Raw genomic sequence first — 57,671 nt, forward strand, 5'->3', positions numbered from 1 at the left:
CAGGGACTCAAGTTTGTATTGAGTAAATTTTATTTTGTTTGACTCTATACACTCATCTTGTAAAATTCTTGTCTAAAATAGATGTTAAGTTAATCCAAACTGACCTTATTTATGCAATACTGCAGATAAATATACAATTGACGGTGTAAGTTGCTGCGTAACAGGTATATAATGCGCGGCAATTTATTTTCCATGCCTAATGAGGTGATTGAATGTCATATAAATTTGAAGCGGGCAAAGATTTAATTATTGATACTATTATTGAGAAATTACAGCAGAAAATGGGCGGTGAGCAAGCCCGACTCTGCTCAGAGTTTGTTCGTCAATTTTATAGTACGGTGGCATTGGAGGATTTGCATGAATGGGATATCGACGATCTCTACGGCGCTACAATCAATTTTTGGTCGCTGATCCAGCATCGTGCCCCGAAAGAAACAAAAATTCGTATCTATAATCCTGATTTTGAAAGGCATGGGTGGCAAACAACGCACACGGTAGTTGAAGTTATTACGGATGATATGCCGTTTTTAGTCGATTCTCTGCGAATGGTAATTAACCGACTGGGAATAGTTTCTCACTTGATAATGCATATGGGAAATTTACGGGTAAAACGAAATAACGAAAATGAAATAACCGATGTTTTGTCACGTAATGATCAAATCAGTGATAAAGAAGTCATCGTTGAAGCGGCAATTTTTATCGAAATCGATCGACAGACTGATACCTCTGTTTTAGAAGAATTACATCGCAATTTCGAGCGTGTCCTTGATGATACTCGTGCAGTTGTTGAGGACTGGATGCCAATGCGGGAGAAAATAAAAGCGGCAATTACAGAGCTTGAGGCATCGTCTTCCGTTCCTGATCCGAATGAAGCAGCAGAAACTATTGCTTTCTTAAACTGGATTGAAGACCATCATTTCACTTTTCTGGGCATGCGCGATTATGAATTAATTCAAAAAGGGCAAGAAACCATATTGCAACCTTTACCTGAAACAGGACTTGGCGTACTTCGTCCCAGTATAAGCAAATCAAGCGCCCGCAGTATTTCAGCAATGACACCTGAAGCAAGAGAGCTTACTTTATCGACCCGTGCGTTGGTTATGTCAAAGACCAACACAGAAGCCACCGTCCATCGCCGTGCTTACACTGATTATATTGGAATAAAGCGTTTTAATAAAAAAGGGCAGGTTATTGGTGAACTTCGCATTATTGGTTTATATACCTCCGCAGCTTACAATACTAATCCCAAACATATTCCTTTTTTACGCCATAAAGTCGCTCAGATCATGCATAATGCGAATTTAAATCCTCGTGGTCATGCGGGCAAGATTTTGTTAAACATCCTGGAGACATTGCCCCGTGATGATTTAATTCAAGCCTCAGAAGATGAATTGCTTGAAATCGGTATGGGTATTTATTACATGCAGGAGCGTCGACGAATACGTATGTTTGCTCGGACAGATGTTTATCGTCGTTTTGTTTCCTGTCTTGTTTATGTTCCCAAAGAGCGTTTTAATACTGAATTAAGACTGGCTATGGAAGATATTTTGAAGGAAAGCTTCCATTCTCAGGAAATTAATTTTTCTACCTGGTTTTCTGAATCAGTGTTGGCTCGTATTCATTTTATTATACGTACCGATCCTCATGATGATACCCAATGGGATTTTAAAGCCATTGAACAAAAACTGATTGAAGTTGGACGTAGCTGGACGGATGATTTGCAACATTTCCTGTTCGAGACATTTGGAGAGGAAAGTGCAAACCGTCTCTATTCTCGCTATAAGAGAGCGTTCCCTATCGCGTATTCAGCTAATTTCTCACCAAGGACAGCTGTTTATGACATTAAGCATATAGAAGCGTTATCTGAAGAAACCCCTTTGGTTATGAATTTTTATAAACCAATGGAAGAAGCGCCGGAGAATTTTCGTCTTAAAGTGTACCAACATCATAATACAATTCCTTTGTCGGAGGTTCTGCCCATTATTGAACGCCTGGGTATGAAAGCAATCAGCGAAAGACCTTATGTATTAAAGTTTGATGGTGAAAATGTCACCTGGATTAACGATTTTGCACTTCAATATACGCGTGCAGATTATTTTGAAATCGATGAAATAAAAGATCTGTTCCAAAATGCTTTTGCCAGTGTCTGGTTCGGAGAAGCAGAAAATGACGGTTTTAATCATTTAATTCTGGCTGCCGGACTGGATTGGCGTCAAGTGGCTATTATTCGGACTTATGCTAAATATTTTAAACAAATTCGCTTTACTTTTAGTCAGGAATACATTGAAACTGCATTAAGTAATAATCCAGCTATTGCTAAAAATTTGATTCGACTATTTGAAACGCGCTTTAATCCAGCTTTCCCTGCCACAGAAAATAGAGACGAAGTTTACAAGGAGATAGTAGATGAGATTCTTGCAGCACTTGATGATGTAGCTAATCTTGATGAAGATAAAATTATCCGGCAATACGTCCAGGTGATTTCATCTACTTTACGAACCAACTATTACCAGGTCGATGAACAGGGAAATTACAAAAGTTATATTTCAATCAAGCTGAACAGCAGAGAAGTTCAGGGGATGCCTAAACCTTATCCTTTATATGAAATATTTCTTTATTCACCTCAGGTCGAGGGAGTTCATCTTCGCTATGGCGCGGTTGCTCGCGGCGGTTTACGTTGGTCTGATCGGAAAGAGGATTTTAGAACCGAAGTGCTTGGCTTGATGAAGGCTCAACAGGTTAAAAATGCCGTGATTGTACCAAGCGGAGCCAAGGGTGGTTTTGTACCCAAGCGTTTGCCCCTTAACGGCACCCGTGAAGAAGTTATGGCTGAGGGCATTCGATGTTATCAGTTGTTTATTCGCAGTTTACTGGATATTACCGATAATTACAAAGAAGGCGCTGTCGTCAAGCCTGCTCATGTTGTTTGTTATGATGAAGATGATCCTTACCTGGTAGTTGCTGCTGATAAAGGAACTGCTACTTTTTCTGATATTGCCAATGCTATTTCTTTAGAATATGACTTCTGGCTTGGTGATGCGTTTGCATCAGGCGGATCGGTAGGTTATGACCATAAAAAAATGGGTATCACCGCCCGGGGTGCATGGGAATCTGTAAAACGTCATTTCTATGAAATGGGTCGCGATCCACAAACGAGCGATTTTACCGTTGTAGGAATTGGTGACATGGCTGGTGATGTATTTGGTAATGGGATGTTGCTCTCCAGACATATAAAACTGCTGGGTGCTTTTAACCATATCCACATTTTTATTGATCCTGATCCTGATTCCGAGATTAGTTTCAAGGAAAGGGAAAGACTCTTTAATCTACCCCGCTCCAGTTGGACTGATTATGATAAAAAACTTATTTCCAAAGGAGGGGGCATATTTAATCGAAACGCCAAATACATTCCTGTCACTAAAGAAATGAGGGAAGTGTTTGGCATTAAACAAAATACGGTGGAACCTAATGAATTAATTCGCATTCTCCTTAAAGCAGAAGTGGATTTATTGTGGAGTGCGGGGATTGGAACTTTTGTCAAGGCACGACATGAAACTCATGCTGACGTAGGAGATAGAACTAACGATGCTATTCGAATTAACGGAGAGCAACTCCGTTGTAAAGTAGTTGGTGAGGGAGGGAATCTTGGCCTGACTCAATTGGCACGAATTGAGTATTCGATAAATGGCGGCCTTATTTATACTGACTTTATTGATAACTCGGCTGGCGTAAACTGTTCTGATAAAGAAGTCAATATCAAAATTTTGCTTAATGGCATCGTTGCTGCGGGTGATCTTACCGAAAAACAGCGAAATGAATTATTAGGTGAAATGACTGATGAAGTTGCAGCACTGGTGCTACGTGACAATTTTGCTCAACCGCGCGCAATCAGTGTTGCTTCAGCACAGGCAGGACGATTAATAGATATTCATGCTCGATATATTAATGAGCTGGAGCGCAAGGGTAAATTGGATAGAAATCTGGAGTTTTTACCTGACGAAAAGATGCTTATAGAACGTAAGCTGGTAGGTAAAGGTTTAACTCGTCCAAGTTGCGCTGTTTTATTGTGCTATAGTAAAACCATTTTGAAAGAACAAATTCTTGATTCTAATGTACCAGAAGATCCCTTCTTTTTAGAAATTTTGGCGAGTTCTTTCCCCAAGCCTTTGCAAAAGCGTTTTAGTAAACAAATGGAAAACCATCCCTTAAAACGGGAAATTATTGCAACAAGGCTCAGTAATATTATTATTAACGAGATGGGTTTTACCTTTGTATATCGTCAGCAGGATGAAACGGGAGCACCTGTTTCAGCAATTGTGCGTGCTTATATGATTGCCCGATCAGTTCTTAATCTGGAAACTATCTGGAAAGAAATTGACGCATTAGGTACTACAATCACTGCGGAAAAGCAGATTGAACTCACTATGCTTTATTTGCGTTTATTAAGACGAGTGACTCGCTGGTTTCTGCGTAACCAACGGACTAGTCTCGATATTAGCGCCGCAGTAAAGCTTTATACTCCTACTATGAATGAATTGAAAAAAGCATTACCGCAAGTGTTTGGCGAAGCAAACCGTAAGCATTATGAAGATAATTTCAATGAATATATAGAATTAGGGATTCCAACTGGTTTGGCTCATGAATTAACACTTACTCGTTCTTTGTTTTCGGCGATGGATATTATTGAAGCTGCAAGGCATTTGCATATTGATGTCGCAAAAGTAGCAGAAGCTTATTTTGGTATCGATGAATTTTTGGACTTGTCCTGGATTCGCTCGCAAATTATTGTCCATCCGACTGAAAATCATTGGGAGTCGTTATCCAGAGAAGCTTTACGTGACGATCTGGATTGGCAACAACGTTTGCTGACCGTAGGTATTATACGTTTTGACGAAAAGCAAAAAGATTTCATAAAAAGCTTTAATGCCTGGTCGGAAACCCATAAAGCCTTAATAGAGCGATGGCATCAGATTTTATCGGATCTACGTGCCAGCACTACGTTGAATTATACTATGTTTTTCGTAGCGATTAGAGAATTGCTGGACTTAACGCAGGTAACGGTACAGCGCTCAATAAAAGAACCAGTAAGTTAAAGTTAATAGTAATAGAGCTGGCTTGTGTGAATCCAGCTCTATTTATTTGAGTTCATAGAAATTTAAATACAGAAGTTGTATTGAAAGCTATTTTCATCACGTACTGTTTAGTATAAGTTACAATCATTGTATGGCTACTATTTAAGGACAAATCAAGTGCTAAAATTTTTAGAGTCTCTATGGTCAAATTAACACCATAAGTATTTGATCAATTGTAAAGGTTAAAGGATTATATGATGCAAAAACATTTGATAGTTTATTCAAAGGGTTCCAGGGTATTACATTGGCTGATTGCCTTCGTTGTGATAGGGATGCTTGCGGTAAGTTTTTTTCTTGATGATTTTCCTGAGCAATATGTGGATTTAGCCTTTACCTTACACAAGTCGCTAGGCATCACCGTATTTTTCTTAATGCTTGTCCGCGTTGTGTGGATTAGTATTGCAGGTAGGCCGGAGTTGCCTTATGACACCCCTAAGTGGGAGCATTTTCTTTCTCGCTTTGTACAATATTCTTTTTATATATTGCTCATTGTAATGCCTTTATCTGGGTGGGTAATGTCGGTTGCAGCGAATGAAATACCTTATTATTTTGGTTTGTTTCATTTTTCTTTACCGGGTATAGAACCGGACAAAAATCTGGCTGCTTTTATGAATAAGACACATAAAACAATCGCATGGATTATTATCGGCTTACTCGTTCTGCACGTTGCCGGGGCAATAAAACATCATTTTATTAATAAAGATGATGTTTTAAGGCGCATGTTACCTTGAATCCTGTTGTTCAAGTGATACGGAACAGGGATGCCCTTCAATGAGGATCTCATTAGGGTGTTCAAAAAAAACACTAATGACAACCAGATAACGATCATTTCCCAGGGGGCTATAATCGATTAGCTCCCCAATTTCCATTTTTCCTGATATATCGAAGATTTTTTTGCCTGAGGATAATTTTTCCCTGGTTTCAATAGTAACCACTTGCAAGTCATGCTTAAGTTTGGCTCTATAATGTGTACGGGCTATAATTTCTTGCCCTTTATAACAACCTTTTTCAAAATTAAGATAACCGGACAAATGTAAATTAAGACGATGAGGCAGAAATAATCCTCTGGTTTCAGGATAAATTTGGACATTTTTCCGTTGGACCCGTTGGTGATGCCAGGCAAGCGCTCCTTTAAATTGGTGATTATTAATAAAAGGGGGAGTTAACTGATCCGTTGGCTGTTTCTTATTTAAAATAATAAAGAAGTTGTGATCCAGCCGGTAACAACAACTTTCGTTATTACAAGTTAATCCTAATGGTTCTGTTGGTAAAGGCAGATTATAGGGCAGTAAATCGTTTGTATTCCCCAAATAAAATCCATACAGTTGATAGTTTCTATCAGGTTCAGGTTTTACTCGTGATAACATGGCAGTTTTAGCAAGAGAAGCTTGTGTATCTGCCAATAAATCGCAAGGTAAAACAAGCCGCAAACCATGCCAGTCAATGACATCTGTCAAAGCGAGAATTCGGCCTTTCAGATTACACATGGCCCCTTGCCTTATGGTTTTACTGGTAACCTGACGAATGTCACAACTTAACTGACCTTGCAAAAATTCGGCGGCATGCTCCCCTTCAATTCGCAGTGAAGAAAGAAAAGATAAATCGAATAAATAATTTTTGTCTTCTTCCCAAAGGAGTTCTTCAGAAAGCGGTAAATGGGTAGTAAGTGGTCTGCTGTTAATGCAATATTGAGAAAAGTTCATATAATCTCATTTAATCTAATCATGATTGTTTTGCAGTTTAGTGTACCATTATTCACCGGGCAACGGATATGCGCTGATTCGTTTACTTACGCTATAAACTGCGCTACGATGCGCAAAAATGAAGACTTCCAAATTAGCAATGGTATTTAATAATGATGAAAAAGCAAAACTCAAATGGCATTGCCGCCGAGGCATGCTGGAGCTTGACCTGATACTTACTCGTTTTGCTGACAATAACCTAAATAATATGAATGAAGCCCAACTTACTGTTTTCAGTAAATTGCTTGCTTGTACAGATCCTGAGTTATTTAGCTGGTTGATGAGCTATGAGAAACCTGCGGATAAGGAGTTAGCAGATTTTGTTGAATTTATCAGACTGCACGATAAACTTCGGTAAGTCATCGCATTATGCCAGATTGGCTCTGGTAATTTATACCTGTGCTTTATTATTAGTATTTTATTCAGCTTTTAGTTTGCTTTTAAAAATAATGATTATGAGCCTTCTGTTATTGCAGTCAGGTCGTGTCATTTATAATCCAATACCTCATCCTGATTATTTAACACTAATTTATAAAACAAATGAATGGATTCTGTATGATAAAAGAAATCAGAGCGTTTCATATAATAAAATGCGTATTATTATTGACACAGGTTTTTTCTTCCTTCTTGAGTTAAAAAACGAAAGAAGCCATAAAATTCTCGTTATTTTTTCTGATCAATTAACAACTAGTGTTTACCGCCTGTTAAATATAATAGAAAAAATTACTTAATGGATCTGCTTGTCGGATTGTTTACTTTGGCTTATTGTCAAATTGTTTACTCTTATTTTCCAGGACGCTATAAAAATTAACGTTTAAAAAATTTTATCTTGATTTTAATTATGGATGGGGGGCTTACAGTAAAAAGCTGTTAGAATAGCATCATGATAAAGTTTATATCCTACTTATATGCTTGAAAGTGACCGTTTAATCAGTGCTCACTCAACTACTTCAGAAGACGCATTTGATCGCGCCATTCGCCCTTTATGTCTTGATGATTATATTGGCCAGGATGCTGTTCGCGAGCAAATGCGTATCTTTATTGATGCAGCCAGAAACCGTCAGGATGCGCTCGATCATGTGCTTATTTTTGGTCCACCGGGCCTTGGTAAAACAACTTTAGCCAATATCATTGCTCACGAAATGGGGGTTAATTTAAGGCAGACTTCGGGTCCTGTGCTGGAACGGGCAGGAGATATTGCAGCGATTCTAACCAATCTCCAGGCAAATGATGTTTTATTTATCGATGAAATTCATAGACTCAGTCCCGTTATTGAAGAAATTCTTTATCCAGCCATGGAAGACTATAAGCTGGATATTATGATAGGAGAAGGGCCTGCGGCGCGTTCTATTAAATTGGAATTACCGCCATTTACCTTAATTGGCGCAACAACACGGGCGGGTCTGCTTACTTCACCTCTTCGTGACCGTTTCGGTATTATTCAACGTTTGGAATTTTATTCTGTTGCCGCGTTAACTCATATAGTATCGCGTTCTGCCAGATTGCTGGGTGTCATGGCAGAAGAAAAAGGAACGCAGGAGATCGCGATGCGTTCTCGAGGAACCCCCCGAATTGCTAATCGATTATTAAGACGGGTACGTGATTATGCGGAAATAAAAGGTAAAGGAGTGATTAGTCTGGAAATGGCAAGGTTGGCCCTGGAAATGCTCGATATTGATGATCAGGGTTTTGATACGATGGACAGAAAGTTAATGCTTGCAGTCATTGAGCGTTTTGCTGGAGGCCCTGTAGGTGTAGACAGTATCGCCGCTGCTATCGGCGAAGAAAAAGGAACAATTGAGGATGTTCTGGAGCCTTATTTAATTCAACAGGGTTTTTTAATGCGGACTCCAAGAGGACGTATCGCTTCCGAGTTGGCTTATCATCATTTTGGTTTGATAATGACAGAAGAAAATTAATGTGATGGATGAAGCTGATTCGCGGGTTTATATATAATGGTGTCAATTTAAAAGAATACCGCGGGACGTCGGTAATAAAGAATTGTTCTTAAGTTGATAAGATATGCAAGCCCTCTTTGCGGGCTTTTGGCGTTAAAGGCTCCTTAATTACCTGTTTCCATGAAGACTTACAAAAAATAGGTAGTGTTTTATTTGCGCAAATTAGGCATAATCAGCATAATAGGTTGTTTTGTGACATGCGTTAAAAAATGTAGGGTTGAGAACAAGACACATGCCCATTGAATTATTTTAAGTTGTTGATCAGGAGAAAAAACGTGGTTAACCATGCGAGTGTATTAGGTTACTTTATGCAAGCCGGGCTGGTAGTAAAGACCGTAATGATGCTTCTGCTTATCGCATCAGTAGTTTCATGGACACTTATTTTACAAAGAGCCTGGTATTTTAATCGAAAAAAACAGCAATGCGAAGCGTTTTCCAGACGTTTCTGGAATAGCAGTGATCTGAGTAAGCTCTATGCAGATATTGATAGTCATGTTGATGATAAGCAAGGTTTAGCTGCTATTTTTCATGCGGGGTTTAAAGAATATATTCGGTCACGAAAATTGGGTAATGTGGTTCTTGAGCCGATTCAACGTGTCATGCAAATAATGCATGCCAAAGAAGCGATACAATTGGAACATCATCTTCCTTTTTTTGCTTCAGTGGGGTCCATTGCTCCTTATGTCGGACTTTTTGGCACAGTGTGGGGTATTATGACATCGTTTCAGGCACTTGGTCAGGCACAACAAGCCACTATTTCCATGGTTGCTCCGGGGATATCAGAAGCATTGGTGGCAACCGCTTTGGGTTTATTTACTGCTATTCCTGCTGTGATTGCTTATAACCGCTATAGTACTCGGGCCAATACGTTGCTTGAACAATATGATTTATTTCAGGATGAGTTAGTGGCTCTTATTGAACAGCAAACAGCCGAGTCAATCAGAGGATAATTCGATGTTAAGAAAGAAAAAAATAACGTCTCGTCCTATTGCTGAAATTAATGTAGTACCTTATATCGATGTCATGTTGGTGCTACTCGTTATCTTTATGATTACAGCGCCCATGTTGACACAGGGTGTTACGGTTGATTTACCTAAAGCAGCAAGTGAATCATTAAAAACCGCTGATAGAGAGCCTGTTATCGTTTCTGTTAATCAGCAAGGGGATTATTTTCTCAATATTCATAGTGATCCAGGTAACCCTATTACGGCGCAAGCTCTTAAAATTCGCGTAGCCGCTGAATTGGAGCTGGCGCGTCAATCCAAACAGGTACTGAATGTGCTGGTTAAAGGCGATCAAGGCGTTCCTTACGGTAAAGTGGTTATTGCAATGAGCTTGCTAAAACAAGCTGGCGCAGAGCAAGTGGGTTTGCTCACTGACTCTTCGAATGTATTACAGGAGAGTCGCGGATGATTGCTGATCCAAGTTATCGCAAATCTTTTTTTCTTGCTGTTTTTTTTCATGTGCTGCTTGCTATAGTGTTAATTGTTGATACAACCAGCAATCAGCGTCCTGTGTTAACATTAGAGGCAAAAAACGAACCGGCTCGTGCATTACCTGTTGAGCAAACCCGGCAACCCAAAGACGAGATTGTTAAAGCAGTCAGTATTGATAATCAGGAAGTGATGGAGACAGTCAATCGTTTAAAGCAGGAGAGAGTTCAACAACTAAAAGCAGAACAGGCGAGACAACAAGCTCTGGCTAAACAGGCAGAAATGGCCCGTAAAGCACGAATACAGGAACAGCAACGTCTGGCAAAATTAAAAGAAGAGGCTGAAAAATTAGCTATTGCAAGAAAAAAACAGATTGAAGAAGAAAAGCAGCGTTTAAAGCAATTGGCAGAGCAGAAAGCACAGGAAGCAAAGCGCCTTGAAGAATTAAAAAATAAACAACAGCAATTGCAAAAAGCACAACAGGAAGAGGCTGAAAAACTTGCCCAGTTAAAGCAAAAACACATTGAACAACAGGCTAAGGAAGAGCAATTAAAAGAAAAAGCTAAACAGGAAGAATTGGTCCGTGCCGAAAAATTAAAAGCAGAATTGGCAGAAAAACAACGCCAGGCTGCGGCTCAACAAGCAGCTAATGAAGCCGCCAAAAAGGCCCATATTGCGGGTGAGGTTAATAAGTACAAGGCATTAATTGTTAATGCGATAAGTCGTCAATGGATTCTACCGGATAATGTAGACAGTCATTTGTCAAGTCAGTTTAGAATTCGTCTGGCACCTGATGGCGCTGTGCTGGAAGTGAGCTTGATGCGCAGTAGTGGTGATGCCATTTTAGATCGCTCTGCTCAGACGGCTATTTATAAAGCATCGCCGCTACCCGTTCCGGTTGATCCTGAAACGTTTAATTTGTTTCGCGATATCAGTTTAACAGTACGTCCAGAAAATGTTAGGGGATAAAGGTGTTAAGTAAACGTTTGATAATAGCGCTTTTTTTAGTGTTTCCATGGGCTCTTTTTGCTGTGGATCTCGAATTAACTCAAGGTATTAATTCGACTTTACCTATTGCTATCGACTCATTTGGATCCGATGAAACAGGGCAACAGATAGCAGGGATAATAAAAAGTGATTTAAGTTTTTCAGGACAATTTAATATTATTTCTGCGCCACAAAATGGAGCAGTGACAGTCAGTACATGGCGCTCTGCCGGTGCTGACAGTGTGTTGTCCGGTCGGGTAAGTCGAACGGGTTATAATCGTTATGAGGTTAGTTTTGAGTTGGTAGATGCAGTTGCTCAGAGTCGGGTACTGTTATCTAAAAGCTACCAGGTGAATGCCAATGAAATCCGTGCCCTGGCTCATCATATTAGTGATGAAGTTTATCAAAAACTTACTGGGGAGCGAGGTGTTTTCTCCACTCGTATCGCGTACATTTTAGTACAGCGTAATGGCGAAAAAGCAAAGTATTTTCTTGAGGTTGCTGATGTGGATGGCCATAATCCTCAGAGTTTATTAGTATCATCGGAGCCTATTATGTCGCCCGCCTGGTCTCCTGATGGCCGCCAGATTGCTTATGTATCTTTTGAAAAAAAGAAAGCACAAATATTTACTGTTTCCGTGGAAAACGGAAAGCGTCGTTTATTAACTGACTTCGCAGGGATCAATGGTGCACCCGCCTGGTCAACAGATGGCCGTGAGATGGCTGTCGTTCTCTCCAAAGGAGGCTCTCCTAAAATTTATAGTGTCGATTTAAGCAGTGGCAACATGAAGCAACTAACATTCGGAGACGCCATTGATACAGAACCTCGTTACTCACCGGATGGACGTTCCTTATTATTTACGTCTGGCCGAGGTGGTGCGCCGCAAATCTATCGCTTAACGCTTGCAGACGGTAACGTAACCCGCATGACTTATGACGGCAATTATAATGCGCGCGCTTCTTATACACCGGATCAAAAGCACATCGTTATGTTACATCGTGAGGATAAAAATTTTAATATTGGCGTGCAGGATGTCGACAGTGGTCCGGTGACACAACTCACTTTCTCGACATTTGATGAGTCTCCTTCTGTTTCACCTAATGGGCGGTTGATTTTATATGCGACTCATTATAATGATCAGGGTGTACTCGCAGTGGTTTCCATCGATGGACGGGTGAAAATACGTTTACCGGCCAGAGAAGGTGATGTTCAGGAGCCGGCCTGGTCGCCTTATCTTGGTTAATCCTCAATGAGAAAATTACTATTGGTCCTGTTTTTAGCAACGAATTCTGCTTATTGCTGGAATGCCTTGGGCCATCGCTTGGTGGTTCAAATCGCTTATCATCATCTGACCAGACAGGCCAAACAACAATATAATCATTACAATCATGCTCTGGATACCAGATACAGACCCCAAAGTTTAGTTAATGCTGCGGTTTGGCTTGATACTTTGCATGCGCCGGATGAAGTGTGGTTGCAGCCAAAACACTATATTAATTTACCTTTTTCTCTGGATGGCAGTCGATTAATTCCACCGAATAAAATCAATGCGGTAAGTGCTATTGAAGAAGCAAAAACGGTTCTTGGTAATAAATCGGCAACTGATTTCGAAAAAGGATTTAATTTGAGAATTTTATTACATGTCGTTGCTGATATTCATCAGCCTTTACATGCCGCCAGCCAGTATAGTCGGGCTTATCCCAAAGGTGATAAAGGAGGTAATCTTTTTTATTTACAGACCAATCCAGTAGCTACTAACTTACATGCTTACTGGGATAAAGGAGGAGGGTTTTTAAGCACAAAAAAATCTTACTCTAAAAGTCAATTAAACAGAAAGGCGAGTCAAATTGAAAAACACTGGCCTTGTCATGTTGCTGCAATTAATCTTGACCCTAAAAAATGGGCCAATGAATCCCATAAAATTGCTGTAAAGAATGCTTATCAGATAAAGAGCCGTCAAAAACCTGACAAGAATTATCAGAAAATGACTAAATTAATAACCGAACAACGAATCGCCCTTGCGGGATGCCGACTGGCTTCGCTGTTAAATAAGATAGCTTCACTATAACATAAATAGTTTTCAGCCCTAAACAACGTTGAATTATCAGATTTATATTTTTAGCCTGGGAAAAAACTTAAGAAACAGATAAACTGGTTATAGACGATTTAAGATAAAAACCAAATGATAGACAAAAAACTATTTATTGGACTTATGTCCGGGACAAGCATGGATGGCATTGATGCGGTACTTGTTGATTTGTCAACTCATGCTTTTATTGCGGGACATATGCGTCCTTATAGTACCGATGTAAAATCCTGTTTGAATGCAGTACTTTCTGGAGAGTTAACTGATTTAAAAGCATTTAGTCAATTAAATACTCTTTTAGGACGAGAGTTTGCTAAAGCAGCGCTTGAACTTATGGCCAAAGCCAACGTATCCTCAACGGCCATAAAAGCGATTGGAAGTCATGGTCAAACCCTGTGTCATGATGCTACTGCCGATATTCCCTACACGGTACAACTGGCTTGTGCTCACACCATTGCAGAATTGACAGGGGTTACCGTTGTCGCGGATTTCAGAACTCGAGACTTAATTGTGGGAGGACAGGGTGCGCCATTTGCCCCTCTCTATCACCAGGCTCTTTTTAAAGGACAAGAGTATCCTTTGGCTGTTATTAATATTGGAGGGATAGCCAATATATCGTATTTGTCTAATGAATTTACTGTAAGAGGCTATGATTTGGGGCCAGGAAACTGTTTAATGGATGCCTGGATTCATTACCAATTGGATCAAGATTATGATAAAAACGGTGCATGGGCTGCTTCTGGCAAAGTTATTAAACCCTTATTGGAAAAATTATTGACCGACCCTTATTTCAACCAAAAACCCCCTAAAAGCATAGGAAAAGAATATTTTTCCCTGGAATGGCTGGCAACGCATTTATCCCCGGCCTATGCGCCTGTCGATGTACAGGCAACTTTATTAATGCTAACAGCCAGTGTAATTGTCCAGGAACTAAAGAAAGAAACCAAAAGACCGGTTCGAGCTTTGTTTTGTGGTGGAGGAGTCCATAATAGAGCGTTACTTGACTTGCTTGCCGCACTTCTGCCCGAAGTTCAAATAACCAGTACACAGGCTTTGGGTATTGATCCTGATTATGTAGAGGCAATGATGTTAGCATGGTTGGCAGAAAAGACTCTCACTAATACGTCATTGGATTTAAAGCCAATCACTGGTGCAAAACATGCTACAATATTAGGTGCAATCTACCCGGCAGGCATTGACAAAGGAAATTGGCTTAGGGTGTAATGTACATTTTTAATATAAGTTAAGATATACCGTTGAATATTCATCCTGAAAACTACCCACAGCCCAATAAATTAAGTGCTTATTTAATTTTTTTGTTATCAGCAACTTTTTATTTGTATGAGTTTGTTCTGCAGGTAGCCCCTGCTGTCATGGCGGAATCCATGATGAAAAGTTTTCAGGTTAATGCCGCCGGTTTTGGTATCGTTTCAGCCTTTTATTTTTATGCTTATGCGCCAATGCAACTGCCCGCAGGCTTATTATTTGATCGTTATGGTCCACGTAAATTAATGACCTCCGCTTTGATTTTATGTGCAATCGGTTCTTTCTTTTTTGCTTCAACAGATAGTTTGTATACGGCTGCTTTAGGGCGTTTTCTTATTGGTATTGCCTCCGCTTTTTCTTTTATTGGTGTTTTAGTTCTGGTTTCACGCTGGTTTCCGCCGCAACAATTTGCTTTGTTGGCGGGTATTGCTCAATCGATGAGTTCAATAGGTGCCATGTTTGGTGAAATGCCGCTGGCTGCTTTGATTGAACGGGTAGGGTGGCGTAATGCCAGTTTTATATTAGCACTTATCGGCTTAGGTCTGGCAGCTCTCATCTGGTCTGTTATACGGGATTATCCTCATCAGCCAATACAAAGTGCGCCTAAACGTTCGTTTAAGGATGAATGGCATCGACTTTTAAGCGTCTGGCGCCATTCTTATACCTGGGTGATTAGTAGTTATTCCTTTGCAATATGGACACCTATTGCGGTTTTTGCTGCGTTATGGGGAGTCCCTTATCTACAGCAAAAATACCAGATTAATGTCCTCACCGCTTCTGGTTTGTGCAGTATGATTTGGTTAGGAATAGGGTTGGGCAGTCCTTTACTAGGCTGGATTAGCGATCGATGCTGTAGTCGGCGGCTCGCTTTGGCAGTTAGTGCGATGTTTGGCTTAATCGCAACATTAGTTTTATTGTATCTACCTGATTTACCTTTAAATGGGGCCTACTTTGTTCTTTTTCTGCTTGGTTTTGGCGCAGGCGGCCAAACAGTCAGCTTTGCAGTAGTGAAGGATAATAATCCCCCGGAACTTGTGGGAACCGCTTCAGGGTTTAATAATCTTTCAGTCCTTTTAGGCGGAGCAATTTTCCAGCCTGTGGTGGGTATCCTGTTAAATAACAGCAAAGGGTGGTCGGTTGTAAACGACCTCCCGATTTATACAATGCAAAGTTATAATAAAGCATTATTTATCATGCCCTTGTGTTATTTGGCAAGTTTGATAGTGGCGTTGTTTTTACTGAAGGAATCCCACCCGGGACACTACGCCGATCCCCATTAATTTTCAATTTTTGTCGCTATTTCTGAACAAATCCGGTTTGCATTCTTATGTTCTTCCATGATAGCGGAATCTTTCAATGTATTGTTTTTGATCAACAATGTAATGGTTTAGATGCTATACTAAATAAACAACGAAAAGGATAACTCTAACGATAAGGAATTGAATCATGGCGAAAAAATCGGATTACACTTTTGAACAGGAAACTAAAACTCAGGTAAATGACGCACTGCATCGTGGAAAAGCAAAAATTGCGGATAGCGTGGAGGATGTAAAAAAGAAAGCAGACCATGCTTATCAACAAGTCAAGAACTCAGCGAGTGAAGTGTATGCAGAGGGTAAAAAAAAGGTTCATGATGCACAGGATTATATAGAAGAACACACGGACGCCTTTGTAAAAACAGTTAAAGAAAAACCGTTAACTTCATTACTGGTTGCGGGAGGAATAGGTTTTCTTCTTGCTGCTTTGTTAAAAAAATAAGAGAGCTATGGGCTGTTTAATTAGCAGGAAGTCCTTCCTATGAAACTGATAGAAGAATTAGAAGGTTTTTTCTCAAGCCGAATAGCAATTATTAAAGACTTTTACGTTCTGGCAAAGCTTGAGGCTAGTCTTGCTGGGCAAAGTATTTACCCTCTGATTCTTTATTTGAGTGTATTAATGCCTCTTATTTGTGCGATATGGTTAACGTTAATGTTGACATTAGGGGTTGTGCTGTTTCCTTTTTTGGAAAGTATGGTATTAATTCTTTTAATTGTATTATCCCTGAATGTCTGTTTTTTAATTGTAATCATTCAAAAAATAAAAAAGCTTCTTAAAGAAATAAGTTTCAGCCGCACCCGATCCTGTTTAACATCAATGCCATTAAAGGATAATCATGACATCCAGAAAAGAGCTTCTAACTCTGATTGAAAAAACAGAGAGGAATTTGCAAAAGAATAGAATCCAGTTGCTCCAGCATCGAGATTATTTTTCCCAGCTTACAAAAAATAATGGGCTGATTTTAAGTTTGGTGTTAATTCCGGCACTAGCATTAGGCTGGCAACTTGGTAAAAAGAAAATCAACATCAAAAAACTATCCCCTTTGGCGAGAATGTTTTTTATTCCTGTAATGAGAAACATCCATAAATTTTATCTATCAAAATATCTGTAATCTATTATTTTTCATATAATTCAAACCTATTAAAACTCACGTTCTACCGATTCGAAAAATTTCCTCCCCAACTAAATGACTAATAATTGATCTTTCTGTCGCTCATGAGTATAATCAAACAAATTTTTTAACTAACGTTCTATTATGTTTAAACAAAATAACAGTAATTCTACTCAATTCAGCCCCTCTATAAATATTCCTAACGTACATCAAGCACTAACTAATAGTGATCAACAATTAAACGTTATGAAAATTAACTCTACTGATTCAGATAATCATATGGAATCAAGGTTACTGGAATTGCAAACTGCCTATGCTAATTTGCAGCAAGAAGTCGCTAGTTTGCAACAGAGCAAGGAAGAATTAGCGAAAGAATTAAAGAAAACACAAAGTGAAAAGGCTGATCTAAAGCATACTCTACAAACGTTGAATTTAAAGCTGCAACAGCAGGAAGAGGAAAACTCACGTCAGGAAGAGAAATTTACAATGCTGGAGCAGGAGTATCGACAATCAATAGACAGGTTACAAAAAAAAACCAAAGCAACGGAAGATGCATTGGATGAATCGACTACGAAATTACGCAATGCTCAGGGAAAAAAGCAACCAGAAAATCGAGAAGCAATAAATAAACAGCAAAAGCAGGCTGAATCTAAATTGGCTCAGGAAAAGACTCGTAATGCCAATTTACTTAAAGAATACACCGATTTGCAAAAGCATAAAAATGCCTCAGAGAAACATTTCAGGTTGAAATTACGTGAGAAAGAAGGAGAACTTCAAAATCAAAAAGAAGAAGCTGCTCATTTAAAGGAAGAAGTCGCTCGCTTATCTGAGCAGTTGCAAATGCTTAAGTCAACGTTCCAACAGCAATCGGATACTCAAAAACGTCCTATGGATATTCTTCAGACGCTCCCTCTAAAGAAAAGAGCAAAGCAAGGAATAAGAGAAGACCACGAAGCGCTTAAAACCAGTAGTTCAGCTAATCAGGCCACAGGGCAATTAACCAATACAACGCCAGATTTATCTGCTGCAAACGTATCCGAGAAAGAAGTATATCAACAAAAAATTGCCAGCTTGCAAGAACAGCTCCAGAATGAGCAACAAAACAGGGAAGAAGAATTGCAAATGATTCAATCAAATCTCCAACAGTCTCTGGTTACGGGACAAACGATTGCCAGATTAGAGGAACAGCTTCAAGCTCAATCTAATAAGGAACAGGACTATAAACAAACAATAGAAATATTACGTCAAGAAAACTTGCAATTCCACGAGAAAATTCAAGATATGGCTCAAGCATATCGGCAAGAAGTTGGCAGGCTACAGGAACAGTTTCAGGTTCAATCTTATTCACAAGGACAACTATTTAATTTGATATTACAACAAAACAAGCAAGATCTGGATCAGAAGTACCATCAAGAGGTTGTCAAACTACAGGAACAGCTTCAAGATCAATCTAATAAGGAACAGGACTATAAACAAACAATAGAAACATTACGTCAGGAAATCTCGCAATTACGCGAGAAAATTCAAGATATGGCTCAAGCGTGTCAGCAAGAAGTTAACAAGTTTCGGGTTCAATCTGATTCAAAATTACAACGATCTAATACGATGTTACAACAAAAGGATCAAACAATAACCGGATTAATGTACACACAATTGCAATTGTCCCAGCAAAATCAAGCTTATCAGCAAGAATTACAACAATATAAGTCATGTCTTCAACAGCAAGAAAATAAATTGCAATCTCAATTTCATCTCTTACAAGCCAAAGAACAAGAAATTGTTAACCTGAAAAAGCAATGTTATGAAGCTACGGAAGACAGAGAGAGCTTGTTGAGAGAGATACAACAACAAAATGCACTTAAAACTATTTCTCAAAGATCCTCAATTAGTTCTTCCAAGGAGTCCTCCAATAAATCCAGTCGTTCAAAACGATCTTCCAGCAATCAGGCTATTCCGACATTCAATCATTTCAATAACAATGAACAATCATTATTACAGGCAACAAACAATTCAGGGACGGTATTATTTCCGCCTGTACCTGGGAGTGTTGCTAATAATCCTGTGTCTTTCTGGTCAAATCAAAATGTCGCAACAAGTTCACAGGCTCCCCAGGAAGGACCTAATCAGAAAGGCAAGAAACTCAGAAGATTTTTATCCCCTGAACCCGCCTCTGAACCAGGAATTGGCAGACACCAGGCCCCTAATAATACAATGGGATTTATTAACAATTGAACTAAATTGAGTACAGGTCTTATCAAATACTACATCCCAACCGTTGGTTTCTCACAGTCTTTGAAATATAGTTGAATACCCATTCTATCGAGTGGGTATAAAGAAAAAATAATTAACTATAGTGTTTTTAATGAGAACTCCACATGTGTTACAGACCAGGATGGTTATTTGTTTTATTGGTTTTGATAAGCTGCAAAACATTTGCGGATTTAAATAACAATTTCTGTACACCAGACAACCTTTTGACAATTATTAATCGACCTACTGTTGCAGATAGTCCTTGTGCCGTTTCTGAAGGAAGAATGCTTTTGGAATCAGGGTATCAATATCAGCATTCACTCTATCAAGGACACTTACAAAATTTTCCTGCCAGCGAGCTTCGGTTAGGAGTTCCTGTGGATAGTGAATTTTACGTTCTATTACCTGAGTATGTGACCCAATCTGATCCTTCTTACTCCGGTTTTGGCCCTGTGTCGCTGGGGGCAAAACACGAAATGGCTTATACTCGGCAATGGATTGTTACACTGGACGGTCTAATTACGCCTCCTTCTGGCAGTAAAGCATTTGGGAGTAAAGGGGTTGGCGGATTCCTGGCGGGAATTTTCAGTTATAATCTTGGGAAGACAGTAAGTTTCACCGCTATGTTAAGTGTGAGCACAGCAACCTTATCCAGCCTGGTTGGTGGACAACGTTTTACAAGTGTTAATCCAGATGCTTTTTTTACCTGGTCTCCCAAGAGTACTCTGCAAATCTATGCGGAAGTTTATGGACAGAGTAAAACTGGACCTGGAATGGGAAGTGGCTTTAATATGAGTCTCGGATTAATTTATCTTGTTGCAAAAAATATCACCTGGGATATAGAGGCAAACCAACGTCTTAGAGGTGTTTTGGGAGGCTTTGAAAATTATGTCGCTACCGGATTAGTGATTCAATTTTAGTGGGTGATAAAGCGTTAGAGATCCATTTTAGTTATTTCACGAATCATTTGGTATACTATAAATAATTTAAATATTCCACGTCTACTATTACAAGTTAATAGCTGCTTATGATTGATTTACATTGCCACAGTAATTGCTCCGATGGAAAATTGAGTCCCGCAGATCTATTGGACAAGGCGCTTGCGTCAGGTGTTCAAATTTTGGCCTTGACAGATCATGACACAACAGATGGTCTGACTCCCTTGCGCAAGGCGGCCCATACTCAAGCCATTAAAATAGTGAATGGAATTGAATTGAGTACAAGCTGGAAAAAATATGATATTCATGTTGTAGGACTCGGTATTGATCCTGATAATACTGTGATCCAGACATTGATCAAACAACAAAACGAAAGCCGGATTACTCGCGCGCTTCAGATTGCTGAGAAAATGAAAGCGTGTAAAGTGGATGACGCTTACGCGAAGGCTTGTAAAATCGCTGGTCATAATCGAATAGGCAGACCGCATTTTGCCCAAGTGTTTATTGAAGAAGGGGTAGTAGCTGATGCGGCCACGGCATTTAAACGGTTTTTAGGTCGGGGGAAACCTGCTTATGTACCCACGCCCTGGCTTACTATTCAGGAAGCGGTTGCAGGAATAGTCGAGGCAGGAGGGCAGGCCGTCCTTGCTCACCCATTGAAATACGCTTTAACACGAACCAAATTACAAGAGCTAATCAGTGAATTTAAAAGAGCAGGTGGTGTGGGTATGGAAGTGGTTTCAGGTGAAATGACGGTAACTCAGGTCAATGATATGGCAGGTCTTTGTTTACGTTATGACTTGCTTGCCTCGACAGGCTCAGATTACCATGGAGATAATGTATCGCGTGTCTCTCTGGGAAAACAGCGACCACTACCGTTAAACTGCACACCAATTTGGTATCAATGGACTATTTAACAGGGGACTTTAATGAGTCAGTTTTTTGCAATTCATCCTGACAATCCACAAGCACGATTACTTAGACAAGCTGCGGCAATTATTGAAGAAGGTGGTTTGTTAGTGTATCCCACGGATTCTGGTTACGCGCTAGGTTGTAGATTGGGTAATAAAGCCGCTTTAGAGCGAATCAGGCGTTTGCGTCATTTGGATAAACATCATAACATGACCCTCGTTTGTCGTGATTTATCTCAATTAGGCACTTACGCAAAAGTTTCCAATGCAATTTTTCGTTTATTAAAGGCATTTACACCCGGTTCATATACCTTTATTTTAAATGCAACGCACGAAGTACCTCGATTAATGCTACATCCAAAGCGTAAAACATTAGGTTTGCGAGTGCCGGAAAATAATATCACCCTGTCCTTACTTGATTGTCTGGAAGCCCCTCTAATGAGTACAACGCTTATTTTACCAGGCGCAACAGCCCCATTAGGAGAACCTGAGGCCATCAAGGATTTACTGGGTAATCAAATTGATTTAATTATTGATGGAGGTAGTTGTGGTTATCAGCCTACGACAGTAGTTGATTTGACTGGTGATTATCCAGTTATAGTTCGAGAGGGAAAAGGAGACCCGGCACCGTTCAGATAACAGGATTATTTATTATTATTTTAGAGTGAAGGATTTTGATGTCAGCTTTATTTAGTGCTAATAAACGAGTTGTGTCAGGTATGCGCGCCAGTGGTCGTTTACACTTGGGGCATTATCATGGTGTACTTAAAAACTGGATTCAATTACAGCACCAATATGATTGTTATTTTTTTGTTGCTGATTGGCATGGTTTAACCACCCGTTATGATGAACCCGGGTTTATCGAAACTATTTTGTGGGATATGGTCATTGATTGGCTTGCCTGTGGTATTAATCCCAGTTTATCAAAAATTTTTATTCAGTCCTGGGTGCCGGAGCATGCTGAATTACATCTTTTACTTTCCATGATTACTCCGTTAGGCTGGCTTGAACGTGTGCCTACTTATAAGGATCAGCAGGAAAAATTGCATGATAAAGATCTGGCTACCTATGGATTTTTAGGCTATCCGCTTTTGCAAAGCGCCGATGTACTCTTATACAATGCGGATTATGTACCTGTGGGTGAAGATCAGGTTCCTCATATTGAATTAACACGTGAAATAGCTCGACGGTTTAATTTTATATATGGCCGAGAGCCTAATTTTGAAGTGTTGGCATTAGATGCCATTAAAAAAATGGGTAAAAAAAATGGTCAACTTTATAATCAACTTAGAACAAAATTTCAACAAGATGGGTGTCACGAGTCGTTGAATACAGCACGGGCTTTATTGACTAACCAGCATAATTTATCCATTGGGGATAAAGAGCGTTTGTTGGGCTATCTTGATGGCTCTGGAAAAATAATTTTATCAGAGCCGCAACCTTTGTTAACTGAAACAGCAAAAATGCCAGGGATTGACGGCCACAAAATGTCGAAATCTTATAATAATACAATAAGTTTACGAGAAGAGCCGGCTCAGGTTGAAAAGAAAATTCTCACGATGCCAACCGATCCCGCCCGGGTTAAACGCACGGATCCGGGTGAACCAGAGAAGTGTCCCGTGTGGCAATTTCACAAAATTTATTCATCAGAGGAAGTAAAAGATTGGGTGCAAACCGGCTGTCGCACAGCCGGTATTGGATGTATTGATTGTAAGCGACCTGTAATTCATGCTATCAATCAGGAATTGCAACCTATTCAAGCGGCAATCAAAGACTATGAAGCCGATCCTGGTTCAGTAAAACGCATTGTCGCTGAAGGTTCTGAAGAAGCGAGGGAAGAAGCGAGTAAAACCTTAGGCATAGTGCGTGAAGTGATGGGGCTTGATTATTAATGGACGCAGGTTTACCAGAGTCATCGCCTGCTGTATTAGCTATTGTTGCTGGTAAGCCATTTACAGAAATACCTTCTGATCTGTTTATTCCCCCGGATGCGTTGGAGGTTTTGCTGGATTCTTTTTCCGGACCGCTTGATTTATTGCTTTATCTTATTCGCCGTCAGAATATTGATATTCTGGATATTCCCATAGCGCTTATTACCCGACAATACATGCAATATATCCAGCTGATGGAGGAGCGACGCCTGGAGCTGGCGGCAGAATATCTGGTCATGGCAGCCGTACTCGCGGAAATAAAATCCCGTTTACTATTGCCGCCAGATTCTACTCAACAAGAGGAAATTGAAGCAGATCCTCGTCTTGAACTAGTCCGCAAATTACAGGTGTATGAGCAATTTAAGCAAGCAGCTATAGAACTGGATGCTTTACCACGTTGTGAACGTGATATATTTCGGTTTTCTATTCGTAGTGAGGTGTTTGAATGTGCAGTTGTTCATCCGCATGTTGAACTATCGTTACTGACAGATGTTATGCAGGAGCTGATAAAACGTCAAAGTCATTTGATCTGTCATCAAATTGCGCGAGAACCTTTATCAGTCAGAGAGCGTATGACTATCGTACTTGATCGACTACATGGAGAAAAGAGTGTATCATTTAATCAACTATTTGACCGCGAAGAGGGACGAATGGGATTAGTAGTAACCTTATTGGCTATTTTGGAATTAGCAAGACAATCGCTATTGATTATTGTTCAAACAGCTACTTTTTCACCCATTCATCTACAGACCGCGTCATGAGCGAACTCAAATTAATCCTTGAAGCGTTATTAATGAATGCAGTTGAGCCGCTTTCTCTCGAACAGTTACACGCTTTGTTTGATGAATGGCAAAAACCTGTTCGAGAAGAATTACAACTTGCTTTAACGGAGCTGGCAGCTGATTATGAGAATAGGGCAATTGAACTAAAATACCTGGCTGGTGGTTATTGTTTCCAGACCAAAATAAACTATAGTCCCTGGATTAGTCGGCTATATGCGGAAAAACCCGTCAAATATTCTCGTGCGCTGCTGGAGACGCTGGCAATTATTGCTTATCGCCAGCCTGTAACTCGTGCCGATATTGAAGATATTCGTGGTGTGAGCGTCAGCAGCTCCCTATTAAAAACATTGATGGAACGAGAATGGATAAAAACAGCAGGGCACCGTGATGTACCCGGAAAACCGGCAGTTTATGTCACCACTAAAACATTTCTGGATTATTTTAATTTAACAAGTCTTAGTGATTTACCAGCTTTACCTGTTATAAGTGATTCCTTGATAGAAACTATTGAACAACCATTAGAGTCTGTTGACATTTCATTAGTTTGAGCCAAAACAGGTTGATTTTCGAGCATCAAAACGCAAGTATGCAAGTATCGGAGCACAGAAAATCAGCCTGTTTTGGCCAAGATAGTAGAAAGGTCAACAGACCCTGGAAGAAGAGTGTATTAATAATGAGTAATGAACGTTTACAAAAACTATTAAGTCAAGCCGGGTTAGGCTCCAGACGAGAAATAGAGCGCTGGATTGAGCAAGGCTTAATACAGGTTAATGGTAAGGTAGCCCAATTAGGTGATGTGGCAGGGGCGGAAGATAAAATCAGTGTTAAAGGACGTTTGATAACGAACCCGCTGAAAATGAGGACAAAAACAAGGGTATTAATTTATCACAAACCAATCGGTGAAATATCAAGTCGTAGTGATCCTCAACACAGTAAAACCGTATTTGATAAATTACCTTATTTAAAACAAGGGCGATGGGTACAGGTTGGGCGTTTGGATATTAATACGTCCGGTCTTTTAATTTTTACCAATGATGGCGAATTGGCCAATCGTTTAATGCATCCTAAATTTGGGTTGGAAAGAGAATATGCTGTACGTGTTCGTGGTCAGGTTAGTCCTGATTCGATTAACGCGATGCTCAAAGGGGTAGATCTGGAAGACGGAAAAGCACAGTTCAAACGCATTGAATTTAAAGGCGGCGAAGGCTCCAATGCCTGGTATCATGTCGTGCTGACTGAAGGACGAAATCGCGAAGTACGGCGTTTATGGCAATCGCAAGGTGTGGAAGTAAGCCGACTTATTCGCATTCGTTACGGTCGATTAACAATGCCGCGCTCTCTTGCCAGAGGTCATTTCAAGGAGTTATCAGAGAAAGAAGTGAATACTTTTTTATCTTCGTTAAATAAACCTGATCTTTAACGTACTTCAAATAGGTCGATCTACTGTGACAAGGTGAAAGAGGCTCTGGCTGACACGCGCCCACTGTATCTCATAAACAGAGTCGCAAACATTAGGTCAGGTGGTCTTCTCAAGGAAAGGGTAAGAGGGGGTGTTAGAGTAATTTATTATGTAACGCCCGCCTCACAAATTAGGCTATTACTTATTTATAGAGATGATCTGACCGCAGATCAAAAGATGTGCTAGCTGCATTAGCAAGTTAAAATAGTAAATGTTCACGGAGTATGTAATTAAGAAGTATATAACGTCAATGTCTTTCCGCGCAGGCGACAAATTAGACATGGTGCTAATTTTATGAATTGATTCCCGCCTGTGCGCGGGAAAGACAAGTCATGGAACAAAGTCTGGAAGAGAAAAATTTGCATATCCCGTGAACGCTTACCGAAAGGGTTATAAAGCAAATTTCGTACCATCTTGAAAAGCCCCTCCTATAGATAACTTATTAACAATAGCTTCCATTTGCTTAATCGCATCATCTTCATCATCATGGTCGAGCAGAGATTTTAAAAGTCCTTGCTGTTGCTGTACTCTGATAAATTGGCCCATTAAGGTAGCGTCATCCAACGCCAGGTCGGCTATTTCTAATTGTTCATTGGCAGGTAATTCCTGGATGAAGGCAAGTAAATCTTTTTTCCTTTGTGCCAACAATTGCAATCCAGCTTGTGATATCAGCTTATCACTCTTGAGGATATTAAAAATTAATTTTACACTGTCAGGTTGTTTTAAAATCTTCTCACAGTCTTGTTTGTCAAGCAGCCTTAATAGTGGATTATTCGCTTCATCAGCAAGGCATATACTGAGTTCATTATACAGCGGGCTGTTTTTTTTAATCTGTCTTAATATAGAAGGGAGTGAAAGGATGTCGGGCAGTGATATTCCTTCTTGTAATTTATCGATAATGATGTTGAGTATCTTAAGTGTATTGAACGTTTTCTCTTTAGGCTCTTCAGGAGTGAATAAACCAAAATAAGATTTTTTGTCATTGTATTTTTTGTCATTATAATGTTGTGTTACACGTTTAAACGTTTGTAAAACATGTAGATGTAAGAGTCGGTTTTTCTCAGCTGTTTTATTTTCCAAGGTATGAACAAATCGATTCAGTATAGCAGTAACATCGTCTTCATTAATTTCTTGATAAGCATCAGGCTGAGGACCATCTTGCTCTAACGCTTCCTTGTCCTTTAACAGTTTAATTAATACATTTAAAAAGCTTTTATCCGATTGATACGCTTTATAATAAAAAAAACAACATTGTTCCAAACGGTCTATTTTATCTCTTTTCTTTAACCCATCAATGTTCTTTAAAAGGCTAGTGCCCAAGAGATAATAGTCTTGAGGACCTAATAAAGTTGAATTTTGCAAATGATGCTTATAATAAGCTCTTGCTTCTTGTCCTTCATCGTTTATTAACAATACCCGGAATTGGAGATGATGAACCTTCTCAGAGTCTGTCTCGGCATGTTCAATAAATAAATTAATTAATTTTTCGTTGGTTGGATCTTCAGGAGACTTGTCTAATCGTTGAATCAGTACTTTGTAGAATAGATACTGTAATAGATCGAGTTGAGCGAAATATTGGGTGCATAGTTCGCTTAGCTGATGGATCTTATTGTCGTGCCAATAGATCAAAAACAAAGAAGCCACGGCATCATCAGAATCGGCTTGAGCCATTCTTTTAAGATTATCCACTATGCCGTCCAATTTTCCCGCTTTTTTATATGTATATGCGCGCCAATAATATTTGGCAGCAGTTCTTAAATCAACAGGACAACCGAATCCAGACTCATATAATCTCCCTCTCTCATAGAGTGCCCTAGAATGACGAGGGTTTAGCACAATGAATTGGTCAAGTAGTGTAACTGCCTTGGGATAATCCTTTCTTTTTCCATAAATATATATCTTGATTAGTGCCTTCATTGCATTCCAATTGCCTAAAGAGGCAGCTTCCTCCAGAGTACCAATTCCCTTAGCACGTTGCTCTTGAAGCAGATAAATCATCCCTTCTATAAATAAAAGCTGAGAGTAGTTTGGATGGTCAGATTCAATGGTTTTAATATGATCCAATATCAGCTTAAAGTCCTCATCCTTGAGCTTATGGAAAAAGGAGTAAAGCTTGTTTTGGTTAACTGTTAAAGCCCAATCAATTACTTCAGAAGCATTGTAATTGTAAATAGTCATAGAGTTTATCGTTAAAATTAAAAGCAATAATTTAACATAAAAATCAAAAATGTAAATAAAAAACACAATGGGTTTAAAAATTAACTTATGTGAGCTTAATAGTAGTATCAGATAGTCAATGGAATTCACGCTCTAATATTCTCTTGTTTAATTGGGGCTTCTGTCGGTGTGTGATAAAATCGCCGCAGTAAAAGAGCTTATAGAATTTTACATTCCTATGAATGTATAAATAATTTCAGTATTTGTTACTATCCTACAGAGATAAATCAATGAACAGAAGAGTCAGGCGCCTAATTCCCACGCTACAAACCGCGGACATAGAAAAATTTAGTCATGATGGGCGAGGTATTGCCCGTATTAACGGTAAGACAACGTTTATTCAGGGTGCACTTCCCGGAGAAAGAGTATCTTTTCTATATACTCAAATGAAAAGCAGTTTTGATGAAGGAAAAATGGTTTCTGTCATTACCAAATCGCCATCGCGGGTCGAACCACATTGTCCACATTATGATTTATGCGGCGGCTGTTCCCTGCAACATCTTGATGAAAAAACTCAAATTCAGGAAAAACAGACTTTGCTGTTGGAGCTATTACAGCGAATTGGCCATTGTGAGCCTGAATCGATTCTCGAACCTTTAGCAAGTAATCATTGGCATTATAGAAATAAAGCACGCCTGAGTGTCCGTTATGTATTAAAAAAACAAGGAACATTGATTGGGTTTAGAGAAAAAGCCAACCCTCGTTATATTACGGAAATTAGTCAATGTCCGATCTTAAATGCCAAAATTTCTGCACAAATAGTTAATTTACGCGCTCTTATTGATTCTCTTGACGACCCTGCCGTAATTGCACAAATTGAAGTGGCGGCAGGTGATGAAGAGGTAGCGCTTATCTTTCGTAATTTAAAAGTGCTCAGTCAAAATGATGAAAACAAGTTACGTGATTTTGGCAGAGTAAGTCATTTTCGTCTTTTTTTACAACCCGGTAGCGCTGATAGTGTACAACTTTTTTATCCGGAAAATGCTAGTGAATTTTTGACCTATACTTTACCTGACGAAAACATTGAATTTCAGTTTCATCCTACCGATTTTACTCAGGTTAATGCGGGTCTAAACCGCTTAATGGTCAAGCGTGCTCTTGAGTTAATGGCTTTAAAAAAAGATGATATCGTCCTGGATTTATTTTGTGGGTTAGGTAATTTTTCTCTTCCACTTTCCCTATATTGTACCCGAGTAGTCGGCGTAGAAGGGAGTGAAGCAATGGTAGGGCGAGCAACAATGAACGCCAAAACAAATGGATTGAGCAATCTAACGTTTTTATGCGCCAATTTGGATCAACCTGACTCTTTGTCTATGTTATCAGGTGAAAACTTTACTAAACTCTTAATTGACCCGCCAAGATCGGGCGCGTTGGAAATTGTGAAGCAAATTGATAAACTTAATCTTGAACGTCTCGTTTATGTATCTTGTAACCCGGTAACGCTGGCAAGAGATGCCGATATTTTAGTCAATCAGAAAGGATATCATTTACGTGCCGCTGGTGTTATGGATATGTTTCCACATACTGCTCACGTTGAATCTATCGCTCTGTTTGAAAGAGGGTAAGCACTAATGGTTAAAGTCAAAGAAGACAGTGTCTGGTTAACCGATGGAAGTATTGATGTGGAGCAATGGTTACATCAATTAGGTTCTAAAGGATATTTTCAGGATTTGGATCTTATTCGTAATGCCTGTACCTTAAGTCAACTTGTGGATCAGGAGCACGCGACAGAGACAGGCGTATCCTGTTTTCAACAAGGTCTGGCTATGGCCGACCTGTTAGCTGATCTTGAAGTCGATCAGGAAACCTTAACGGCCGCTATTATTTTTGAAAATGTTCATTACGCTGAATTATCTCTGGACGATGTGGAAGAGCAATTAGGACCCTCTATTGCAAAATTGGTAAAAGGCGTTGAAAAAATGAGTGCGCTTCATAACCTGCAGGCGCTCAACAAATATCCACAAAACAAGCATCAAATTGACAATGTGCGCAAAATGCTGCTTGCTATGGTTGATGATGCACGGGTCGCGCTTATTAAATTAGCAGAGCGTCTTTGTGTTTTACGAACCGCATCGCAACTTCCGGAAGCGTTACAAATACAGATTGCGACAGAGGCAATGGAGATTTATGCGCCTTTAGCCAACCGTTTGGGAATAGGGGCGATAAAATGGGAAATGGAAGATCTCGCCTTTCGCTATCTGCACCCCGATGACTATAAATCAATTGCCAAAGGATTAAAGACAAAACGCCTCGAAAGGGATCGTTATGTTGATTTTATTGTTAACGAACTCAACAAACAAATCAGTGCAACTGGCGCGCATCATTTTGCTGTGTATGGACGAGCAAAACATATCCATAGTATTTACCGTAAGATGCAACGAAAAAATGTCTCTCTGGATGAAATCTATGATGCCACGGCTGTTCGCGTATTAGTAGAAACAAAGGAGCAATGTTATCAGGTATTAAGTATGGTACATTCCTTATGGAAGCAGGTACCTGCTGAATTTGATGACTATATCATTAACCCCAAAGCAAATGGTTATCAATCGCTTCATACGGCGGTAGAAGGGCCAGAAGGTCGTGTTTTTGAAGTGCAAATACGTACTTTTCAAATGCATGATTTAGCTGAAATGGGCGTTGCCGCTCACTGGAAATATAAAGAAGGGGCCGCTCAACAAAAAGATAGTCACGAGCGTAAAATTGAATGGTTACGGGACGTTCTTGCCTGGCATAAAGAAATGGCAACGACCAGCGGTATTTCTGAAGCGATTGAAACAGAATTTCTTGAGGATAGGGTCTATGTTTTTACACCTGATGGCGATGTCCTTGATTTACCCCAGGGAGTGACCCCTTTGGATTTTGCCTATCATATCCACAGCCAGATTGGTCATCGTTGCCGTGGTGCCAAGGTGAATGGTTCCATTGTCCCCTTAACCTATGCGTTAAAAACGGGGGATCGGGTTGAAGTATTAACCGGCAAAGATCCTCGTCCCTCAAGAGACTGGATTAATCCGCATCTTAATTATCTCAAAACATCTCGGGCCAAAGCCAAAGTGTTGCACTGGTTTAAGATGCAAGACTACGATAAAAATAAAGCGGAAGGTCATGAAATACTTGATAAAGAATTAAAAACACTCGGCATTAAAATGGAACGTGTACACGATGTTGTCTCGTCCTTTAATTTTAAACGGCTGGATGATTTACTGGCAGCCCTGGGTCGTGGTGATATTAAACTGGGACAGATCCTTAATCGCCTGTCTCCTTCCGAGGTAACAGAACCCACGTTGCAGAATATTGTTAAACCGCTCGCGAAACCAGAGGTAAGCGGGAGTGATCTTCGTATAGAAGGAGTAGGTAATCTACTCACTCATATAGCGCGTTGTTGCCAACCGGTGCCAGGTGATGCAGTAGTAGGATATATTACAGTAGGACGTGGTGTTTCTGTACATCGACAGGACTGTCCCAATATCATTCATGCGGGAGAAAAACAGAAACAACGTTTTTTGCAAGTGACATGGGGTAGCTCTACCAGAGAACATTATGTTGTCGATATTTTAATAAAGGCATTTGATCGCTCAGGGTTATTAAAAGACGTGACTTCTTTGTTAGCTAACGAAAAAGCTCATGTTTATGCGCTGCAAACTCAAAGTAACAAGCAGGAAAATACGGCTTTTATTAAATTAACTGTTGAAATCGATGGTTTGAACAGTCTTTCTCGATTATTAACCAAATTAGAACAGATCCCTAATGTATTAGAAGCAAGGAGACAAGTCTAACCTTATAAAAAGACACTGACGACTTAAATTATGCCCAAGTGAAGCTTTAATGCATCATTTATTTTTATCATCATCTCATTCCTAACTACTCCTACTGGAGTGGGTGTAGAAAGCCTTAACCTGGATATAGTTCTAATTTGATGACACTGTGCTTTGGAGTCTTTAGGGAGACCTGTTTTTCTACCTTCCAATAATACTTCGAAAGGGTATACTTTTTTAATGTTTGAAGTAATGGGAATTATCGTGACTGTCGTGGCTACATTATTGTTAGCATTATTGCTAATAATTAAAACGGGGCGTTTTTTTTGAGTTTCCCCTCCAATGCCAGGATCTAAATTGGCAAAATATATTTCACCACGCTTCATTTTCTTCAATTCCATCTAAATTTGTATTTTCAAAGTCAGATTCAATTTCCTGATTTGCTTCTTTATAACAGGCTTCCAATTCCCTTTGTTGGAGTAAATATAATGCCTGTTTAATTACTTCGGATCGATTTTTAATTTGATGCTCTACCAGGTAATGTTCAATAAATTCACATTGTTGTTTTGGCAATGAAATAGATAACTTTTGGGATTGCATGGTTTCTCCAAAATAATACCACTAATTATACTACCAATAGTAGTATTTAAATTAGGATAATACAAGTGTCTAAAGGTCAAAGCCGTGACGTGATAAGAATACACAAAAGTTGATCAAATATTATACTATAATTAATCAACTTTTTAATTTATCTAAAAGAAGGAAACATCATGAATGTTACGGAAAAAATCATTCATTCTCATCTTCTTGAAGGCCAGATGAAACCAGGTACCGAAATTGCCTTGAAAATGGATCAAACACTTTGTCAGGATGCTACGGGTACTCTGGTCATGTTGGAGTTGGAAGCCATGGGGCTTGAGCGCACCAAAGCAGACATTTCGGTTCAGTATGTCGATCATAATTTAATTCAGGAAGATAATAAAAATCCTGACGATCATCTTTTCCTTGAAAGTGCGGCCAAGCGTTTCGGTATTTATTATAGCCGCCCTGGGAATGGAATTAGCCATGCTGTTCATATGCAAAATTTTGGCAAACCCGGTAAAACCTTGACAGGATCAGATAGTCATACCTGTGCAGCAGGATCAATGGCCATGCTTGCAATTGGTTCAGGAGGTTTAGAGGTAGCCATGGCAATAGCGGGTTACCCTCTTTATATAAAAATGCCTAAAGTGTTAGGTGTTAAATTAACTGGCAAATTACCTGAATGGGTAAGCGCTAAAGATATTATTCTGGAAATGTTACGTCGTTATGATGTCAAAGGTGGTGTAGGTTATGTTATTGAATATTATGGCGAAGGACTTAACCATCTAACAGCAATGGATCGCCATGTTATTGCGAACATGGGTGCAGAATTGGGAGCAACGACGACGGTATTTCCTTCTGATGAAATAACACGCGCATTCTTGCGTACCCAAGGACGAGAGGCAGACTGGGTAGAGCTTGTGGCGGATAAGGGGGCGACTTATGATAAAAACGATGAAATTAATTTATCAACATTAGAACCGCTGATTGCAAAACCAACCAGTCCGGGCAATGTAGTTCCCGTTCGAGAAATTGCCGGAGAAGAAATATATCAAGCCTACATAGGTTCTTCTGCTAACCCAGGCTATCGTGATTTTGCTATTGCCGCTGAAATTGTAAAAGGTCGAACAATTCAACCCAATATTTCTTTCGATATTAATCCAAGCTCACGGACTATTCTGGAAGAGCTTGTTCGTGATGGTTTATTAGGAAGCCTTATTCATGCCGGCGCACGTATTCATCAAGCAGGATGTAATGGCTGTATTGGTATGGGACAAGCGCCTGCAACCGATAAAAACAGTTTACGTACCGTACCCCGCAATTTCCCGGGACGCTCTGGCACTATGGAAGATAAAGTATTTTTATGCAGCCCTGAAACAGCCGCTGCTTCGGCTCTCACAGGAGTAATTACTGATCCCAGGGCATTGGAAATCCCTTATCCCAAAGTAAAAGAACCTAAAAATCCAATAATTAATAAAGCGTGCATTGAACCGCCCTTGCCCTTAAAGGACGCAAAAAAAATTTCGCTGATAAAAGGCCCTAATATTGTTTCATTGCCCGAATTAGATCCTTTACCTGAATCATTAAAATTACCGGTATTGCTTATTGTAGGCAATAATATTTCAACGGATGAAATTTCCCCTGCTGGTGCCAAGGTACTTCCTTATCGTAGTAATATCCCCAAAATTAGTGAATTTACCTATACACATGTTGATTCAGATTATGTAAGAAGAACAAAAGAACGAAAAGAAGGTCATGTGATTATCGGTGGTGAAAACTATGGTCAGGGTTCCAGTCGGGAACATGCTGCTCTGGCTCCGCGTTATTTAGGATTGCGTCTGGTAATTGCTATAAGTTTCGCTCGTATCCACTGGCAAAATTTGATTAATTTTGGCATCTTACCCTTGGTTTTTAAAAACCCGACTGATTACGAATTTATTCATTTAAATGATCGGGTTGAAGTGACTAATCTCCCCTTTATTTTGCAAAAAGAAGAATTTAATATAAAAATCAACGGCCAAGAGGTTAAAGTAACGCAAACTCTTTCCGAACGACAAAAGGAAATACTGGCTAAAGGCGGATTGATCAATTGGATTAAGGAGGATTTAAACTAACTTGATGACTTATTGTTAACCAATCAACTTTATGTGCCGTTTAATTTTATTGAGTGCAATAGTGTTAAAATAAAGACATAATCGGCCTGATATAATTTCTTGACCGTTATCTTAAAAATGTTAACATACCTTCTGTTTTGACCGAATCTTAAATATAAATAAGGAAGTTTATGATAAATAACGAATTTAATATTAAGCTATTTAGCCTGATAATGACTCGAACTTTTCATGAGTATGATAAACAAACCGAAACAATTAGTAAGAATATATTTATAAATGAGTTTGGTGAAACTGCTAAATCCATTTCGGAAGAAGAACGATTGCAACAACATCTTATTTCTTTATCCCCATTAAATTTAGAGAAACCAAAAGAACAATTAAAAGTAGTCCTGGAAAAATATATTTGCGTCCAGGCATGTTTTTCAAAATTAAATGAAGAAGCAAAGCCCTTTTCGGACTTAATATTGGCCGTTTTTACTCATACCGGTAATACTTCACTCTATTTGGACTCCCCAGAGGTACTTGAAGAATTCATAAATTATTTTAATAAAGTAAATAATAAACGAAAACTTTTTAACAGTCTCGGATCTATTATTTGCTGGTATGATATACCAGACTGTACTCTGCTTTTTATGAAACATGAAAAGTATAGTAATGATTTGTGGTATGTATTAAGTAATCTTTGTCAAATTGAATATAAGTGGCTTGTAAATCCTGATACTGTTCGATTGTTTGATAAAGCACCCGATAAAGCGCGATCTATTTTTGATCTATTACTATATACCCGTAATCTATTCATTACGATGTATGGTGAGGAGACGAAGGGTGGTCCCCAGATTAAGTCCCCTGAAAGTGATGAGATGCAACAAAAACTCAGGCCAATAATTAAGAAACTCTACAATTCAATAGAAAACGCGGATAAAATAGTCACGGAATGTACTAACAATGATAATGGTAAAAAATGGTTGATTAGTAAAGAGGAATTTTTTGCTATCGTTGAAAAGTACGCCCCTGAAAATACTCGCGATCTCTCCAAGCTTGGGATCTTCAAAGTTACTCCAAAAGTCAACGATCAACCTTTAAGCCTGGTTGATTATGCGATGTAAACCTGTTACAAATTGCTACGGATGTCCCCTGTCCGTAGCAACACCTTCTCTCTTATATTACGCTCACAATATTAATTTCGGGCTCCTTATAATTACTCCCTGACTGTCTATATTTAAAAAACGCCCTTTACAAAGTTAAAAATGGTTTATAATAATACATACAATTTATTATTCAGGATGAAATAATGAATTATTGTTTTTATTTTAAAGAAAACCCTTTTTTATTGTCTTCACTATTAATCAGGGGACTGGCTTTTCCTCCTCTGATAAACAGCACTGGATTAAAATCACTGACACCAGCTCATTCTAATTACGCAACTCACTATATTGGCGTCAGATGGTAATTAATTTCTAATGAGATAAATAACATGGAAGATTTTTATCTCATTATTAACCCCGGCAAAAACTAAAAAAAGGACTTTTTTATGACTAAAGGAAAATTGGAAGTTAACCTCAATGAGAATGAAGTTAATCTCAATGAGAATAAAGTGACTCAAATTCATGCCGTTGAGGGAAGCTATAATATGGTTGCAATCAGGCAAGACAGCTCCCGGCAATTTAATGTAATGGGTTACTCTCTTTCTGGAAAATTAATTAAAAAATTTGGTAAAGGGTCCCGTTATTACGTAAAAGAAGAGGAATATTGCGAAAAACCTGCTTTAGACGATGAAAGACTAAAGATTATGCCTAATGGGTTTTATTTTTACAACTCATTCAATAATTCTTTCCTAACCAGTATTTATTATAATGGAAGCCAGGAGTTATCTGAACGGCTGGCTCCTGATTTATGTACCACCCTCAATGAAAGAAGCTCTCGTATTGAACTTATCTGTGCATCAGAAGATAGAAAGGCACTCTATAGTTATTCTTTCGATCGATATACTAATCATCGATCTTTCATTGACCATGGTACGGAAAATTGTGAGGAAAGCATTAATTTACGTGATGGCGAGGTCATTTTTCAAGTGAAGAAAAACGCTAAAGATATAGAAATTAATTCTCTCGCAAGTTTACATCCTAAACACAAATCAACTAAAGTGATAGTCGCTTTTAATAATGGCACCATTGTATCTGGTGAAACAGGGGGAAAGGTTGTCTGGAAAGAAATACCTTCACTTAGTGAACTGGAATTATCTGATGCTCAATTGTATGACTCTGAATCCAATTTATTAACTGTCTATAGTAAGAATAAAGGAGTATTGGCGATCTATGATCCTGAAAATAAAAATTTAGCGACCTATTCTTGCCCACAATTGAGTAATACCCATTTATCAGGGAATTATTTTACTGGCTTGTTTCAAGATCCTGCTGATGAAAATAAAAATAAAGTGTTTATCTTTTCTTTAAAATCAGGAAAATACAGGATAAAAGAGTTACCTGTAGAGGAAACAACTGATTTATTGGTTCTCAATGACGAAACAATCTGTCTTGTTGCTGATAATGAGGTTTATTTTGTCAAAAATTTTCTAAAAAACATCTCCTCATCGCCGAGTTTTTTTAATATCCCGAGCAGCCCATCGTCTTCAGCCGATCCTGCTTTTCTACCGGCATCAACATTAAAAGGGAGTTAATTATTCAAAAATAACGCCGAGAACAACATCTCTTTGTTCACTTAAAAGAATATTGTAGGTGCGACAGGCGGCCCCAATCGACATGCTTTCCAAACCAACACGGTGTTTTGCAAGCGTTTGAAAGATAAACGGCGAAGCAAACCCACTGTGTTGGCTATGGCCGATAATAATAATTCTGGGTTGATGGCGAAGTAAAGGCTCCAGAAGTTCTTCCGTCAGTTGATCAATACTTGTTATGGGCCAATTGGATATTATTTCCTGACGATTGATGATTACACTTTTCTTATAGTTTATGGAGTCAATGGTAATTTCCTTGTCGCTATAAGCCTGGATGCTATGGGGGTCCGGGGTTTCCAGATTGATATGCATGGTGTTTGAGAGAGCAATAATTTATACTAGCGCCAGTATATCATAGAGGTTCAAAACATGAGTCAATTTTCACGTATTAAACGCTTACCTCCTTATGTGTTTAACACGCTTACCCAGCTTAAATCGGAAGCGCGAGCACGTGGAGAAGATATCATTGATTTTGGTATGGGAAATCCTGATCAGCCAACACCGCCTCATATTGTTAATAAATTAATTGAAACGGTACAACGTCCTGACACCCATCGTTATTCGATGTCAAAAGGAATCCCTCGCTTACGCCGGGCAATGGCTGGCTGGTATCAAAAGCATTATGGTGTTAATTTAAATAGCGAAACACAAGTATTAACAACGATTGGTTCAAAAGAAGGGCTGGCTCATCTTGCTTTAGCAATCAGTGGACCCGGAGATACCATCCTTGTTCCCGATCCCGCTTATCCTATTCATACGTATGGTTTCATTATTGCAGGGGCTAATGTAAAACAGATTCCTCTGATTGATGAAAATCAGTTTCTGGATGCCGTAGAAGTTGCTATTGAGCAAACCTGGCCTCGTCCAAAAGCACTGGTAATCAGTTTTCCAGCCAATCCCAGTACTCATTGTGTCGATTATGAGTTTTTTGAACGGGTTGTTAGCCTGGCGAAGCGCCACGAAATCTGGATTATTCATGATATAGCTTATGCAGATATTGTTTTTGATGGTTATAAAGCGCCATCTATTCTGCAGGTACCAGGAGCACTGGACGTTGCCATTGAAACGTATTCGCTCTCCAAATCTTATAATATGCCGGGCTGGCGTGTGGGTTTTGCTTGCGGTAATGAAGAATTGATAGCGGCATTAACTCGTCTTAAGTCTTACATGGACTATGGAACCTTTACTCCAATTCAGGTAGCCGCCATTGCGGCGCTGGAAGGTACTGATGATTGTGTACAGGAAATCAGAACCCTGTATGAGCAACGACGTAATGTATTATGCGATGGGTTAAATGAACTCGGCTGGGTAGTAGAGCGTCCCAGGGCTACAATGTTTGTCTGGGCACCGATTCCTTCTCCTTATCGTCACATGGGTTCACTTGAGTTTTCCAAATACTTGCTTCAAGAAGCCTTTGTTGCCGTTTCTCCAGGTATTGGCTTTGGCCAACAAGGTGATAATTTTGTACGCTTTGGTTTAATAGAAAACAATCAACGCACACGCCAGGCTTTACGTAACATAAAGGCATTGTTTAAACGAGACGGATATTTGCAGGCTGTTTGATATGGATATCGTAGTGAATGGCACAAAGGATATTGTTCCACGGAATAGTAAGCCTTCGCAGAATCAAGATAATTACTTTCTTAATTTGTTACATGCTTTGGATTATGATCCATTTCATCCGCCGTTAGCCGATTTATTACGAGCTTACCATGAACTGGACGGCCAATGGGTTATTGCATCGCCTGTGCATTGGGAAGCCACGCATAATGACGCCATGATAACGGCGGAGAGCCAGGAGCTTGAACTAACCGACAAAGAGTCTCGCTTGTGGTTTACTGAGATAGCTCAATTTCTTAAAGATGACAATTTTAAACCGGTTTATCATGATGCGCAGACATGGTTATTCAATGTCGATAACAAGCCTGTCATCAGGAGTCGATCTCCTCGCTCTTTGTTACATCAATCCTTGATGCCCGTTCTTGCCAATCTGGATAATACCTTGTTTTGGCAACGTCTTATTACTGAATTACAAATGTATCTCAGCGCCCATCCCCTTAATCAGCAGCGTAAAACGGCTTTTTCCATTAATGGCTTATGGTTTTGGGGGGAAGGGGATTTTATTTTAGACCATAAAAAACCTATAGAAACGGATGATAAAACACTGCTTGCTTTATTAAATAAACCATTTGGCAAATTGACGACCGATATAAATTTTAAAAAAAATCATTTGTTATTCATCCATGATCCTGCTCCAATTAATTTTTCAAAACTTGAACAAAAAACCCGGAAACACACCGTTCATTGGTACTGGAATAATTTAGCTTATACGAATCCTGCCAGTCATTGGTGGTCGAGATTAGGGAGATAAAAAATAATGCGCATCAAGCAACGAGCTCTGCCCGGATCATTGCCATCATTTGTTGCCTGTCCACCCCTTTTACAGCGAATTTATGCGGCCCGAGGTCTTATTCATGACAAGGAGCTGGATAAAAGTTTTCAGGCGCTGTTACCTTTTAATACCCTTTCTAACATTGATAAAGCGTGCGTTAGGCTGGAGCAGGCATTAGCTGAACAACAGCGACTATTAATTATTGGCGATTTTGATGCTGACGGCGCAACTTCAACAACGCTGGCCGTCCTGGCTTTGCGGGCAATGGGTGCAACCCAGGTAGAGTTTTTAGTACCTAACCGTTTTGAGTTTGGATATGGTTTGACACCAGCTATTGTGGAAGTTGCCAAAAAATGGCGGCCTGATTTAATTATTACCGTGGACAATGGTATTGCCAGTATTGAGGGTGTTGAGGCAGCCAATGAAGCCGGAATAGACGTTGTTATTACCGATCATCATTTACCTGCCGATGTTTTACCAAACGCTTGTGCTATAGTAAACCCCAATCAGCCGGGTGATCCTTTTCAAAGTAAGTCCATTGCAGGAGTAGGTGTTATTTTTTATGTCATGCTTGCTTTGAGGCGGCATCTAATTAATAACAACTGGTTTGACTCTCAAAGTTTATCCACGCCTAATATGGCTCAGTTTCTTGATTTGGTTGCCTTGGGAACGGTTGCAGATGTAGTGGGTCTCGATCAGAATAATCGTATTTTAGTCAATCAGGGGCTTGCACGTATACGTCAGGGCCATTGCCGTGCGGGTATCAAAGCATTGATTGAAATTGCGGGTCGTGATTACGCTCGTCTGCGAGAAAGTGATTTGGGTTTTGCTATTGCGCCCCGATTAAATGCGGCAGGTCGTCTGGATGATATGTCGTTGGGTATTGAATGTTTATTATGTGAGGATCCCAATAAAGCACGACAATTTGCAAAGCACTTGGATGAATTAAACCAGGAGCGTCGAGTAATTGAAGCAGAAATGAAAGAGCAGGCGATGATAGCCGTTGAAAATTTAACCAGAAAGATTGATACTACTCATCAATTACCCCTTGCCTTATGTCTGGTCGATGAGAATTGGCACCAAGGAGTGATTGGCATTCTGGCAGGGCGTTTAAAAGAGCGATATCATCGGCCAGTGATTACTTTTTCTAAAGTCAGCGATGCTGAATTAAAAGGCTCGGCCCGCTCTGTTCCTAATTTAAACATAAGAGATATACTGGCTGCCGTAGATAAAGACCATCCAGGTTTAATCAATAAATTTGGTGGCCACGCGATGGCTGCCGGATTAAGTATATCTCCTCAATCTTTTAATACGTTTCGTCAGGCGTTTATTAGTGAAGTAGCCAAACATCTTGACATCTCTCAATGTGAAGGAGAACTATTAACTGACGGTCCTTTACAGCCGGATGAGTTAACTTTGGAAACAGCAATGTTATTACAGCAGGCAGGTCCCTGGGGACAACAATTTCCTGAACCTTGTTTTAATAATAGTTTCGAAATTCTGGAGCAACGTCTGGTAGGACAACACCATTTAAAATTAACGTTGGCGCATCCGGATGGAGGAGCAGTCATTGATGCGATTGCATTTAACGTTGATCTTAAACAATGGCCTAATCATCGTGCACGAGAAGCTCATATTGCCTATAAATTGGATATTAATAGTTATCAAGGCAAAACACGATTACAGCTTTTAGTAGAGGCTTTACACGCCGGGGTAGTTTGAGTTTTGGCAATAGCCAAGGAATGAGTATATTGATTGAAGTATAGGAATATGTACAAAAACCATGATTTTTTTTCGCGTAAGGAAAAGAAATAGTTGATATTTTGAATGCGCACTTTTTCAAGGTCGTATCCGTATAATTCTCAATAATTATCTATATTTACTTATTTTTGAGGCTTTAATTCGATTCCAGCTTAAGCAAATAAGCTTTAATTTCCAATCCTCCTGCAAATCCGGTTAACTGACCATTAGAACCAATAACTCGATGACAGGGAGCAATAATTGAAACAGGATTTTTGCTATTAGCGGCGCCTACTGCACGTACAGCTTTTGGATGTCCAATCTGTTTTGCTATTTGTCCATAACTTCGTGTTTCGCCAAACGGGATGGTCATTAACGCCTGCCAGACTTTTTTTTGAAATTCGGTACCGGCAAAATCAAGAGGTAGAGAAAACTGTTTAAGCTTTCCTGCAAAATAATTATTCAATTGTTGTTCTGCCTTAAGGAGTATCGGATGATTGTTATTTTCATCGGATGAGCTTAAACGAATAGATTTCAGCGCCTCGTTTCGCCAAAGAAGTGCTACAAGGCTGTGTTCATTGGCTACTAATTTTATTTCACCGACAGGTGATTTCATCATCTTATAACAATAAGTCATTATCGTTCTCCCAGGATTGTCAGTAGACTGAGCAAATTCTCAACCAAGCAAAAGAAATAAAAATCGGGTATAATTACGAGTTTAATTTGTATTATACATCGTGAAATTACAAACAACCTCGCCAATTATAAACTTAATTTCCCCACTTTCCATTGCTCCGATGATTGATTGGACATACACTCATTTTCGTGTGTTTATGCGCCTTATCATGCCTCATGCTCTTTTATATACTGATATGCAAACCGTGGGCGCTATTAATAATAATCCTGGCCGTGCCCTTGCTTTTCATCCCAGTGAGCATCCTCTTGCCTTGCAGATTGGTGGCTCGGATCTGGAAAGTCTCGTCCATTGTGCAAAAATTGCCGAAGAAAAAGGGTTTGCCGAAGTTAATTTAAATTTGGGCTGCCCCAGTGACAAAGTGCAGGCAGGGCGCTTTGGCGCCTGTTTAATGGCAGAACCGGAACATGTAGCTGATTGTATTTTAGCCATGAAAAAAGCAGCGTCCATTCCGGTTACTGCAAAAACAAGAATTGGTATTGATAACCAGGACAGTTATGCGTTTTTTTCGTCGTTTGCTCATCGTTTAATTGATGCAGGCTGCGATAAACTGATTGTCCATGCCCGCAAGGCATGGTTGCATGGGTTAAATCCTAAACAAAATCGTACTATCCCCCCTGTACATTATGATTTTGTCTATAAAATTAAAGAAGAATTTCCGGATATACCTGTTGTTATTAATGGAAATATTAACACCCTTACTGAAATTAAACAGCATGTAGAGTATGTTGATGGCGTAATGCTGGGACGTTTAGCTTGCCAAAATCCTTATCTTTTAGCGACCATTCACCATTACTTTTATCCAGCTACTTTAATTCGCTCTCGTTACGCTATTTTATGTGACTATATTAACTACATGCAATTCCAGTACGAAAAAGGAGTTTCCTTAAGTTTATTGTTAAAGCCGTTGTTTAATTTTGCTCATGGTTTATCAGGGGCAAAGCGATGGAAAGAACACTTGCTGCAAGTACAACAGACAAAAAAAATCCAGCTATTGAAGATAGCGACAGAGATATTAGGCGAAATAGAATCCCCAAGCAAAACAGAGTCATGGTATTTTTAGCAAAATTCTAGTAAATTAAGCGGTTTTAAAGCTGAATTCTCAAGAGGATTATCCAAGGCTATGCTAAATACGTTGATGAAAAAAATGTTTGGTAGTCGTAATGAACGCACTTTGCGACGCATGGAAAAAACAGTAGCGACCATTAATGCCTTTGAATCAGAGATGCAAGCGCTTGGCAACGAGGAATTGGCTGCTAAAACCGCACAGTTTAAAGCACGCTTTGCCGAGGGTGAAACTTTAGATGAATTATTACCGGAAGTATTTGCTCTGGTGCGTGAAGTAGCTTTACGAACTTTAGGGCTGCGACATTTTGATGTCCAGTTGATAGGTGGTATGGTCTTGCACGAAGGCAATATTGCCGAGATGCGGACTGGAGAAGGAAAAACGCTGGTGGCTACGCTGCCGGCCTGCTTGAATGCCATTAGTGGCAGGGGAGTACACGTTGTTACCGTTAATGATTATCTCGCCAAACGGGATAGCCAATGGATGAAACCTATCTTTGAATTCCTGGGTCTCAGTGTGGGAGTCATTTATCCTGATATGCCGCATGGCGAAAAACAGGCTGCTTACAAGGCGGATATTGTTTATGGAACCAACAATGAATTTGGTTTTGACTATTTGCGTGACAATATGGCGTTTAGTCTGGAAGATAAAGTCCAGCGTGAATTAAATTTTGCCATTGTTGACGAAGTAGATTCCATTCTAATCGACGAAGCCCGAACTCCTCTCATTATTTCTGGTGCTGCCGAAGGCAGTTCCGAACTTTATGTCAAAGTCAACCAGTTAATACCTCACCTGACTAAACAGGTGGAAGAGGGAGACAATGGCGATTATACCATTGACGAAAAGCAAAAACAGGCTCATTTAACCGAATCAGGACATCAGCATATTGAAGAACTTCTAACAAAGGCAAATTTGCTGGCTCCGGGCGAAAGTTTATATCATGCCAGCAATATCATGTTAATGCATCATGTTAATGCAGCCCTTAAAGGACATGCCATGTTTCATCGTGATGTTGACTATATTGTAAAAGACAATCAGGTCATTATTGTTGACGAACATACAGGCCGTACCATGCCAGGCAGACGCTGGTCGGAAGGGTTGCACCAGGCTATAGAAGCCAAGGAAGGTGTTACTATCCAACAGGAAAATCAGACTTTAGCGTCTATTACTTTCCAGAACTATTTCAGGCTTTATAATAAACTGTCGGGTATGACAGGAACCGCTGATACCGAAGCCTATGAATTTCAGCAAATTTATAATCTGGAAGTTGTTGTTATTCCAACGAACAAACTTATGAGGCGTAAAGATCAACCTGATTTGGTTTATCTCACCCAGCAAGATAAATATCAGGCAATCATTGAAGATGTGCGTGATTGTGTTGCCCGTAAACAGCCCGTTCTGGTGGGAACAGCGTCCATTGAAGCTTCAGAGTTACTTAGTCAGTTATTAAAAAAAGCCGGCGTTAAACATCAGGTTCTAAACGCCAAATTTCATGAAAAAGAAGCGCAGATTATTGCTGAAGCAGGACGCCCCGGTGTAGTAACTATTGCTACTAATATGGCAGGTCGGGGTACTGATATTGTGTTAGGTGGAAGTCTTTCTACTGAATTGGCAGCCCTGCCCGAAGAAGCGACAGAAGCGGAACATGAAATAGTAAAAAAAGATTGGCAAACACGACATGATGCTGTATTAAAAGCCGGAGGATTGCGAATTATTGGCTCTGAACGTCATGAATCACGCCGTATTGATAATCAGCTTCGCGGTCGCGCAGGACGTCAGGGTGACGATGGCAGCAGCCGTTTTTATCTATCTCTTGAAGATAATTTGATGCGAATTTTTGCCTCTGAGCGGGTGGCATCCATGATGCGTCGCTTAGGTATGCAGCCTGGTGAGCCCATTGAACATACGCTGGTAACCAAGGCAATTGAAAACGCGCAACGTAAATTGGAAGGTTATCATTTTGATGTGCGCAAACAACTTCTTGATTATGATAATGTGGCAAATGATCAGCGGAAAGTGATTTATACACAACGGGCAGCCATTATGGGAATGAGTGATCCCCAGGAAGTTGTAGAAGGGATGCGAGAAGAAGTTATTGATAAATTAACTGATACTTTTATTCCTCCTCATAGTCTTGAAGATCAATGGGATGCACAGGGACTTTCGCAAGCCTTGTTGGAAGACTTTCAAATTAAAGCGGATATCAAACAATGGATAGAGGATGACCATGCTATTCAGCCTGAGCAGATTAAAGAAAAAATATTTGCATTGTGTGTAAGTCGTTATATGGATAAACAAAAGCTGGCAGGACGAGAAGTTATAGCTCAATTTGAGAAGTCAGTTATCCTGCAAACCATGGATAATCATTGGAGAGAACACTTGGCTTCCATGGATTATTTGCGCCAGGGAATTCATCTGCGTGGTTATGCACAGAAAGATCCCAAGCAAGAATATAAACGAGAGGCATTTTCTTTATTTAAAGCGATGCTTGATAATATGAAGTACGATATTATTCGTTTACTTAGTTCAGTTGAAGTACAAACAGCAGAGGATGTGAATGCTGTTGAAGAGCAACGCCGTGCTGACCAGGCACACAAGATGCAATTTCTCCATGAGGATGAAGCGATTACTGAATCGACTCCTCAAAATTCAGAGATTACTTTTAGACGTACTGAAAAAAAAATCGGACGTAATGATCCCTGTCCTTGCGGATCAGGTAAAAAATACAAAAGTTGCCATGGAAGCCTGGCATGAAAGTAGCTGTTGCAGTTATTTTTAATGCAGAAAAGCACGTATTAATTACACGTCGAGCAGCACATGCCACTCATGGTGGCATGTGGGAATTTCCCGGCGGAAAGCTGGAACCCGATGAGTCGCCTTCTTCAGCTTTAATCAGAGAAATTAAGGAAGAAGTTGATATTGACATACTTGATTATCTGTTTTTGGGAGAAGTAACTCATCAATACAATGACAAATTGGTACATTTGCTCATTTTTAGCGTGTATAATTACCTGGGAAAAGCAAGATGCTGCGAGTCACAAACAGAACTTCGCTGGGTTAAAGTCAATGAGCTTAATCATTATGATTTTCCTGAAGCAAACAATCGAATTATTGCATTGCTAAATGCTCATTGTAGATAACAAGTTTTACATAATGTAACTGTTCAGGACAATTGCGTAGCTTGATACCAAGCTTTAAACTTACTTTTTACTGTCAGAAATTGTAAGCGCTCACTGGATATGCAAATTTTCTCTGCCAGACTTTGTTCCATGACTCGTCTTTCCCGCCTGTGCGCGGGAAAGACATTGACGTTATATACTTCTTAATTACATACTCCGTGAACACTCACCAGGAATTTGACTCCCTTCTCCCTTGAGGGAGAAGGGTTGGGGATGAGGGTGCCTGTGCGGGAAAGAGACAGCTTGAAGCTGTGGCACAAGTTCCTTCTTAAGTTGACGACATTACTACCTCACTTATGTCATTCTTCTCTTCGCTCGCTGTTTCAGTATCTAATATAGAAGTGGCACTAAACATTCTAAATCTGGAAGGCTCGCATATCTTTTGATGGGAATAAGTTTCAACGATGCTAATAAATTGTTTTTTATCAAGAGAGTCAAACTTGTAACATTCCTTGACTATTTTATCTACATTTTTTATTGAACAATGAAGCGCCTCAATTATTGCTTGTAATTCTTTTTTCGCCTCATCATTCTGATTATTGGCATCTTTAGGACGATAAATTTTGTGTTCATATAATATGTTTCTTAGAAGAGCACTGATACACTGTGCTTTATCGGGTGCTTTATCAAACAATTGAATAGTGTCAGCATTTAACAGACCCCAACCTTCAAACCAAAGAGTAGGCTGGTATATGATTATGAAAAACTCCCCTCGCATAGTGAAGTAATCGCGTTTTATTATTTGCTTTATTAATATAACTTATAAACTCTTCAAGTTCTTTTGGGGAATCCAGACATTCTCGACCATGACCACCTTCAGAAAAAGTGTAAAATATTAAATCCAAATTAGAGTATGCTTCTTCATTTAATTTTGAAAAACATTCCTGGACGCAAATATATTTTTCCAGGACTACTTTTAATTGTTCTTTTGGTTTCTCTAAATTTAATGGGGATAAAGAAATAAGATGTTGTTGCAATCGCTCTTCTTCCGAAATGGATTTAGCAGGTTCACCAAACTCATGTATAAATATATCCTCACTAATTATTTTGGTTTGAGTACCATGCTTATCAAAAGTTTGAGTCATTATCAGGCTAAATAGCTGTCTATCAAATTCGTTTTTTGTCATAAAATTCCCTATTTATTAATATATACTGAGAGTAGGTCTGAGTGAGCACAAGAACGTTAGCATTTATAACGTTCTTGTCAAGAGTTTCTGGCAAATTAATCATCGTTATCAAGTCGTGCATGGAACACTTATCTCGTCTACTTTAATAGATAACTCTTTTTCTGACTCGTCCCCATAAAGAGGAACTTGCAGTAAAAATTCATTGACATTATGTTTAACCACTTCTTTGAAACAACCAGTACGTTCAAATACTTTTCGTTGCCGCTCAGAACTGGTGCCACGGTCAATCATGGTTTGAAGAATAGAAAAATAGTTTTGATAATCAAGTTTCTCAATATAAGGTTGTAATTTCTCAAACCATTCCTGAAGGTCTTCTCGCATTAGTTTTATTTTACCATCAGTATTCATGACTAATTCAGCATTGAGACCATAACGCATTGCTCTCCACTTGTTTTCTCGAGAAAGCCAATAGGGTGGGCAAGCTACTGACTCCAGCCAACTTCCATTGTCACTAAACCAATGGGCAAGCGTATGAATGAGAGCCACAATTGCCAAGGTTTCGGATAATGTCGCTGCTCCATCACAAACCCGAATTTCTAAAGTGCCAAAACCGGGACTTGGTCTCAAATCCCACCATAAATCTTTAAGTGATTTGATAGATCCACATAATTTTAGTGTTTTGTATAAATGTTCAAAATCCTGCCATTTTCGTACATGATAAGGTTGACCAGCAGTGGGCAATGATTCATAGGTAGTCGGACGGCAGGATGAAAGACCAGTATCTATTCCTTGCCAAAAAGGGGAGCTTGAGGACAAAGCTAATAAATGGGGTAGAAAATACATAAAAAAATTATTAAAACGAATACACTCTTCACCACTGGACATACCCAGATGAACATGTAACCCATAAACGCTCATACGCCGAGTAAGCCATTGATTACGATCTATTAATTCCTGGTACCGTTTGGTAGAAGAAATAATCCAATCGGAATATCTGGAAAAAGGATGAGAGCCAGTTGTTGCAAACTGAATACCCATATCCTTTGTAGTAAGTTGCAATGAACTCAGGGTTTGATAAAGATCGTCCTCAACAGAATGTACTGTGTTACATTTATCTGTATTAATTTCTATCGTGCTTAAATAGAATTCAGGTTTGATTTTGTCAAGAAGGGCAGTTTTTTGCAATATTTCTTCGGCTCGAGAACATAAATTATAAGTTGAAGCATCAATTAATTGCAGTTCAATTTCGACTCCTAATGTAAGCACGCCATTACTACGAAAATAAATTTCCTCTTCATCTGCTGATGGTGTATCAGGATAATCATTAGATGTTAATAAAGATTCGTTGGATTGATTCTGCATTACTTAAATTCTTCTATTTTATTGTTATTGACAGTCCTCTTGCTATAAATTTGATGTCTCAAAAAACTTCCTCTCTATTACAAACAGGTCTATTTAAAAGCTTCTCATAGTTGTATTGAATAACTGCTATAATTTGCAGATAAATTAATTTTGTCATGTTAATAGCAACAGCGGTCAATTTCAACCTTTGCTCCGCCAAACGCCACTTACCAAGCCACATCAACCCTTAAAAATCTTTGTTAACCTATGAATAAAAGCCATTTTGTGGAATAATTATTACCCAATTGCGATAATAATTGTCTATTTACATGAAAATAAAAGCATTTTTCTTAATAATCTCTATTTTTTTTCCTTTTCTTTTATATGCCAGTACCGAAACTTGTCCTTTATCAAGCGGTATTAATGTATACACTACAAAACGTATTTTAACGATTTGTAAACAGGGCGCTGTTATTAAAACGTTTAAAGTGGCTCTTGGATACAAAGGGGTGGGTAAAAAACGGGCGGGGGACAATAAAACACCAATTGGTTTATATAGGTTAGCTCATCCAAGAAAATCCACTCAATTTAAAATGTTTATTCCAATTCTTTATCCGACTTCAAAACAATTAGCCGCAGGGTATACAGGTAGAGATGTAGGTATCCATGGGCCAACTCAATCATCAAGTTGGTTTCGTTGGGTAAACAATTTACCTGGCTCTACACGCGGATGCATTGCTGTTGGCAAAAATAATCACATTGAGTATGTAGCTAATTGGGTTAAAGAGAATCCCGGCGCTAAAATTTTAATTATATAGAGTGGCCTGAATAGTCTCACTATGAAACTTGCAAGTTGCAAAAAAGTAAAAAAGTAAAAAGATTGAATGTTGTGATTAACATTTCCTTAATACTTTTTGTTTATAATTTAAAGCAATTTAAATGTAACGGGATTAGTTATGCCTAAGATTTATAATGCCCCAAAACCAAAATATAGCAGCTGGGAATGGTTTAAGTTTATTGCAATTCGGACTATTTTCCCTCCTGTTTTATTGTGGGATTTAATACAATTCGGGGTGAATAAATTACTTAATGAGAATGAATCGCTTAATAATTTGGTGATTAAATTGGTACTGCCGGCAGCACAAAATAAGAGCTTTGATGAGTGTGGTATCTTCGATGATACTGTTACAAATTATAATGGAGACGATCTAACTTGTGAAAAACATGAAGTAATTACTTATGATAAAGCACATTTAGATACATTCGAAATAAAGCATAATTCACAAGAAAATATTGTTCCTAAATATCAAAAATATATTATCAATTTGGTTGGGAACAGTATGTGTTATGAACAAATCATTAATACTATGAAAAAAGATGCGATAGCTCTCCAGGCTAATGTCGTTGGATTTAACTTTCGTAGTGTAGGTCAAAGTACGGGCAAAGTTAAATCAAGAGATGATTTAATTGCAGATGGTATTGCTCAAGTACAACGATTATTAGATCAGGGTGTTTCACCACAAAATATTACCCTGAAAGGCCATTCTCTTGGTGCAGGTATAGCCTCTTTAGTGGCACAACACTTTCATCAACTGGGGCAACCTGTTAATCTGTTTAATAGTCGATCTTTCTCTAGTATGACTAATGTTTTAGTAGGATACTTGCGTCTAAAGCACAAAATAGGTCATAAAGAGAGTATCGGAAGGATAATACTTGGATGGTTGGTTAAACCTTTCATTAAATTGTTTGTTGTTTTAGCTAAATGGGAAATTAATGCAGGCAGTGCATTTAAAAGCATTCCTGCAGCATATAAGGACTACATAGTAGTTAGATCGAAAAAAGAAATAAGAGGTCATCGTATTGATGATCCTGTAATTCCCCATTATGCATCTATCCATAAAGAGCTTACTTCAGAAAGACGGAAGAAAAAGGCGAAGATTGATGAAGAAATTGCACATTTAGAGGATATAATTCAAAAAGCTGATCCACTCACTAAATCAGAGTTGGCTGATGCAAGAAGGGCTTTATTTAAAGCTAGATTAAAAATTAAAAGCGATAGGAAAATGGGGACTAGTACACAAGATGCTAATGGCCACAATTCAGGCTGGAATGAATTACATAATCGAGCAGGTAAGAGCGCGGAGGCTTTCTTTAGAGAATTTGTTCAAAGAACACAAGAAGATCATGCTGTAAAAAGTGTGCCAGAAATAAATTGGCCTAGCGTTCCGGAACTTGCGCCCTGATGCAAAAATCTAAAATATCAGATTGGAAAATCCCTTATAGCATCTTGTGCATCAGCCAAGCTTAATTTTGAATAAATTTCCAGCGAGTCTCTTTTCACATGTCCAGAGTAAGGTTGAATAAAAGCATCATCAATATTTTTTTTCTTAAGCCAAGTAAACAAAAAATGCCTTAATTTATGAGGTGAGATCGATCGCTCGATACCAGCGAGCTTAGTATACCTCATAAGAATTTTTCTAATTCCGCGATCAGTATAATGGCGGCGAAATCCTGACTCAAATAGAAAAAGTCTATTTTCATTTTTATATTGTTTTATATGAAGCGCCAACGTTTCTTTAAATGCTGGTGAAAAAGGCACAACTCTATCTTTTTTACCTTTGCCCTGATTAATTTTTATTCGGCAATTAGTTAAATCAACATCGACTAATTGTATGTTGATTAATTCACTCACTCTTATTCCTGTATAAAGCAAAACTTTAACGATAAGCATAGGAACAATATCGTGAGACTCCCAAACTGTTTTATAAAAAAGTCTGATTTCCTCTTCAGTGGGCACATAAGGTAAACGCTTGGGTGTTGTGGTTAAGGTTTTCTCTTACAAACCGAAACACGTCTCGAAGATAATCATAGTTAGGGTTCTGTGCCTTAAGCAAAGTTGAAACTTTTTGAGCCATTTTCTTAGCTGATATTTGTTCCATTATGCTGCCACCTTATAATGAAAGCGATTATGGTATTCTGAAATCAAATTTTGAAAATAGGCTGAAAATTGCGTTGAGTCGCTATATCTCTTCTAATCTAATCTTAAATAATGCATTTGCTACTTTACTTAGTGCATTTTTTAAATTGTCAGTCGATAAAAAATAGTTTTTAATATGTCGAAGCTGGCGCTCATTGACATGGGCATTCCCAGCACACATGTGTTTTAATCCAACGTTTTTTAGATATGGATGACATAGAATAAGAAATAAATGCGATGAAAAAGAATTATTTTATACAAGGGGTGGTCTTTCTTGTTTTAGCACAAACCAATGAAGGATTTATGAAATGAGTATATCTTATGAAGAGTTTGAGAAAGTAGATTTAAGATCAGGAACAATTATTAAAGCAGAAGAATTCTCACGTGCGAAAAAACCTAGCTTTAAAATATGGGCGGATTTTGGAGAAGAGTTAGGAGTCTTACAAACTTCAGCACAGGTAACCCAACATTATACATGTAAATCACTTATAGGTCGCTCTATTGTAGGATGTGTCAATCTTGGTGAAAAAAATATTGCTGGGTTTAGTTCTCAATTTTTATTAGTTGGTTTCTCTGATGAAAATGGAGCTATTTGCCTGATTACTATTGATCCTAAGGTGCCTAATGGAAAAAAGCTTCATTAAAATGAACATTGTCATTAAAGTCGGAACTCAAAGCATTTTATCAAATGATGGGACACCATTTGAACCTATTATGCTTCATTTAGTTGAACAGATTGCCGAACTACAAAAAGTTGGTCATCATGTTGTATTAGTAAGCTCAGGCGCTGTTGCTTCTGGTCGAAAAGTCGCAAGCCAATTTCTTGGTCGTCAATATGGCGGTTCAATAGGAGAAAAACAAGTTCTAGCGTCATTAGGGCAATATGAGTTGATGCACGTTTACGCCTCTATGTTAAAAAAGCATAACATGCTTGCATCTCAATTGTTACTTACAAAACAAGATTTTCAAACGAGACAGCACTATTTGAATATTTCGAGATTACTTCGTGAAATTCTAGATCATAGAAATATTGTGCCTATTATCAATGAGAATGATAGCGTTGCTATTGAAGAGCTGATGTTTACTGATAATGATGAACTATCAGGTCTTATCGCAACGATGATAAATGCTGATAAACTAATTATTTTGAGTAATGTTGAAGGTGTTTATACCAAACATCCTAATGAGGCTGGCTCAGAATTAATTTCAATGATTAATCCAAAGCATGATTGGCCTGAAGTTTCTACTGTAAAAAGTCTTCATGGCAGAGGTGGAATGATTAGCAAGCTTGGAACGGCTCGAAAAATGTCCAATCTTGGAGTAACAACGCACATAGCGAGCATTAATCATCCTTCAGTGATTATGCGCATCCTCAAAGACGAAGCTTTGGGTACAACTATTTTGCCTACTAAAAAAAGGTCAAATATAAAAAGATGGATTGCTTATAGCGAACAAAAGACAGGATCAATTACGATAAACTCCTGTTTAGTAAACATTATAAAAGAGAATAAACGAATTATTAGCATCTTACCTGTTGGAATTGAAAAATCTACTGGTGATTTTAAGCGAGGAGATCTGATAGAAATACTGACACCAAATGATGAAAAAATAGGGATTGGCCTTGCAAAATATGATGTGGCTAAACTCAATGAGTATTTAGGTCAATCATCAAAGCCTGAATTTATTCATTATGATCATTTACATATTTTTTAAGGGATTTTCATGATTGAAGAAATCGTTAAAAAACTTAAAGCAACTAAAAAAGCCAGTTATGGTTTAAGATTTATTGATGAAGAAGAACAGAATAAAGTATTATTAAATCTAGCAAATCGATTACGGAAATCTGTCAATGAAGTAATTGAGGAAAACAAAAAAGACTTAGAATTGATTAATAAAGAAGATCCTAAGTACGATCGTTTGCTCTTATCTAAAGAGCGAATTGAGGCAATGGCAGCTGATATTGAAACAGTGGCTTCCTTGCCCCATTCAAAAACAAAAATTCTAGATCAAAAAAAACTTCCTAATGGCCTAATTATTCAGAAAGTTTCTGTTCCATTAGGAGTTGTTGCTATTATTTATGAATCACGCCCTAATGTAACTATTGATGCTTTTGCTTTATGCTTTAAAACAGGCAATGCTTGTGTTTTGAAAGGTGGAAAAGAAGCCTACCATACTAATCTGTTTTTAGTTTCATTGATTCACCAAGTCCTACATGAGCATGATATCAATGAAGCTATTGTTTATTTATTGCCATTAGGACGAGAAGCCACTCATATTCTTTTGAAAGCCAATCAATTCGTAGATGTTTGTATTCCAAGGGGAAGCCAATCATTAATCAATTTTGTACGTGAACATGCAAGAATACCTTTTATTGAAACAGGTGCCGGCATTGTTCATATTTATTTTGATCAAAGTGGTGATATAGAAGACGGTTGTTTAATCATTGATAATGCTAAAACAAGAAGAGTGAGTGTTTGCAATGCACTCGATATATTAGTTATTCATAAAGATCGATTGGTTGATTTACCATTAATAGTAAAATCACTTGCCAATAAACAGGTTGAAATTTTTGCAGATAAACTGAGTTACCAGGCAATTAAAGCGTTTTATCCCCAAAAGTTACTTCACAAAGCAACACCCGATGATTTTGGTCAGGAATTTTTATCTTATAAAATGGCGATAAAAACAGTTGCTTCGGTAGAAGAAGCAGTGAGTCATATTATGGAGCATAGTTCGGGTCATAGCGAAGCGATTGTTGCTGAAGATCAAGCAGTCATTGGTTATTTTCTAGATCATATTGATGCTGCAGCTGTTTATGTTAATGCTTCGACGGCATTTACCGATGGTGGACAATTTGGAATGGGCGCTGAAATAGGAATTAGTACGCAAAAATTGCACGCTCGTGGACCTATGTCTTTAGATGCTTTAACCAGCTATAAATGGGTTGTTTTTGGTGAGGGTCATATTAGGCCTTAATGTGGTGGAATTTATGTCACATCAAGTGTTAAAAATGGCTATGGCAACATTGCAAAAGCTATTGCCAAAAGTTTATCTAACAGTGATCGTTACCAATAACATACACCTTCAACGCTTATTAAAAGACTGTTACCAGTCCTAAAATATGCTAAACTACAAATGTAGCATATTAAAATAAAAGTAGTATAACATTACAATGGTGGTTATCATGGGCATTCCAATTAGAATTAATGAATCAATTTATAATGACGCGAAGAAGGTTGCATCAGCGGAATTTCGTTCTATTCCCAATCAAATAGAGTATTGGGCTAAATTAGGGAAATGCGCCTTAGATAATCCTGATTTGCCTGTAGAGTTTATAAGGGATGTGCTCCTTTCTAAACTACAGGATAAATCATTGGCAGAACCATTTTATTTTAAAGACAAAAGTGAGTGATATTCAAATTAGGCAAATGCCAGCCTTTAAAAAGGCTTACAAAAAGTTGGCAAATACTCATAAAATGGCTGTGAATAATGCTATCCATGCAATAGCTAACGATCCCGGTATAGGTGAAGAAAAAAAGGGGGATTTATCTGGGGTGTATGTTTATAAATTCAAAATTAACCATCAGCAAATGCTGTTGGCATATGAATGGGATTGTGAAAACAGAATTCTATTGGCTCTTGGAGTCCATGAAAGCTTTTATCGTGATCTTAAAAGAAAATAGTAAATCATGGAGGTTTAAAAGTGGGCAGAAAAACAGTGTGTCGCGTTCTTTTTTGTTTCATACGTGAACTATGACCAATTTAAAATTGGTTTTGAACAAGGAATTGTTTTATGTTTATTTGCACGTTCCTTTTTCTACTATATAGAAGGAAAGGATGCAAAATTATTGCCCCCATATGACGGTACTGAATATACAACAACAATGAATTGAAGAGAGGTGGCTGTAATAGCGTTACTGCTAATAAGTGCAATTATCGGAAGCGATGAAATGGCATTGAGAAGATAATTAATATGCATAAGCAAAACCAGATTGAAGAACTATAATTGTAACAGAGGCAACCATGGCAGGAACTATTGTGAATCACAGCGAAGAAACCCGATTTGCTCTTATGGAGCAGTCTATGAACCATATGACTCAATCTTTACAGAGACTTGAAATTAAAATTGATCAACAGTTTGAAAAAGTTGATCGAGACATTAAAGACGTAAAGCAAGACGTCAAAGAGGTTCAAAAAGAACTAAAAGGGGAGATCCGCAGCAATTTCTTTTGGACTTTAGGTCTAATTGGCACGGTATTTGCGGTGATGGCTCACGGATTGCATTGGTTTTAATCAAGCAATGACAGCCACCCGATTCATGCTGATAAAGCAACCGTCCTTCATTCCAGGAGGGCAGTCTGCATCCATGACGTTATACCAGGGAACTTTTGAGTAGGTGTTAAATCTAAACCGGTTTAAATCCTCATTCTCAAGAACAGAAACTCCATCTGAGTTGTGCTCCACTTTAATCACTGTCTTAGGGTGTTGCTCATGAGGAAAGAACAACTGAGTTCCTTCAATCACTTGATACACGTATACCCATTCTATTTCACTGGGTGGATATATAGGGTGTTTTGTTTTATCAAAATGAATCAGGTTCATACAGCAGCCTAATAAAAACAGTGTAGCTCAACAGTTCAGAATGTGAATGGTACAGTTCACAATGCGAATACATATCAATATTCTCTTCAGGAGTTTATGAATAAATGGGGGATAGAATACGAATTGGAAAAAGAATCCACCCAGTTTGATGAAAATGATTTAACGCAAAATAGAAATGAACTTAATCAAGCTTATTATGCATATGATGAATATCGAGAAGAGCACACCGACCCCACACCAGTTAAGTCTGATTATTTCGATAATCAGACCGTATTTAATAGGTGAGTTTACAATGAAACAATGAAAAAGGGGTTTAACGAGTATCAGGATAACCTCGTAGATATTCAAGGGAAAGCAATGTCGAATGAAGATCAAATCGATGCCCGTTGGTTAAAAAAGAATATTATGTCGCAATCACTGCCGAATGGACTTTGTTCTTTACCTTTAACACAACAAAAATGCCCTCATGCAAATGCATGCTTGACTTGTACCCACTTTAGAACCTCAAAACAATATTTACCTCAGCATAAGAATCAATTAATAGAAACAAATAAACTAATTGAGAATGCAAAGCAAAATGGTTGGAAACGCATTGAGGAACCGATAAATTTGCTTTTTCTAAAAATCTCTCACTGGATTTACCTTCAAAAAGCGGCCCTTCGCGGTAGAGGATATCGCCTTTACTATTATGAAATAAAATACCTGACCAAGAATGATTAATAATAAAAGGCAAGATTAATGCTTTTTCTTTATCACTATTAGCATGATTATAAGTTTCTAGTGTTTGTAAAAAGGAAACTTTTTTTGAAGTCGATTGTTCAAATGCTTTCTCCAGCAATGCATAGTGCTCTTTTAGAAGATCTGGTTGATCTTTAATGAGTTTAAGCGAGAGAATAAGAATTTTATCGCTATCATTAATTATGTATTGCTCGGCAAGCCCCAATTCCATAGCAGCAATAGTCCACGAAGCACAACCAGAAAAAGGCTCTATGCAACGCTTATATTTTTTTCCATCATTATTAAATTGAATAATTGAAAAATGTTCTTTAAGCCAACTGCTATCAGGATGCATATGGCCAGATGTATCAGGCAGACTTAAAAAACGATTCCCAAGGTAATGTCAAGGACCACCATAGTTTTTATTAAATTGAACAGAATTCATATGTTTTCCTGAGAACTAACAAGCCAAATAGTTTAATGAAAAATGAGTATCAAAATTATCACGGCCAACACTTCTTGAGTGAGGCTTTATATTAACCTCAATATCCTGGTTAAGCAAAATCAAGAAAGTGATCAGCTTGTCAATTGAAAAGCCAGATAATTGGCCTCTAGATAGCCTGGATACTTTCGGCTGATCAATTCCCAAAAGCTTTGCTGTTTCAATTTGAGTAAGGCTTTTCTCGGCAACAACTCTATTAATAACCATAGCAAACTTAGCTTTTAGCAAATGTTCGTCTGCATCACGATAACCCAAATCCTGGAAAACATTTCCAGATGATTTTGTAAATTTTAACTCTTCAGAATCACTCATAGTTCACCTCTTTGTAAGGCCATTTTTAGTTGCTTCAACCTGGTTTCAATGATATTTAAATCAGGCTTAGGTATTTTAATACCAGATTTTGATTTTTTCTGGAATGCGTGCAGGACGTATAAACAATCATCAAGATTTACTACATAAACAGCCCTATAAGCATCTGTATTAAAATCGCTCACAATTTCATAAACACCAGAACCATGCCCTTTAAACATTTTCATTGTTGAATAAGTGTTTCCCATTTGAGCACAATGTAATGCATAACCTATTTCATCTTGTACTTCATCAGGAAATGATTTTAAATCATCTAGGC

58 protein-coding genes (2 of these 58 cut by a window edge) are annotated in these 57,671 nt (G+C 38.7%); 43 read left to right on the forward strand and 15 right to left on the reverse strand.

Annotated elements, in window-relative coordinates:
- The 3 genes from T345_RS0101960 to T345_RS0101970 all read left to right on the forward strand — a co-directional run.
- On the forward strand, positions 1-26 hold the 3' portion of the coding sequence (locus T345_RS0101960) for a L,D-transpeptidase (RefSeq protein WP_035917968.1). It extends 472 nt beyond the left edge of the window; 26 of the gene's 498 nt are visible here — the last part of the coding sequence; the start codon falls outside the window, past its left edge; its stop codon occupies positions 24-26.
- Positions 27-212: 186 nt separating this feature from the next.
- Positions 213-5,093 carry an NAD-glutamate dehydrogenase gene (locus T345_RS0101965; RefSeq protein ID WP_028387863.1) on the forward strand — a complete coding sequence of 1,627 codons (4,881 nt, stop codon included), beginning with the start codon at positions 213-215 and terminating at the stop codon, positions 5,091-5,093.
- Positions 5,094-5,326: 233 nt separating this feature from the next.
- A complete protein-coding gene (locus T345_RS0101970) occupies positions 5,327-5,863 on the forward strand; it encodes a cytochrome b (RefSeq protein ID WP_028387864.1) in 537 nt (178 codons plus the stop codon).
- On the opposite strand, the gene ygfZ is transcribed toward T345_RS0101970, so the two are convergent.
- On the reverse strand, positions 5,855-6,835 hold the full coding sequence (gene ygfZ / locus T345_RS0101975) for a CAF17-like 4Fe-4S cluster assembly/insertion protein YgfZ (protein WP_028387865.1): 981 nt from the start codon (positions 6,833-6,835) through the stop codon (positions 5,855-5,857). The genes T345_RS0101970 and ygfZ overlap by 9 nt on opposite strands.
- A gap of 118 nt (positions 6,836-6,953) precedes the next feature.
- Here ygfZ and T345_RS0101980 point away from each other — a divergent pair, with 118 nt between their 5' ends.
- From T345_RS0101980 to rluB, 20 genes are all read left to right on the forward strand, one after another.
- The gene (locus T345_RS0101980) at positions 6,954-7,232 is read left to right on the forward strand and encodes an FAD assembly factor SdhE (RefSeq protein WP_242604556.1); all 279 of its coding nucleotides are present in this window, start codon (positions 6,954-6,956) and stop codon (positions 7,230-7,232) included.
- 97 nt (positions 7,233-7,329) lie between these two features.
- Positions 7,330-7,605 carry a hypothetical protein gene (locus T345_RS0101985; protein WP_131777710.1) on the forward strand — a complete coding sequence of 92 codons (276 nt, stop codon included), beginning with the start codon at positions 7,330-7,332 and terminating at the stop codon, positions 7,603-7,605.
- A gap of 177 nt (positions 7,606-7,782) precedes the next feature.
- A complete protein-coding gene (gene ruvB, locus T345_RS0101990) occupies positions 7,783-8,793 on the forward strand; it encodes a Holliday junction branch migration DNA helicase RuvB (protein WP_028387868.1) in 1,011 nt (336 codons plus the stop codon).
- 314 nt (positions 8,794-9,107) lie between these two features.
- Positions 9,108-9,782 carry a protein TolQ gene (tolQ, locus tag T345_RS0101995; RefSeq protein WP_028387869.1) on the forward strand — a complete coding sequence of 225 codons (675 nt, stop codon included), beginning with the start codon at positions 9,108-9,110 and terminating at the stop codon, positions 9,780-9,782.
- A gap of 4 nt (positions 9,783-9,786) precedes the next feature.
- On the forward strand, positions 9,787-10,245 hold the full coding sequence (gene tolR / locus T345_RS0102000; protein ID WP_028387870.1) for a protein TolR: 459 nt from the start codon (positions 9,787-9,789) through the stop codon (positions 10,243-10,245).
- Positions 10,242-11,234, forward strand: a complete 993-nt coding sequence (gene tolA, locus T345_RS0102005; protein WP_028387871.1) for a cell envelope integrity protein TolA — start codon at positions 10,242-10,244, stop codon at positions 11,232-11,234. The genes tolR and tolA overlap by 4 nt, the downstream gene beginning before the upstream one ends.
- Before the next feature lie 17 nt (positions 11,235-11,251).
- On the forward strand, positions 11,252-12,496 hold the full coding sequence (gene tolB, locus T345_RS0102010) for a Tol-Pal system beta propeller repeat protein TolB (RefSeq protein WP_131777711.1): 1,245 nt from the start codon (positions 11,252-11,254) through the stop codon (positions 12,494-12,496).
- A gap of 6 nt (positions 12,497-12,502) precedes the next feature.
- Positions 12,503-13,321, forward strand: coding sequence for a S1/P1 nuclease (locus tag T345_RS0102015; RefSeq protein WP_028387873.1), 819 nt, complete (start codon positions 12,503-12,505; stop codon positions 13,319-13,321).
- A gap of 114 nt (positions 13,322-13,435) precedes the next feature.
- The gene (locus T345_RS0102020) at positions 13,436-14,563 is read left to right on the forward strand and encodes an anhydro-N-acetylmuramic acid kinase (protein ID WP_035917972.1); all 1,128 of its coding nucleotides are present in this window, start codon (positions 13,436-13,438) and stop codon (positions 14,561-14,563) included.
- Positions 14,564-14,595: 32 nt separating this feature from the next.
- Complete coding sequence (locus T345_RS0102025) at positions 14,596-15,885, forward strand: MFS transporter (RefSeq protein WP_423202082.1); 1,290 nt, start codon at positions 14,596-14,598, stop codon at positions 15,883-15,885.
- 166 nt (positions 15,886-16,051) lie between these two features.
- Positions 16,052-16,363: an ElaB/YgaM/YqjD family protein gene (locus T345_RS0102030; RefSeq protein WP_242604555.1), complete on the forward strand. Its 312-nt coding sequence runs from the start codon at positions 16,052-16,054 to the stop codon at positions 16,361-16,363.
- A 39-nt stretch (positions 16,364-16,402) separates the two neighbouring features.
- Entirely contained in the window at positions 16,403-16,792 is a 390-nt protein-coding gene (locus T345_RS0102035; RefSeq protein ID WP_028387877.1) for a hypothetical protein, read from the forward strand.
- Between the two features lie 385 nt (positions 16,793-17,177).
- Positions 17,178-19,265: a coiled-coil domain-containing protein gene (locus tag T345_RS0102045; protein ID WP_028387879.1), complete on the forward strand. Its 2,088-nt coding sequence runs from the start codon at positions 17,178-17,180 to the stop codon at positions 19,263-19,265.
- A 143-nt stretch (positions 19,266-19,408) separates the two neighbouring features.
- The gene (locus tag T345_RS13300; protein ID WP_051555086.1) at positions 19,409-20,203 is read left to right on the forward strand and encodes a hypothetical protein; all 795 of its coding nucleotides are present in this window, start codon (positions 19,409-19,411) and stop codon (positions 20,201-20,203) included.
- Between the two features lie 107 nt (positions 20,204-20,310).
- Positions 20,311-21,138, forward strand: a complete 828-nt coding sequence (locus tag T345_RS0102055) for a PHP domain-containing protein (RefSeq protein WP_028387880.1) — start codon at positions 20,311-20,313, stop codon at positions 21,136-21,138.
- Between the two features lie 12 nt (positions 21,139-21,150).
- Positions 21,151-21,771, forward strand: a complete 621-nt coding sequence (locus T345_RS0102060) for an L-threonylcarbamoyladenylate synthase (protein WP_028387881.1) — start codon at positions 21,151-21,153, stop codon at positions 21,769-21,771.
- 38 nt (positions 21,772-21,809) lie between these two features.
- Positions 21,810-23,024, forward strand: coding sequence for a tryptophan--tRNA ligase (locus tag T345_RS0102065; protein ID WP_028387882.1), 1,215 nt, complete (start codon positions 21,810-21,812; stop codon positions 23,022-23,024).
- Positions 23,024-23,824 carry a segregation and condensation protein A gene (locus tag T345_RS0102070; protein WP_028387883.1) on the forward strand — a complete coding sequence of 267 codons (801 nt, stop codon included), beginning with the start codon at positions 23,024-23,026 and terminating at the stop codon, positions 23,822-23,824. The genes T345_RS0102065 and T345_RS0102070 overlap by 1 nt, the downstream gene beginning before the upstream one ends.
- On the forward strand, positions 23,821-24,393 hold the full coding sequence (gene scpB, locus T345_RS0102075; RefSeq protein WP_028387884.1) for an SMC-Scp complex subunit ScpB: 573 nt from the start codon (positions 23,821-23,823) through the stop codon (positions 24,391-24,393). Before T345_RS0102070 ends, scpB begins: the two co-directional genes overlap by 4 nt.
- 125 nt (positions 24,394-24,518) lie before the next feature.
- A complete protein-coding gene (rluB, locus tag T345_RS0102080; RefSeq protein WP_028387885.1) occupies positions 24,519-25,265 on the forward strand; it encodes a 23S rRNA pseudouridine(2605) synthase RluB in 747 nt (248 codons plus the stop codon).
- A 429-nt stretch (positions 25,266-25,694) separates the two neighbouring features.
- On the opposite strand, the gene T345_RS0102085 is transcribed toward rluB, so the two are convergent.
- Positions 25,695-27,482, reverse strand: a complete 1,788-nt coding sequence (locus T345_RS0102085; protein ID WP_131777708.1) for a hypothetical protein — start codon at positions 27,480-27,482, stop codon at positions 25,695-25,697.
- Positions 27,483-27,751: 269 nt separating this feature from the next.
- Between T345_RS0102085 and rlmD the strand changes: the two genes are divergently transcribed.
- The gene (rlmD, locus tag T345_RS0102090) at positions 27,752-29,086 is read left to right on the forward strand and encodes a 23S rRNA (uracil(1939)-C(5))-methyltransferase RlmD (RefSeq protein ID WP_028387887.1); all 1,335 of its coding nucleotides are present in this window, start codon (positions 27,752-27,754) and stop codon (positions 29,084-29,086) included.
- Positions 29,087-29,092: 6 nt separating this feature from the next.
- Positions 29,093-31,297: a GTP diphosphokinase gene (relA, locus tag T345_RS0102095; protein ID WP_028387888.1), complete on the forward strand. Its 2,205-nt coding sequence runs from the start codon at positions 29,093-29,095 to the stop codon at positions 31,295-31,297.
- A gap of 23 nt (positions 31,298-31,320) precedes the next feature.
- Here the strand turns inward: relA and T345_RS0102100 are convergent, their stop codons facing one another.
- The gene (locus tag T345_RS0102100) at positions 31,321-31,662 is read right to left on the reverse strand and encodes a type II toxin-antitoxin system PemK/MazF family toxin (protein WP_028387889.1); all 342 of its coding nucleotides are present in this window, start codon (positions 31,660-31,662) and stop codon (positions 31,321-31,323) included.
- Positions 31,649-31,876, reverse strand: a complete 228-nt coding sequence (locus T345_RS0102105) for a ribbon-helix-helix domain-containing protein (protein ID WP_028387890.1) — start codon at positions 31,874-31,876, stop codon at positions 31,649-31,651. The genes T345_RS0102100 and T345_RS0102105 overlap by 14 nt, the downstream gene beginning before the upstream one ends.
- 170 nt (positions 31,877-32,046) lie before the next feature.
- Here T345_RS0102105 and T345_RS0102110 point away from each other — a divergent pair, with 170 nt between their 5' ends.
- The 3 genes from T345_RS0102110 to T345_RS0102125 all read left to right on the forward strand — a co-directional run bounded on the left by T345_RS0102110 (position 32,047) and on the right by T345_RS0102125 (position 36,649).
- The gene (locus T345_RS0102110; protein WP_028387891.1) at positions 32,047-33,972 is read left to right on the forward strand and encodes an aconitate hydratase; all 1,926 of its coding nucleotides are present in this window, start codon (positions 32,047-32,049) and stop codon (positions 33,970-33,972) included.
- A 170-nt stretch (positions 33,973-34,142) separates the two neighbouring features.
- Complete coding sequence (locus T345_RS0102115) at positions 34,143-35,078, forward strand: hypothetical protein (RefSeq protein WP_028387892.1); 936 nt, start codon at positions 34,143-34,145, stop codon at positions 35,076-35,078.
- Between the two features lie 425 nt (positions 35,079-35,503).
- Positions 35,504-36,649, forward strand: a complete 1,146-nt coding sequence (locus T345_RS0102125) for a hypothetical protein (protein WP_028387893.1) — start codon at positions 35,504-35,506, stop codon at positions 36,647-36,649.
- On the opposite strand, the gene T345_RS0102130 is transcribed toward T345_RS0102125, so the two are convergent.
- Positions 36,650-37,018 (reverse strand): Mth938-like domain-containing protein, encoded by a 369-nt coding sequence (locus T345_RS0102130; protein WP_028387894.1) that lies wholly within the window; start codon positions 37,016-37,018, stop codon positions 36,650-36,652.
- Positions 37,019-37,075: 57 nt separating this feature from the next.
- On the opposite strand from T345_RS0102130, the gene alaC reads away from it, so the two are divergent.
- From alaC to recJ, 3 genes are read left to right on the forward strand one after another with little or no spacing between them, the layout of a single operon-like run.
- A complete protein-coding gene (alaC, locus tag T345_RS0102135) occupies positions 37,076-38,269 on the forward strand; it encodes an alanine transaminase (RefSeq protein ID WP_028387895.1) in 1,194 nt (397 codons plus the stop codon).
- A gap of 1 nt (position 38,270) precedes the next feature.
- Positions 38,271-39,077 (forward strand): hypothetical protein, encoded by an 807-nt coding sequence (locus T345_RS0102140; RefSeq protein WP_028387896.1) that lies wholly within the window; start codon positions 38,271-38,273, stop codon positions 39,075-39,077.
- Between the two features lie 6 nt (positions 39,078-39,083).
- Positions 39,084-40,820: a single-stranded-DNA-specific exonuclease RecJ gene (gene recJ, locus T345_RS0102145; RefSeq protein WP_028387897.1), complete on the forward strand. Its 1,737-nt coding sequence runs from the start codon at positions 39,084-39,086 to the stop codon at positions 40,818-40,820.
- A 175-nt stretch (positions 40,821-40,995) separates the two neighbouring features.
- Here recJ and T345_RS0102150 read toward each other — a convergent pair whose 3' ends face one another.
- Complete coding sequence (locus tag T345_RS0102150; protein WP_028387898.1) at positions 40,996-41,475, reverse strand: methylated-DNA--[protein]-cysteine S-methyltransferase; 480 nt, start codon at positions 41,473-41,475, stop codon at positions 40,996-40,998.
- Between the two features lie 160 nt (positions 41,476-41,635).
- On the opposite strand from T345_RS0102150, the gene dusA reads away from it, so the two are divergent.
- Genes dusA through mutT form a run of 3 tightly spaced genes read left to right on the forward strand, consistent with a single transcriptional unit; the run spans position 41,636 to position 45,738 of the window.
- Positions 41,636-42,595, forward strand: coding sequence for a tRNA dihydrouridine(20/20a) synthase DusA (gene dusA, locus T345_RS0102155; protein WP_242604554.1), 960 nt, complete (start codon positions 41,636-41,638; stop codon positions 42,593-42,595).
- A 60-nt stretch (positions 42,596-42,655) separates the two neighbouring features.
- Positions 42,656-45,352: a preprotein translocase subunit SecA gene (gene secA, locus T345_RS0102160; protein ID WP_028387900.1), complete on the forward strand. Its 2,697-nt coding sequence runs from the start codon at positions 42,656-42,658 to the stop codon at positions 45,350-45,352.
- On the forward strand, positions 45,349-45,738 hold the full coding sequence (gene mutT, locus T345_RS0102165; RefSeq protein ID WP_028387901.1) for an 8-oxo-dGTP diphosphatase MutT: 390 nt from the start codon (positions 45,349-45,351) through the stop codon (positions 45,736-45,738). The genes secA and mutT overlap by 4 nt, the downstream gene beginning before the upstream one ends.
- A 307-nt stretch (positions 45,739-46,045) precedes the next feature.
- On the opposite strand, the gene T345_RS0102175 is transcribed toward mutT, so the two are convergent.
- The 3 genes from T345_RS0102175 to T345_RS13305 all read right to left on the reverse strand — a co-directional run bounded on the left by T345_RS0102175 (position 46,046) and on the right by T345_RS13305 (position 48,266).
- Positions 46,046-46,495 (reverse strand): hypothetical protein, encoded by a 450-nt coding sequence (locus tag T345_RS0102175; RefSeq protein WP_028387902.1) that lies wholly within the window; start codon positions 46,493-46,495, stop codon positions 46,046-46,048.
- A complete protein-coding gene (locus tag T345_RS0102180) occupies positions 46,446-46,904 on the reverse strand; it encodes a hypothetical protein (protein WP_028387903.1) in 459 nt (152 codons plus the stop codon). Before T345_RS0102180 ends, T345_RS0102175 begins: the two co-directional genes overlap by 50 nt.
- 108 nt (positions 46,905-47,012) lie before the next feature.
- Complete coding sequence (locus tag T345_RS13305) at positions 47,013-48,266, reverse strand: carboxylate-amine ligase (protein ID WP_051555087.1); 1,254 nt, start codon at positions 48,264-48,266, stop codon at positions 47,013-47,015.
- A 308-nt stretch (positions 48,267-48,574) separates the two neighbouring features.
- Between T345_RS13305 and T345_RS0102195 the strand changes: the two genes are divergently transcribed.
- Together T345_RS0102195 and T345_RS0102200 are read left to right on the forward strand one after the other, a co-directional pair.
- Positions 48,575-49,063, forward strand: a complete 489-nt coding sequence (locus T345_RS0102195) for a L,D-transpeptidase family protein (RefSeq protein ID WP_028387904.1) — start codon at positions 48,575-48,577, stop codon at positions 49,061-49,063.
- A gap of 138 nt (positions 49,064-49,201) precedes the next feature.
- On the forward strand, positions 49,202-50,488 hold the full coding sequence (locus tag T345_RS0102200) for a lipase family protein (RefSeq protein WP_028387905.1): 1,287 nt from the start codon (positions 49,202-49,204) through the stop codon (positions 50,486-50,488).
- 17 nt (positions 50,489-50,505) lie between these two features.
- Here the strand turns inward: T345_RS0102200 and T345_RS13310 are convergent, their stop codons facing one another.
- Positions 50,506-51,042, reverse strand: coding sequence for a tyrosine-type recombinase/integrase (locus tag T345_RS13310; protein WP_207385039.1), 537 nt, complete (start codon positions 51,040-51,042; stop codon positions 50,506-50,508).
- A 223-nt stretch (positions 51,043-51,265) separates the two neighbouring features.
- Positions 51,266-51,445 (reverse strand): Tn3 family transposase, encoded by a 180-nt coding sequence (locus tag T345_RS15545; RefSeq protein WP_423202083.1) that lies wholly within the window; start codon positions 51,443-51,445, stop codon positions 51,266-51,268.
- An 85-nt stretch (positions 51,446-51,530) separates the two neighbouring features.
- Between T345_RS15545 and T345_RS0102215 the strand changes: the two genes are divergently transcribed.
- The 6 genes from T345_RS0102215 (at position 51,531) to T345_RS0102240 (ending at position 55,515) form a co-directional block, all read left to right on the forward strand.
- Positions 51,531-51,866, forward strand: a complete 336-nt coding sequence (locus T345_RS0102215) for a tRNA-binding protein (RefSeq protein WP_028387906.1) — start codon at positions 51,531-51,533, stop codon at positions 51,864-51,866.
- Between the two features lies 1 nt (position 51,867).
- Positions 51,868-52,935 (forward strand): glutamate 5-kinase, encoded by a 1,068-nt coding sequence (gene proB / locus T345_RS0102220; protein ID WP_028387907.1) that lies wholly within the window; start codon positions 51,868-51,870, stop codon positions 52,933-52,935.
- Positions 52,936-52,944: 9 nt separating this feature from the next.
- Entirely contained in the window at positions 52,945-54,198 is a 1,254-nt protein-coding gene (locus T345_RS0102225; RefSeq protein WP_028387908.1) for a glutamate-5-semialdehyde dehydrogenase, read from the forward strand.
- A gap of 208 nt (positions 54,199-54,406) precedes the next feature.
- Positions 54,407-54,634: a TA system antitoxin ParD family protein gene (locus T345_RS0102230; protein WP_028387909.1), complete on the forward strand. Its 228-nt coding sequence runs from the start codon at positions 54,407-54,409 to the stop codon at positions 54,632-54,634.
- A complete protein-coding gene (locus T345_RS0102235) occupies positions 54,627-54,905 on the forward strand; it encodes a type II toxin-antitoxin system RelE/ParE family toxin (RefSeq protein WP_028387910.1) in 279 nt (92 codons plus the stop codon). The genes T345_RS0102230 and T345_RS0102235 overlap by 8 nt, the downstream gene beginning before the upstream one ends.
- A gap of 340 nt (positions 54,906-55,245) precedes the next feature.
- The gene (locus tag T345_RS0102240) at positions 55,246-55,515 is read left to right on the forward strand and encodes a DUF2951 family protein (protein WP_028387911.1); all 270 of its coding nucleotides are present in this window, start codon (positions 55,246-55,248) and stop codon (positions 55,513-55,515) included.
- On the opposite strand, the gene T345_RS0102245 is transcribed toward T345_RS0102240, so the two are convergent.
- Positions 55,516-55,824 carry a hypothetical protein gene (locus T345_RS0102245; RefSeq protein WP_028387912.1) on the reverse strand — a complete coding sequence of 103 codons (309 nt, stop codon included), beginning with the start codon at positions 55,822-55,824 and terminating at the stop codon, positions 55,516-55,518.
- A 96-nt stretch (positions 55,825-55,920) separates the two neighbouring features.
- Between T345_RS0102245 and T345_RS0102250 the strand changes: the two genes are divergently transcribed.
- A complete protein-coding gene (locus T345_RS0102250; protein WP_028387913.1) occupies positions 55,921-56,109 on the forward strand; it encodes a hypothetical protein in 189 nt (62 codons plus the stop codon).
- A 211-nt stretch (positions 56,110-56,320) separates the two neighbouring features.
- Here T345_RS0102250 and T345_RS13315 read toward each other — a convergent pair whose 3' ends face one another.
- From T345_RS13315 to T345_RS0102265, 3 genes are all read right to left on the reverse strand, one after another.
- Positions 56,321-56,896, reverse strand: coding sequence for a DNA adenine methylase (locus T345_RS13315; RefSeq protein WP_051555088.1), 576 nt, complete (start codon positions 56,894-56,896; stop codon positions 56,321-56,323).
- Positions 56,897-57,001: 105 nt separating this feature from the next.
- Positions 57,002-57,355, reverse strand: a complete 354-nt coding sequence (locus T345_RS13320) for a helix-turn-helix domain-containing protein (RefSeq protein ID WP_051555089.1) — start codon at positions 57,353-57,355, stop codon at positions 57,002-57,004.
- Positions 57,352-57,671, reverse strand: partial view of a type II toxin-antitoxin system RelE/ParE family toxin gene (locus tag T345_RS0102265; protein WP_028387914.1) — the 3' portion only. 28 nt of this gene lie beyond the right edge of the window; only the last 320 of its 348 coding nucleotides appear in the window; its start codon lies off the right edge, out of view; it ends in the stop codon at positions 57,352-57,354. The genes T345_RS13320 and T345_RS0102265 overlap by 4 nt, the downstream gene beginning before the upstream one ends.

This window comes from Legionella fairfieldensis ATCC 49588, assembly GCF_000621525.1.
GTDB lineage: Bacteria > Pseudomonadota > Gammaproteobacteria > Legionellales > Legionellaceae > Tatlockia > Tatlockia fairfieldensis.

What these genes read in the sequence shown, in the direction of transcription:
- relA (WP_028387888.1), top strand. Translation starts at nt 29,093, where the DNA reads ATGGTTAAAGTCAAAGAAGACAGTGTCTGGTTAACCGATGGAAGTATT.
- T345_RS0102085 (WP_131777708.1), bottom strand. Translation starts at nt 27,482, where the DNA reads ATGACTATTTACAATTACAATGCTTCTGAAGTAATTGATTGGGCTTTA.
- T345_RS0101985 (WP_131777710.1), top strand. Translation starts at nt 7,330, where the DNA reads ATGAGCCTTCTGTTATTGCAGTCAGGTCGTGTCATTTATAATCCAATA.
- T345_RS0102195 (WP_028387904.1), top strand. Translation starts at nt 48,575, where the DNA reads ATGAAAATAAAAGCATTTTTCTTAATAATCTCTATTTTTTTTCCTTTT.
- T345_RS0102115 (WP_028387892.1), top strand. Translation starts at nt 34,143, where the DNA reads ATGATAAATAACGAATTTAATATTAAGCTATTTAGCCTGATAATGACT.
- T345_RS0102215 (WP_028387906.1), top strand. Translation starts at nt 51,531, where the DNA reads ATGAGTATATCTTATGAAGAGTTTGAGAAAGTAGATTTAAGATCAGGA.
- T345_RS0102045 (WP_028387879.1), top strand. Translation starts at nt 17,178, where the DNA reads ATGTTTAAACAAAATAACAGTAATTCTACTCAATTCAGCCCCTCTATA.
- T345_RS0102175 (WP_028387902.1), bottom strand. Translation starts at nt 46,495, where the DNA reads ATGCGAGGGGAGTTTTTCATAATCATATACCAGCCTACTCTTTGGTTT.
- T345_RS0102070 (WP_028387883.1), top strand. Translation starts at nt 23,024, where the DNA reads ATGGACGCAGGTTTACCAGAGTCATCGCCTGCTGTATTAGCTATTGTT.
- T345_RS0102250 (WP_028387913.1), top strand. Translation starts at nt 55,921, where the DNA reads ATGAATAAATGGGGGATAGAATACGAATTGGAAAAAGAATCCACCCAG.
- rlmD (WP_028387887.1), top strand. Translation starts at nt 27,752, where the DNA reads ATGAACAGAAGAGTCAGGCGCCTAATTCCCACGCTACAAACCGCGGAC.
- T345_RS0102150 (WP_028387898.1), bottom strand. Translation starts at nt 41,475, where the DNA reads ATGACTTATTGTTATAAGATGATGAAATCACCTGTCGGTGAAATAAAA.
- recJ (WP_028387897.1), top strand. Translation starts at nt 39,084, where the DNA reads ATGCGCATCAAGCAACGAGCTCTGCCCGGATCATTGCCATCATTTGTT.
- rluB (WP_028387885.1), top strand. Translation starts at nt 24,519, where the DNA reads ATGAGTAATGAACGTTTACAAAAACTATTAAGTCAAGCCGGGTTAGGC.
- scpB (WP_028387884.1), top strand. Translation starts at nt 23,821, where the DNA reads ATGAGCGAACTCAAATTAATCCTTGAAGCGTTATTAATGAATGCAGTT.
- mutT (WP_028387901.1), top strand. Translation starts at nt 45,349, where the DNA reads ATGAAAGTAGCTGTTGCAGTTATTTTTAATGCAGAAAAGCACGTATTA.
- T345_RS0102065 (WP_028387882.1), top strand. Translation starts at nt 21,810, where the DNA reads ATGTCAGCTTTATTTAGTGCTAATAAACGAGTTGTGTCAGGTATGCGC.
- tolA (WP_028387871.1), top strand. Translation starts at nt 10,242, where the DNA reads ATGATTGCTGATCCAAGTTATCGCAAATCTTTTTTTCTTGCTGTTTTT.
- T345_RS0102100 (WP_028387889.1), bottom strand. Translation starts at nt 31,662, where the DNA reads ATGAAGCGTGGTGAAATATATTTTGCCAATTTAGATCCTGGCATTGGA.
- T345_RS0102180 (WP_028387903.1), bottom strand. Translation starts at nt 46,904, where the DNA reads ATGACAAAAAACGAATTTGATAGACAGCTATTTAGCCTGATAATGACT.
- secA (WP_028387900.1), top strand. Translation starts at nt 42,656, where the DNA reads ATGCTAAATACGTTGATGAAAAAAATGTTTGGTAGTCGTAATGAACGC.
- T345_RS0102130 (WP_028387894.1), bottom strand. Translation starts at nt 37,018, where the DNA reads ATGCATATCAATCTGGAAACCCCGGACCCCCATAGCATCCAGGCTTAT.
- T345_RS0102110 (WP_028387891.1), top strand. Translation starts at nt 32,047, where the DNA reads ATGAATGTTACGGAAAAAATCATTCATTCTCATCTTCTTGAAGGCCAG.
- T345_RS13305 (WP_051555087.1), bottom strand. Translation starts at nt 48,266, where the DNA reads ATGCAGAATCAATCCAACGAATCTTTATTAACATCTAATGATTATCCT.
- tolR (WP_028387870.1), top strand. Translation starts at nt 9,787, where the DNA reads ATGTTAAGAAAGAAAAAAATAACGTCTCGTCCTATTGCTGAAATTAAT.
- T345_RS13300 (WP_051555086.1), top strand. Translation starts at nt 19,409, where the DNA reads ATGTGTTACAGACCAGGATGGTTATTTGTTTTATTGGTTTTGATAAGC.
- T345_RS0102240 (WP_028387911.1), top strand. Translation starts at nt 55,246, where the DNA reads ATGGCAGGAACTATTGTGAATCACAGCGAAGAAACCCGATTTGCTCTT.
- T345_RS0102030 (WP_242604555.1), top strand. Translation starts at nt 16,052, where the DNA reads ATGGCGAAAAAATCGGATTACACTTTTGAACAGGAAACTAAAACTCAG.
- T345_RS0102245 (WP_028387912.1), bottom strand. Translation starts at nt 55,824, where the DNA reads ATGAACCTGATTCATTTTGATAAAACAAAACACCCTATATATCCACCC.
- T345_RS0102125 (WP_028387893.1), top strand. Translation starts at nt 35,504, where the DNA reads ATGACTAAAGGAAAATTGGAAGTTAACCTCAATGAGAATGAAGTTAAT.
- T345_RS0101965 (WP_028387863.1), top strand. Translation starts at nt 213, where the DNA reads ATGTCATATAAATTTGAAGCGGGCAAAGATTTAATTATTGATACTATT.
- alaC (WP_028387895.1), top strand. Translation starts at nt 37,076, where the DNA reads ATGAGTCAATTTTCACGTATTAAACGCTTACCTCCTTATGTGTTTAAC.
- T345_RS0102200 (WP_028387905.1), top strand. Translation starts at nt 49,202, where the DNA reads ATGCCTAAGATTTATAATGCCCCAAAACCAAAATATAGCAGCTGGGAA.
- T345_RS13315 (WP_051555088.1), bottom strand. Translation starts at nt 56,896, where the DNA reads ATGCATCCTGATAGCAGTTGGCTTAAAGAACATTTTTCAATTATTCAA.
- T345_RS0102035 (WP_028387877.1), top strand. Translation starts at nt 16,403, where the DNA reads ATGAAACTGATAGAAGAATTAGAAGGTTTTTTCTCAAGCCGAATAGCA.
- T345_RS0101970 (WP_028387864.1), top strand. Translation starts at nt 5,327, where the DNA reads ATGATGCAAAAACATTTGATAGTTTATTCAAAGGGTTCCAGGGTATTA.
- dusA (WP_242604554.1), top strand. Translation starts at nt 41,636, where the DNA reads ATGATTGATTGGACATACACTCATTTTCGTGTGTTTATGCGCCTTATC.
- T345_RS0102055 (WP_028387880.1), top strand. Translation starts at nt 20,311, where the DNA reads ATGATTGATTTACATTGCCACAGTAATTGCTCCGATGGAAAATTGAGT.
- T345_RS0102140 (WP_028387896.1), top strand. Translation starts at nt 38,271, where the DNA reads ATGGATATCGTAGTGAATGGCACAAAGGATATTGTTCCACGGAATAGT.
- ruvB (WP_028387868.1), top strand. Translation starts at nt 7,783, where the DNA reads ATGCTTGAAAGTGACCGTTTAATCAGTGCTCACTCAACTACTTCAGAA.
- T345_RS0102020 (WP_035917972.1), top strand. Translation starts at nt 13,436, where the DNA reads ATGATAGACAAAAAACTATTTATTGGACTTATGTCCGGGACAAGCATG.
- T345_RS0102015 (WP_028387873.1), top strand. Translation starts at nt 12,503, where the DNA reads ATGAGAAAATTACTATTGGTCCTGTTTTTAGCAACGAATTCTGCTTAT.
- T345_RS0101980 (WP_242604556.1), top strand. Translation starts at nt 6,954, where the DNA reads ATGAAGACTTCCAAATTAGCAATGGTATTTAATAATGATGAAAAAGCA.
- T345_RS0102230 (WP_028387909.1), top strand. Translation starts at nt 54,407, where the DNA reads ATGGGCATTCCAATTAGAATTAATGAATCAATTTATAATGACGCGAAG.
- proB (WP_028387907.1), top strand. Translation starts at nt 51,868, where the DNA reads ATGAACATTGTCATTAAAGTCGGAACTCAAAGCATTTTATCAAATGAT.
- T345_RS13320 (WP_051555089.1), bottom strand. Translation starts at nt 57,355, where the DNA reads ATGAGTGATTCTGAAGAGTTAAAATTTACAAAATCATCTGGAAATGTT.
- ygfZ (WP_028387865.1), bottom strand. Translation starts at nt 6,835, where the DNA reads ATGAACTTTTCTCAATATTGCATTAACAGCAGACCACTTACTACCCAT.
- T345_RS0102225 (WP_028387908.1), top strand. Translation starts at nt 52,945, where the DNA reads ATGATTGAAGAAATCGTTAAAAAACTTAAAGCAACTAAAAAAGCCAGT.
- T345_RS0102105 (WP_028387890.1), bottom strand. Translation starts at nt 31,876, where the DNA reads ATGCAATCCCAAAAGTTATCTATTTCATTGCCAAAACAACAATGTGAA.
- T345_RS0102060 (WP_028387881.1), top strand. Translation starts at nt 21,151, where the DNA reads ATGAGTCAGTTTTTTGCAATTCATCCTGACAATCCACAAGCACGATTA.